Source organism: Tangfeifania diversioriginum (genome assembly GCF_900141875.1).
GTDB lineage: Bacteria > Bacteroidota > Bacteroidia > Bacteroidales > Prolixibacteraceae > Tangfeifania > Tangfeifania diversioriginum.
Map to the genome: position 1 here is coordinate 1 of NZ_FQZE01000031.1, position 47976 is coordinate 47976.

The window sequence follows — 47976 nt, forward strand, 5'->3', positions numbered from 1 at the left end:
CAACTTTCGAAAGTTAGCAATGAGTCTTTTATAGGCAAACCCGTAAAACGACTCTGACCACGTTCAGAGAACGTGGGTTTCTAATTTGAACTAAACTCCAAGAACTCTCAAAAGATGATGCGTTATTGATTGATGCACTTGCATTTATCGTTGGAACTTTATCCGAGGGAGCTTCACTACCCGCAGCAGTAAGCACTTGCCTATTCGTCATTTGCTGACTAAACCCCGCTAGAATATTAAAATAATGGTCATCATTAAATAATTTACTGTAATTAAGAGTATTCTCGTTAATCCACATCAAATCACGCGTCCATCTTGATAGGGCTTGTCTTGAAGGTACCCCTCTTAAAGTAGATGGAGTAAATCGATCTTCTTTAAGAGACAATAAATCAATTGCGATATTTGATCTCCATTTCAAATTTTTTATAACCTCAATTTCACCAAATATGTTCGCAATTAATCTGTCTGAGTTTGATTCATTAGTAATATCATTAAGCTGTCTGATAGGATTTGAGCCTCCTTCCCAAAGCGCACCTGTTATATTTGTTGGCCTGTTAAAAGCAAAAGTTCTTAATGCCATATATATTGGGTTATGATTCCCTAATCCCTGTCTAACTGTGTTTCTAACCGCATAACTGTATGATAAATTACTACCAACAGTTAATACTTTATTTGCCCTATGTTCAACATTAATTCTTCCTGTAAAACGTTCATAATTAGAATTTAATAAAATACCTTCCTGGTTGAAATATCCTCCAGAAACAGAATATGAAAAATTTTCACTAGCGCCCCTATATGATAAATCGACATTATTTACAGATGCTTGTCTAAAAATTTCTTTCTGCCAATCAGTATCTCCATTAAAAGTATAGTTAAGGCTATCTGTAATTTCATTTCTTAAACCTCTACCTCTATTAAGCCATGCTTCGGTAAAATATTCTCTATGTTGCCTGCTATTAAGCACAGGAAGTTTTTTTGTTAAATTTTGAATACCAGAATAAAAATTAACATTTAACCTAGGTTTACCCTGTCCCCTCTTAGTAGTTATTAATACAACTCCGTTGGATGCCCTGGCTCCATAAATAGATGTTGAAGCAGCATCTTTCAAGATTTCTATAGAGGCGATATCGTTAGGATTGATATCGGATAAAGAATTTAGACCAGCTGTGCCTTCACCTAATCCTGTATAATTCTCAGATTTAATTGGGACGCCATCTACAACATAAAGTGGTTCATTCCCCCCCCCTATTGATGTATTTCCCCTTATACGAACAGACAAAGCAGAACCAGGTTCACCAGAAGTTTGCAAAACCTGAACCCCTGCTGCCCTGCCTTGTAATAAATTATCAACACTTGAAGCTGGTAAATTTTCTACATTTTCACCTTTTACAGATGAAATAGAGCTGGTAACATTATGACGAGATTCTGTACCATATCCAATAGCAACCACTTCTTCCAAGCCGATGGTCTCGTCTTCCATCTGGATATTTATCTGGCTTCTGGAATTAACAGCGATATGCTGTGTTTTCATCCCTACAAATGAGATTGTTAAAGTTGCATTTCCTGATACTTCAATCGTAAAAACACCATCGCTGTTGGTGGTAGTACCATTTGTTGTTCCTTCTTCCATCACCGTTGCTCCGGGTAATGGCAATCCCTGTGAATCAGTAACAGTTCCGCCAACCGTTACCGTTTGTTGTCCGTAAACATTCACTGCAAACAGTAGTTGAATGCTGCATAACACTGCAATGAGAAATAGGGTTAACATACCCCGTTTCCCTAGCTTTTCTTTTCGCCTTTCTTCGAAGTTTTTCATAGATTTACAAACTTTTTAAGATTCATTTAATTCATTATAACTTTTTAATGGATTAGGTTTCAAGGTCCCGCTCCTCAATAGCGGGACCTTTTGTCTAACTATACCTAAAACTATACACCGGATTTTTCCGGTTTTAAAACACCTAAACTTTCAATTTCTTTTGTAAAATTTTCATAATTTATTCCTTGCAGGTTTTTTATTGGCAGCCGGTTAGGGCCACAGTCCACACCTGCCTGCTTCATCAACGCTTTCCCGGCGGCAATGGCACCGCCGTATTTATTCAGTACTTCCACCACCCGAACAGAAAATGCCTGTTTTTCGCGAGCAGCATCTAAGTTCCCATTTTCAAAATCTTCCATAACACCGTAATATAAGGTCGCCATAAAATTGTAGGTGCTCCCTACAGCGCCTTTCGCTCCAAAAGCCAGCCCGGCCAGGAGCAGTTCGTCGTAACCATGCAGAATGTCCCATTTCCCTTTATCGAGTTTCATACATTGTTGCATATCCATAAAATTATTGTCGGTAAATTTTATTCCGGCCAGGTTGGGGATGCGCTCTTTCGCCTTTTGAATAAATTCAACCATTGAGATTTTAACTCCGGAAATGGAAGGTATGTGATAATAATAGAAAGGCAACCCGGGTGCTCCCTCAGCTATTTCTGCACAAAATCCAACCAGTTCGTCAACATGAGTAGGTGGTAAAAACGATGGTCCCATACAACCTATGCCATATGCCCTGTTTTTTTCAGCATGGCGCGCCAAGTCATTGGATTGTTTGGAGGATGTAGTGCCCACGTGAACAATGACTTTGAATTCTTTAGTTTGTTCGTGAATCCATTTTTCTGCCACTTTCATGCGTTCTTCAGGGGTCATTAACATACCCTCGCCAGTTGTACCGCAAATGAATACCCCGCTCAATTGGTCGTTTTTTAGTTTGGCGGCATAGGCCGGAATTATTCCGGTGTTAAGTGAGCCATCCTCGTACATAGGGGTAAACGGTGCAGCTATAAGTCCAGTAATTTTTTGAATATCCATAATTTATTTTTCTGTATAGTTGTATAAAAATTCCCAGTAGGGGTGCAGATGCATCCGCATCGCGTTCCGGTATCCTTCAGCATCCCGGTTTTTAAGTTTTTCCAAAATATCGACGTGGGTAATAATTTTATTTTCTTCCTGAAGTTTGCGGTTTATGGGCTGGAAATAATTCTCGTAGTTTTGTTTGGAAAACACAAATACAGGATGCATCAGTTCCTGAAATTTCATAATAAACTGATTTCCTGCAATCTCATAAATTTTCAAATGAAATTTCAATTCATCCTCAATTGAAAGGTTATTGATACCGATCGCTTTCTGTCGGGCAACAATCTCATCCAATTCCTTTAAATCAACATTGGTGATGTTAGCAAAAATAAAATCGGTAATCCCAATCTCCAGGGCAAGCCGCATGCCCATCATATCTTTAAGGGTATTAATGCTTAAAAGTTGGGGGTCGAGCACTTTACTGAAGCCATTCAACAAGGGAGGCTCAGTTACCACAATGCCCCTTTTTGTTCGTGATTGAATGAGACCTAACATGCGTAGTCGGCTCATCGCTTCACGTACCACGTTGCGGCTAATACCCATCATTTCAGAAAACTGCATTTCGTTGGGAAGTGCATCGCCAGGTACCAAATGATGTTCCTTTATGTATTCGATGATTTTTTCTTCGGCCTGGTCGGCGAGGGTCGTGGTATGCAAGCTGTTTTTCATTATTGGTCTATTAGAATAATTCCTATTTGTAGGACAAATATATTTATAAAAATTTATTGTGCAAACTTTTTTATCTTTTTTCAGAAAATATCGCTAAATCATTGATTGGGGTAACAGGAAAGCAGCTCAGTAATTACGACTATTTTCAATAACGATATCCCTTGAATCATACGACCAGGCTGAAAAATAGCCCAGCGCGCCGTTTGAAAAATTTGAAATGGGATTTGCCGGTGCCGGCGAACCGGGGTTTGTATTGGCCAGTTCGCGCAGGGAGGAAAAATATTCATAAACCGATTTATCGAGTGTAAGAAATTCCACCCGGGCCGTATCGCCCTCATCGAAACGCTGGCCGCGCAGGGTTACTTCCACATATTTTCCGTTAAGCCCGGTATCGTCGAAAACAACTAAATCGCTCACATCATTTTGTAATGTATCGTTTTTATAGACTTTCACCCGGTAAAAATTTTCAACCTCGGGTGGGTCCGAAAAATACAGCATCAGCCTGTACCCCCTGTCAAAAAAAGCAATTCTGTCGTATAGCCGGTAACTGAGCGAATCAATGGGAATTTCCGTGTTCAAAAACGAACGGGCAGAGTATTCCACTCCTTCCACCTCAACCAAAAGACGGTATTCGTTTCCGGGCTGAACCTGTAAATTATTTTTTTGGTACACACCATCCGCTGTTTCGTCAACCGGAAAAACAGCACCACTGTGATTTTCAAAAAAAACCGTGGCATCATTCACTTTCTGCAATTCATCGTTGCCAAAATAGCTCCCCGTTTTCGAAATTTTCACTTCCAACTCCCCGCTCCGCGCATTCAGGTTCCCTTCAATTACAATTTCAGGGCTGGCTTCATTCAGGTCCACATCAATCACTTTTTCGCAACCTGCAAGAAACAACAAAACCAATATGTAGTATATTTTATTCATTCTGTTTTAGTCGCTTATTAAAATTTAAACTTGTAGCTTACTGAAGGAATTGCCCTGAACAGCGACACCTGAACGGCTTCGGTCACTCCCGGGTTTTCTTCTTTTTCCCTGAACTGAATAAAGTAAGCATTTTCGCGTGCATACGCATTGTACACCGAAAAATTCCAGCTCGATTCAAATTTGTCGGTTTTTTTAGTTTGCCAAACCAAACCCAAATCCAGCCGGTGATAATCGGGCATGCGGTAACCGTTTCGTTCGGTGTAGTAGCCAATGGTTTTTCCATCAATTTCATACCTTCCGCTGGGGAAAGTAACAGCATTCCCGGTGTAATAAACCCAGGTAGCCGATATTTTCAGTTTGTCGTTTATATCGTACATGCCCACCACCGACACGTCGTGTGTGCGATCGTGGCGTGCGGGGAAAGCATTTCCGTTATTTATGGCATCAAACTGGCGCATGGTTTTCGACCAGGTGTAGCTCAGCCAGCCATGCAGTCGTCCGTAATTCCGTTTCACCATCAGTTCGGCGCCGTAAGCCCAACCACGGCCAAAAACAAGTTCGGCTTCCACTGTGGAGTTGAAAATCAGTTCAGCACCGTTTTTATAATCAATCTGATTTTGCAGTTTTTTGTAATAAACTTCCAAAGAGGTTTCAAATTCGTTATCGTAAAAATTCCTGAAATACCCGGCAGAAAGCTGATCGGAGATTTTTGGCTTTACATTGTTACTGCTGGGCAACCACAAATCGGTTGGTGTGGTAGTAGTGGTGTTCGACAATAAATGCAAAAACTGGTACATCCGGTTATACGACAGCTTTACAGAACTCCGGCTGTTAATCAGGTAATTGATTCCCAAACGCGGACTCACTCCTCCCTGCGTTTTAAAAAATTCTGTTCTTTCCAGGGTAATGGTATCCGACAATTCGCCCTGTTCATTAAACCGGTAAAATTCGCCTGGCCCAATATTACTGAACAGCTCCATGCGAAGCCCGTAATACAATTGCAGTTTTTCAGACACACGCTGATTATTGGAAGCGTAGGCTGCCCACTCAATGGCTTTTCGTTCTGAGATATCGGCAGGAAGTGTGTAGCGGGAATTTTCATTCACAGTAATTTCGCCCGGCAAAACCGAATGTAAAATTGCATTTCCGCCAAACTTCAACGTATTATTTGAATTGGCATAATATGAAAAATCCTGTTTCAGGTTGAAATCTTCGATTTTGGAGCGGATTACCACATCGAAATCTCGCATAATTGAAATGTCGTACGAATAGTTGCTGAAAATTAACGAGGTATTCGAAAACAGTTTCTCGTTAAAAATATGGTTCCACCTAAACGTTCCGGTAATGCTGCCCCAATCGAAGCCAAACTCATTTTTGTAGCCAAAATCGTCGCGGCCTGCATAAGCCGAAAAATAAATTCTGTTATTCTGATTGAGCTTGTAGTTGGTTTTAATGTTCAGGTCGTAAAAATAGAGGTGCGTTTCACGGATATCTTCATCGCCGCTTAGATTCAGGAACAAATCGGCATAAGTGCGGCGACCGCTGACAATAAAGGAGCTTTTGTCTTTTACCAGCGGCCCTTCCACTGTAACATTCGACGAGATAAGCCCCAGGTTTCCGGTCACGCCGAAATTTTTCAGGTTGCCTTCTTTCATCTGCACATCGAGTACCGACGAGGTGCGCCCGCCAAACGCTGCAGGGATTGAACCTTTCAAAAGGTTGGCATTTTTCAACGCTTCGGAATTAAAAACGGAAAAGAACCCCAGCAGGTGCGATGCGTTGTAAACGGGTGCTTCGTCGAGCAAAATCAAATTCTGGTCGATTCCCCCGCCGCGCACATGAAACCCCGAACTCCCTTCACCTGCCGGCTTCACACCCGGAGTAAGCTGAAGCGTTTTCAACATATCGGGTTCGCCAAAAATTACCGGGATACTTTCAATTTGTTTGGGAGCCATTTGCACTTTGCCCATATCTACCGATGTCACATTTTTATCGGCCCGCTCTCCTGTTACTACAATATTTCCAATTTCATAATTCTTTTCGCCAAGCTCAATATCCAGCTTTTTATTACTGTCCAATTTCAGCAAAACAGATTTTGTATCGTAGCCCAAAAACCTGAAATGCAATTTATATTCGCCCTCCGGCACACTAAGTGAATAAAAACCATAATTGTTTGATACAGCTCCTGTGCTGGGCCATTTATCTACCTCAACAGTAGCTCCGGTCAGACTTTCTCCTGTAGCTGCATCACTTACAATTCCGCTTATCGTAAATTTTTGCTGCGCCTGTATTGATGCTGAAATAAGGAGAAGCCCCAGGAAATATATGAATTGTTTTCGGAACATTCCAGATTTTTTCGAGGCTCAAAAATAGCAATAAATAAGTGCAAACTTTTTTTTGGAGAATTATTATCCGGAATTTCTGTGCGTTGTGAATACCCGAAAAAACTTAACAGGATTGGGCACTTCCAAAAAATAAGAAATCCCAAAAAAGTCTGTAATTCTTAAAAAAACAAAAAAAGAGAAAGTGTTTGAAAACATGAAAAAATTCAAAAAAACTAATTTACAATCACTTAATAAAAGCAACCCCTGTTATTACCTTCCTGCAAATTTCGATGTTTCGTACATACTCTTGATTGTTAACAAATTATTACTAATTTTGGTGACCTTTTTCCAGGGAGATCTGAATAAGGTATTGACAATAAATCAAAAAACTAAAATAAAATGAAAGTTTACAAGACGAAACAAATTCGAAACATTTCTCTAATTGGAAATGCCGGCAGTGGAAAAACCACCCTTGCAGAGGCCATGCTGTTCGAGGGTGGAGTAATTCAACGCAGAGGGGAAGTCACTTCTCATAATACAGTTTCAGACTATACCCCTATTGAGCAGGAATATGGCAACTCTGTTTACTCAACCCCGTTATATACTGAATATAACAATGTTAAAGTAAACATTGTGGATACACCCGGAATGGACGATTTGGCCGGCGGTGTTGTATCATCACTCAATGTAACCGACCTCGCATTAATGACTATCAATGCTACAAACGGTGTTGAATCAGGCACAGCTGCTGCCGGGCGTTATGCCGAAAACACAAACACACCCTTGCTGTTTGTTTTCAATCAGCTCGACCACGACAATTCAAACTTCGACACTACATTTGAGCAATGCAAAAATACTTTTGGAAACAAAGTTACTATTGTACAATACCCAATCGATGCAGGCCCTGAGTTTTCTACCATTATCGATGTACTGAAAATGAAAATGTACAAATACCCAAAAGACGGTGGAAAACCTGAAGTGCTCGACATACCGGATTCAGAAAAAGAGCGGGCAGAAGGTCTGCACAACGAACTGGTTGAAATGGCTGCCGAAAACGAAGAAGCATTAATGGAACTTTACTTCGACAAAGGCACCCTAACCGAAGATGAAATGCGCAAAGGGATGAAAATGGGAATGCTTCAGCGCGATTTATACCCGGTATTCTGCACCTGCGCCAAAAAAGATATTGGCATTGCCCGTTTGCTCGAATTCATTGTTAACATTGCTCCTTCGCCCGACGAAAGAGGCATAAAAAATGTTGTTGCAGGCCAGGAACCCAAAATGGACGAATCGGAACCGCCAAGCCTGTTTGTTTTCAAAACTGCTGTAGAATCGCATGTGGGCGAGATTACACATTTTAAAGTAATGTCGGGGACCATTAAAGAAGGACTCGATTTATACAACTCGCAAACCGAGAATAAAGAACGCCTTTCGCAGGTTTTTGCTTCAGCAGGAAAAAACCGTGAAAAAGTTGACCAACTGGTTGCAGGTGACATTGGCTGCACGGTAAAACTTAAAGAAACAAGGTTTAACCAAACATTGGCTACAAAAGAAGCCGGCACAAAATATGAACCCATCAAATTCCCGGCATCGAAACACACTGTGGCGGTTAAAGCCGAGAATGAATCGGATGATGAAAAAGTGGGCGAAGTATTGAGTAAAGTAAAATACGAAGACCCAACCTATATTATTGAATATTCCAAAGAGCTGAAACAGTTGCTCGTTCATGGCATGGGCGAGTACCACTTAAATGTGTTGAAATGGTTTTTCGACAACGTACATAAAATTGGCGTAAACTACATTCAGCCCAAAGTGCCCTACCGCGAAACGATTACCAAACCGGCACAGGCCGATTATCGCCACAAAAAACAATCGGGCGGCGCAGGTCAGTTTGGCGAAGTGCACCTGATTATAGAACCTTACGAAGAAGGCTCTGAACCCAAAACCATGTTCAAGTTTGGCGACAAAGAACAGAAAATTGCTGTTCGCGACGTACAGGAACACCCGCTGGCATGGGGAGGTAAACTTATTTTTGTCAACTCCATTGTGGGAGGTTCAATCGATGCCCGTTTTATGCCGGCCATTCTGAAAGGGATCATGGAAAAAATGGAAGAAGGACCACTTACGGGTTCTTATGCACGCGATATCAGGGTTTATATTTACGACGGAAAAATGCACCCGGTTGATTCAAACGAGATTTCATTTAAACTGGCCGGACGAAATGCATTCAGCACAGCCTTTAAAAATGCCGGGCCAAAAATTCTTGAACCCATTTACAACCTTGAAGTTTGGGTGCCGAGCGACCGCATGGGCGACGTGATGAGCGACCTGCAGGGGCGCCGTGCCATGATTATGGGCATGGGCTCGGAAAGAGGAATGGAAAAAATTTCGGCCAAAGTTCCGCAAAAAGAGATGTACAGGTATGCTACATCACTTAGCTCACTTACCGGTGGACGCGGCGTTTTCAACATAGGATTCGACAGTTACGAAAAAGTTCCGGGCGATGTCCAGGACGAACTGCTGAAAGCCTATGAAGCAGAGCAGGAAGAAGAATAGACCATTTTCTAATCCATTTTACTATAACCAAAAGCCCCGGTTCAATTGGATCGGGGCTTTGTTTTGTGTCTTTTAAATTTAAGTGAATATGCAATGATTAGCGTTGCAATTGGGATACTGGTGTTAGATTTTATTTTTGTTTGAATTTATATCTGGTTAATCGCTTATCACCTGATTTTAATCGAACGGTTTATGCAATTACGGCCTACCCGATTAGCAATACATGCCTTTTAATAATCCGCTATCAAAATCTCATACGGAATTTTTAGCGTATCATGCAGTTTGCGTATCATTCGTAAAGTCAATTTACGTTTCCTGCTGAAAATCTCTGAAACTCTGCTTTTGTATCCAATTATTTTAGCCAAATCACTTTTTTTCATATCCATTTGCTCCATACGAAACTTAATCGCCTCAATCGGGTCAGGTGGTCCAATCGGATAATGCTCATCTTCGTATTTCTCAATCAAAATGCTAAGAATCTCTGCTTCGTCTCCTTCGGAAGAATCAATTGGAGCATCAAAAATCACCTCAAGCCTCTTTAATGCTTTTTGGTAATCTTCGTCGGTTTTAATCATTTGAATATCCATAATAATTAAATTTTTTCTGCATCAATGTTATCGTAATCTGTGTGTGTACCAATGAATCTTATAAAAACCCATTGTCTCGCATAGTTAATATGTGTAATCAGCCTGTATTTATTACCACATATATTAAATACCACTCGCCCGGCTTTTAAGATACTTGCTTTAGGATATTCATTTTTTATATCAGCTGGACTTGTCCAATTAGCTTTGCTTGCTTCCTTGTACCAGGTTTTTAATTGGTCCTCTGAATCAGTGTATTTTTCCCAAAACTCTCGAAGTATCTTTTTAGCAACTACTCTCATTTTAAATTTATCATTCTACCGACAAAGGTAATAAAAAAGTTACCATATTGGTAATTTTGTCAGAATTAATAATGAATCACAATACTCATGGAATTTTTGGTAACGGTTTGAATATGGGGCGTTTGGCATTTTGAAACACCAACTTGTCAAACCGCTTATATTTTTATTAAATGTTAATATACTCAAAATTAGCACTATCCGCCAAATGACCTATATTTTTTGTTAGCAGCTTTGCTTCTTATTTTAGTCTTACCATAATTTCATCAATCGAGATTGCAAAAACAGAATCTTTTATATCAGAATCTGCTGGAAACCCAAAAGACATTAGTCCAATTACCTCATTATTCCTAATTAATGGTCCTCCTGACATTCCAGTAATGCCTTTAAAAGATGGTTTAAGTGTAGTAATGTCATTTAATTTCACGTCATTATAATTAATCGTTTGTTTCCTTATTTCGATGATTGTACCAGTTTTATCAGACACATATTTATCTAAGTCGTATTCATCTATTACAAGAAGATTGTTATTCCAATGAGCTTTAGTTATTGGCATTTTATCTTTTATATGACCAAAATTATAGATTGAGTCCTTTAGATTAGCCGAGCATTCAGATACTATAAGACTACATTTTACTGATTCTGGAAGTGTAATAATTGTAGCATCAATTTCTTCTATTGATTTTAAATAGTCCTTGGAAAGTGGGATTATTAAATTTTTACCTCGATTTAACAACCAAAACTGAGCAAACTTGAAACCTGGGTTTGGTTGGTAATTCTTTGAGTTTAAAATATGATTTGCTGTAAGAACAGTTGAATCATTTATTAAAAATGCAGTACCTCGAATACCCCCTATTACAGACTCTTCTCCGGGTACATTATATGAAATCTGTACAATTGCAAAAATTGAATTCTCTAATTGGGCCTGGGCATTGCTCATAAAGTAAAAGGATAAAATTAATATCAATATTTGCTTTTTCACCGATAGCTTATTTTGTAGTATTGCTGCTAACGTTGTTGTAAATGGATTCTTTATATTTTATTTATCTAAAAGTACATATATTCCCATTATTTGTAAAAAAGCATTAATTCCACTTCACTATTCCAAATCCAAAAATAATAATTCATCATGCGGATTATTCCTAAAATTTCTTTACGTGTTGATTTTTTATTTGTTATGAGCAAATGCCCTTCCTGCCTTGAAAGCTTCAATATTCAGCTGTACAATTTTTTCTCCTTTAGTCTGAAAAATAGTTTCAATACCTTTAATTATAATTTCTTCATCAATTGAAATAAAAGGCGATGCAGCCCCAAGCATAACCATGTTCGATGCCTTGGGGTTGCCAATTTCGCGGGCCATTTTGTCGGCATCAATCCGTACAATATTTATTTTCTTTTCAAGCTCGCTGAAGGTATCTTCCAAATCAGGATAATTGGAAATATTTTTATATTCAGAAGTGTTGGTTACCAAACTACCCTCCGGAGATAAATAAGCCAAATAGCGCAACGACTCCATGGGTTCAACCGAAAGTATCAGGTCCGCTTTTCCCTGGGGAATCAGGTCAGAATGAATGGGCTTATCTGAAATGCGCAAATGCGAAACCACTGCCCCGCCCCGCTGGCTCATACCATGCGTTTCGGCCTGTTTTAAATAGAAATCTTCGTTTAACGCAGCTGCTCCCAGCGACGCTGCAATGGAAAGTATTCCCTGGCCTCCAACACCTGCCAGTATTATATCGGTCTTCATTCCGTTTATTTTTTTGATTTGTTTAATTTCTTCATTTTTGCCAGACGCTGCACACATTCCCGACGCCCGATTATCACAGAAACTCCTTCCCAGGCCACTTCTTCCCTCATTAATTTCACAATCTCATCATGATTCTTTTTCAGCGGAACAAAAAGCCGGATATGTTCCGGGGCAACGCCCACACCTTCACAAATTTTTTCAATGCGGCCTTTGGCTGACGAATCCTGCCCCCCCGTCATGGCAACCGTTTCATTATCCACAATAATTATATTGATATTTGTTTTTTCCACCACACAGTCGAGCAAACCGGTAATTCCGGAGTGTGTAAAAGTTGAATCGCCAATAACGGCAAAAACGGGTGATAATCCGGCATCGGCAGCGCCTTTGGCCATTGTGATAGAAGCGCCCATATCCACACAGGTATTAATGGTACTGTAGGGCGGCAGCGCTCCCAGCGTGTAACACCCAATATCTGAAAAAACCCTGCCTTCGCCTGCATCTTTCACCACTTCGTTAAGTGCTTTGTAGGTGTCCTGGTGGCCGCAACCTGCACAAAGCGACGGCGGACGACCAACCAGCGTATCCGGGCTGTTCCAGTCGGGTGTAATTTCTTTTCCAAGAGCTTTGGCCACATGGTCGGGATTCAGCTCACCACGGCGCGGGAGCGAACCATCCAGCCTTCCTGAAACTTTTGTTCCCTTGCCAAAAAAGTCCGTCAGCAGCTCCTCTACAAGAGGGTATCCTTCTTCAATCACAAGTAATTCGTCGCACTCATTTTCGAGCCGGATGAGCATCTCTTTTGGAGCTGGATACTGGGCAATTTTCACCACCGGATAAGGACAATCATCTTCAGGATAGTTTTCCATGAGATAATTAAAAGCAATGCCACAACATACAATTCCAAGGCTTTTTTCTTCTCCTTCGTAAAAAGCATTAAAAGAAGATTTTTCTGACAACTCAGTGAGCCAGTCCTGCTTGTCGAGCAGGTTTTGGTAATATTTCCTTCCGTAGGCAGGAAGGAGCATAAACTGCATTAAATTTTCAGGAAGCCGGAGCTGGTTTTCATCTTTTGTAGTTTTTTGGACCACACCGGCACGCGAATGCGCCAGCCGTGTGGTAATACGCATCATAACCGGCAGTCCTGTTTTTTCGGAAAACTCAAAAGCTTCGTACATCATATCATAAGCTTCCTGCTGGTTCGAAGGTTCAAAAACCGGTATCATTGCAAACTTCCCGTAGTAGCGCGAGTCTTGTTCGTTTTGCGACGAGTGCTGTGAAGGATCATCGGCAACGGTAACAACCAGTCCGCCGTTAACTCCCGTAATTGCAGCATTCATAAACACATCGGCAGCCACGTTCAGGCCCACATGTTTCATGCAGGCCATGGAGCGTTTGCCGGCATACGACATTCCCAGTGCTGCCTCCAGTGCTGTTTTTTCGTTGGCCGACCACTCGCGGTGAATTTTTCGCTCGCTGGCTGTTTTACTATGCTGAATGTATTCCGTAATTTCAGTTGATGGCGTACCGGGATAGGCATAAACTCCCGATATACCGGCGTCAATGGAGGCCTGACCAATGGCTTCGACGCCTAAAAATAAATTTCTTTGCATTTTATATTTCATTTATTTTGGGCTGCAAAATAGGATAATACTATTCCTTAAAAAATATCAAAACTCAGTAAAGTTTTCTCAAAAATTTGTTATAAAACAGGTAATTGATTTCGAAACCCGGAGAATTAACCTGTTCACTTGTCAGCTAAAAATGGTAAGCACCAGGCGCCGCCGGCGGGTTCCGTTTCGGAATTCACAAAAATAAATTCCCTGCCAGGTTCCCAGGTTCAGCCTTCCTCCTGTAATTGGAATGGTAATTTCGGGACCAATTACCGACGATTTCAAATGTGCAGGCATACCATAGTTAATGTATTTTAATACACATTGATTTTGGTTCAATTCAGTTTATAGTTGAACCAAATAACGATGTGCTTCTAGCCTGCCTCATTAATCTTTCATTAGCTGTTTTCGTTCAATACTTTTAAAAGATCATCTATTCTTTCTTTTAAATATGAAGGTCGTTCCAAAACTGGCCATTGCTCATAAATACTTTTTGCCTTTGTAACACCTTTTGCCATGTATCTTTCATTTGTCATTATTAATTCATTTAAAAGACCTAAGCCTTCCATTTTGTCAACAAAATCCTTATCGTTTAAGATTTCAATGTTTATGAAATCTATTTTCGTAGCATTTTCAATTTCTTGCATAAAATATGTAAGGAAAAAGGTGTCTCCGTTTTTATCCTTTTTCATAAATACCTTATGTATCTCATTTTTATAATTTATTGAATTGTTGTTGATAAAATAATAAAAAGCATAGCTTAACCACATCCTTTTATTGTTATTTACATATCTGCTAAAAAAATCATCCAGTATTTTATTGGATTTTTGTTCTGAAAGATCCTTCATAAACTGATGATACCACGAATTAGCATCATTTACTATATCTTCTCTACAAGTAGATAACAGTTCAACCATAATTGAAAGCTGATAATCATTAAAACCTTTAACTTTAAAGTCTTTAATAGTAGCTACTGCATCATTTTGAGAAATATGATCTCCATACTTCAACATTTTTATTGCAGCATCAAATCGTCCTCTTTCAATTTCTTCAAAATTCTCTTTAACTACTTTTGTTATTTCACCCTTTATATTATCTAATATTGCCTGACTTTCATTTAGAAGTTCCTTTGATTCTGCTTTTAATTCTTTTGCAGGTTTTATATACTGAACATACATAACAAAGACAATCATTGCTAAAATAACCGAAGTAATAACCCAGAAAATCTGAAAATGGCTAGACATTTTTGATATCTGCGTATTTTGTTGATCAATTATAGTTTTTGTGTATTCAAGATGCTTTTCTAATAAATCATTTTTAGCCAGTAATTTCTCATTATCAACTATTCTTTTTTCTTCTACCATACTCAATACTTTAGGAGCTATTTTTGCCTTTTCATCTTCTTGTGCAAAGGTCAGTACACAGACAAATAGAAATGTACATAAAGCAAAAAGTTTGCTGTTCATATTTTTATTGTTTTATTGTTTCTCTGTTTTTTACTTTAAACTAAGGCTCAATGGTTTTGAGTAGGTTTTGCACCTACGGTGGAGTTCATTTTGTGTTGTTTTTGCAAGAGTGATTCGTACATAACATTAGCAATTATGTTTGGCTCGTCAAGTTAGTAATAAAATGTTTGATGATAATATAAATTTGAGATAATATGGGTTCAACTTTTTTTAAAGGTGAACCTTTTCGAAAAACATTTAAAAATTTTGAAGCCATCGAATTGGCACTAACTAAGAATAGTTAGTACAATCTTTCTTCTACCCCCAGAATTTCTAAATTCACAAAAATAAATGCCTTGCCAAGTGCCTAAATTTAATCGATGATTGGTAATAGGAATAGTTAATTCAGCACCAATTACAGAGCTTTTGAGGTGTCCAGTGATATCGTCACTGCCCTCCAGAGTATGTTGGTAAACCGGATCATTTTCGGGAATCATTTTGTTCATGAACGATTCAAAATCGCTGCGCACTGTGGGATCGGCATTTTCGTTTAATGTAATTCCCGCAGAAGTGTGCTTAACTAATATGTGCAGCAATCCTTTTTCAGGTAGTTCAGGAAGTTCCTTTTCAATTAGTGAGGTAATCAAATGGTATCCCCTCCTGAAACCGGGTAATGTTATTTCGAGTTGTTTTATCATCTTGCTTCAATTTTGTTTTAATAAACTGCCAATAACTTAAAAACGTCACCGGATTCGTTAAGAAATACCGGTATTATTTTTTAACTTTCACAAATCCAGCAGTTTCACAAATTTAACAAAAACCATTTTTATAACCAATTTGAATTGATCGTCTGAATAAAAAGTTAATTTTACTGAAAACAAAAAAATGAAGGTATTAGGAAATATCATTTGGCTGGTATTTGGTGGTTTTGCCATTTTCCTGGAATACATCCTCGCCGGGCTGGCGCTTTGCGTTACAATAATTGGTATTCCTTTTGGCATCCAAGCCTTTAAACTTGGAATGCTGGCGCTGTGGCCTTTCAACCAACGGGTGGAATACATGGATTATGCACCGGGATGTTTATCTACTATTATGAATATTCTGTGGCTGATTATTGGCGGCATCTGGATTGCCCTCACACACCTTGTGTTTGGTGCCCTGCTCGGAATTACCATCATCGGTATCCCCTGGGCAAAACAGCATTTCAAAATGGTATCTTTGGCGCTCACTCCTTTCGGCCGGAGATTAATTTAGAAATAAATATTGATCCAAAGCATGTTAAAGGGGGATTAACAACTTTTTAGGGTTTCACTCCCATTCGCGATAAGTAGCGTTCTTTTGCTTCTTCCGGATCTTCGTCAGATCCAATATAAATTCGTGTGCGTGCATTAATTACTACTTCCTGCATTTTTTTTAAATCGGGTGACGAAAAATGATGATGCTTCCTGTCGTACATATCTATTTTATTTAAATTATTAAAACATAAAATTCCAAATCACTTTTCAGTTCTTCAGTAAGTTAATAAGATTGATTAGGCTGAATTCAATTTTTAGATGAGTAATTACACTAAATGAGATTACTCTCTAAAAGTAGCAATAAAAAGCACAAATGACAAGAACTATTCAATAATAGTTGTATTTTGTACTTTTATTTAATATTGAAAGTGATTTTGTTACGTTATTCCACCTGCCCGGGAAGTCTCCGGTTTTCACCCGGATTATCTGTAAGTTCATCGCCTAAGTCTTTGCGTGCAGCATCAGCTATACCTCGAAGGCGCTCAGCTATTTCGGGGTGATGTTTCAAAAGATTATACCGCTCGCCCGGGTCGCGACGCAGGTTATACAAACCTGGCTCAACTTCCGACCATTCATCCACCTGGCCGGGCTGCCCGTTCTCTCCGGGTGCAAATCCCTCATAAGTCCTTCCGTTATGGGGAAAAACCAGCTTCCATTGTCCATCGCGAACAGCCTCGAGATTATTGCGGCGGTAATAGTACAAAAATGATTTACGGGGCGGTTCGGCTTCAGGTGATTTCAGTAGCGGTAAAAGGCTCACGCCATCGATCTTTTTTTCAGGCAACTGCGCGCCAGCAATTTCAGCAATGGTCGGAAGAATATCAATTCCCGACACCAGGTTATTATCCACCCTGCCAGGTTCAACAGTTCCTTTCCACTGCACCAAAAAGGGCACGCGCTGTCCGCCTTCGAAAGTGGTTCCTTTCCCTTCGCGCAAACCACCTGTACTCCCGGCATGGTTACCATAATTAATCCACGGGCCGTTATCAGATGTAAATATCACCACTGTATTTTCTTCCAGCTCAAGATCTTTTAATGCAGTAAGAATTTCACCCACACTCCAGTCGATTTCCATCATCACATTGCCGTACAATCCCTGCTCCGATTTCCCTTTAAATTTATCAGAAACAAACAGCGGAACATGCGGCATCGGGTGTGCCAGGTAAACAAAAAACGGGTGCTCTCTATTCCGTTGAATAAAATCGACAGTTCGTTCGGTAAACTCAGTTGTAAACCGTGATTGATCGGGATTGGTTTCAACCACTTCATCGCCCTCGATAAGTGGAAGAGGCGGATAGTAATTTTTGTTGGTGGGATGGTTGGGCCACATGTCGTTTGAATAGGGAATGCCAAAATATTCATCGAAACCATGATTGGGCGGTAAAAACTTTTTATGGTGCCCCAGATGCCATTTCCCGAATGCAGCCGTAGCATAATTTTTCTTTTTCAATACCTCGGCAATGGTTTCTTCTTCAGGATTGATGCCTGTATCAGCAGTATGATCGAGCGCACCGCTGAACCCAACCCGGTTGGGATAACAGCCGGTAAGCAGTCCGGCACGCGAAGCACTGCAAACAGCTTGTGGGGAATAATAGTGCGAAAAAAACATTCCATTGGCAGCCATTTTATCGATATTGGGCGTTGAATAGTTCAGGGCCCCGGTAAGCGTGAGGTCGCCAAAGCCCATATCGTCGAGGTAAATCAACACAAAGTTGACTGGTTTGTCTTGCTGCTCAGATTGCTCACTGCAGGAAAAAAAGAAAAGAAATACTGCAAAAACCAGGAAAGAATTGCTTATTGGTTTCATTTTAGTTTTATTGAGATGAAGTATGTAAAACTACAGGTTTGTGCCGTTTTTTCCAAAAAAATTAAATGATTCAAATCCACAAATGATCAAATAAAAACCGCCACCTGAAAAGGCAGCGGTTTTATACGTTAAACAAAATTCAATAAATATATGCTATTCCGAATTAATTCATCCCCTGGAAAATTTAATAACCCGGGTTTTGCTGAAGATTTGGATTGGCATCCAGCGCTGTTTGCGGAATGGGGAAAAGCAAACGGGTTTCGTTTGTTTCCGGTTTCCAGCCCGGAATTTCATCCAGAAATGTTCCAAACCTGATCATATCCTGACGGCCGTAAATTTCCCAGGCCAGTTCGTAGCGTCTTTCATTATAAACATCGTCGAGCGTTACGCTCGAAAGTAATTTTTCGTCGCTATCGAATGCCCTTCTTCGTACAGCGTTTACCAGGCGCGTAGCCTCCTCGTTATCCTGCCCGAGGCGTACCAGTGCTTCGGCTTTCATCAGATACACATCTGCCAGTCGGAATATGGCCATATCATTTTCCATATCGCCATTCAGCCCGCTTTCAAATTCCCATTTTGAGCAACGTGCACCATCTTCCTGCTCTACCTGGCCCCAACCGTCTTCGTCAATATTATATTCAATTTCGATATCGACAGTGTGGATAAGTTCCCGGCCATGGGCAGTGATTAAAATATCACCGTTAGTATCGTACATCGGTCCGGTTAAAAACGACCAGTCAACTCTTTTGTCTGCCTCATCATAGGCTTTCACATAACCGGGCATTGCACTAATTCCGTTCCAGGTTCCCACATTCAGGTTGAGTGGAATAGGATCGAGGTAATGTAAAGTACGATAATGAAGGTGATTTCCTCCATCAGCAGTACTGAAAACTATCGGGAAAATTATTTCTTTGGAATTTTGATTCTGAACCACGAAACTTGCTTTGAAATTTGGTTCAATAACATAATCCAAATCCATAACTACATTACATGCATCGACGCATTCCTGCCATTTGGAGCCACCACCAGGATTCCAGACTTCGGCATTCAGGTACATTTTGGCCAGCAAGGTGTAAACCACACCTTTTGTAATTTTACCGTAACTGGCAGGTGTAACATCATCCCTTACAATATCTTTAATTGCATTCAACTCATCCAGAACAAACTGGTACACTTCAGCTCTGGGACTGGTTGCCGGGAGAGAGGTATCGTTAAAATCAGTTACTATTGGTACATTTCCGTAGTAATCAATTAAAAGATAGTACCAAAAAGCCCTTACTCCTCTGATTTCAGCAAGTATCTGTTCTTTATTTTCAATGCTTTGGTTTTCATCAATCATTGCATAAATTTTATTGCAACTCGAAATGCTTTCCATAGCCGAGTTATAAGAGCCGGTAACCAGGCTGGTATTAGGAGACCAGGTATGCAGGCGCAATTCTTTAAACTGGCCGCCATCCCACCAGTCGCCACCTTTTCGGGTTGGTGTAATGGCCATATCGGATGAACATTCACTCAGCAAAAAATAATTGGACGGAAATACGCCTTTCAGTGTCCGGTAAATTGGCGCTATAAGTGAATTAATCTGATCTGTGGTTTGGCCAAACTCATCAACCGGCAGCTTGTCGTAAACTTCTTCTTCGAGGTCGGTACATCCCTGGTAAATAAAGGATAAACTAAGCACGAAGATCAGTGATAATATTTTTGTTCGTTTCATAATTTCAAATTTAAATGATTAAAAACTAAGATTCACACCCAATGAAATGGTCCTCGATTTAGGATAATACTCACGTCCTTCAATACCCGGGTCGAGTCCGTCCATTTCCACTTCGGGGTCGAGACCTGTATAATTGGTGATGGTAAACAGGTTTTGTCCGGTGACGTAAACCCTTAATTTTTGAATTTCGCTTATACCCGACACATCGAAACTGTAGCTCAGGCTGGCATTATCGAGCTTGAGGAAAGAACCTTTTTCAATGTAGAAGCTGTTGTACTTCGGATTATCGGCCAGGCCAATTGTGAGTGCATCGTGCAACACATTTGCACCAGGCAGCCACTGGGTAGTAGCATACGACATTTTTGAGAAATTCAACAAATCGTTTCCGTAAACACCGCGGAAGAAAAAGTTGAGTTCCCAGTTTTTGTACGAAATGATATTTGAAAATCCGTAGGTGAGTTTTGGCTGCGCAGAACCGATATATGTGCGGTCGTCGTTAGTCAGGCCTTCTTCACCATCAATCATGTCATCCATTATGTACATGCCGTCTTCGTCGAGGCCATAAGCCAGCCAACCGTAAAATGTCCCTACTTCACGTCCTTCTTCCACAATATGGGTTGTGTTATCCGAGCCGCCACGAATCCATGCAGAACCTGTTTTTATAGCGCTTGTGGTATATTCATCGCTCGACAGCTTGGTTATTTCATTTTTATTGTGTGCCATATTCAACGAAGCATTCCAGCGAAAATCCCTTTGCCTGATAATATCTCCGCTTATTAAAAATTCAACTCCTTTATTTGACATAGATCCCACATTGGCGAGCATATCCGGATAAAGGAAGGGAGGAACAGGAACCTGGTAAGTATAAAGCAAATCTTTTGTCCGCTTGTCGTAATACTCAATGGTACCACTAATGCGGCTGTTCATAATGTTGTAATCCAAACCGATGTTGAACATCGATGTTTCTTCCCATTTTAAATCGGGGTTGGCGTTCTGGCTGATTTGATAGGCACGGTACCATTTACCGTTATCGTAGTACTGGCCTGAAGTGCCGTAAAGCTGCATCGATTTATACGGGTCGATACCATCCTGGTTACCCGAAACACCATAGCCCACGCGCAATTTTAAATCGTCGAGGAACGTTGCACCGGCCATAAACGATTCTTCATTGATCCGCCATGCTGCCGAAACAGAGGGGAAAGTAGCCCATTTGTGGTTTGCACCAAATTTTGAAGAACCATCGTTCCTGAGCGAAAGTGTTAAAATATAACGCATCTGGTAGTTATAACTTGCTCTTCCAAAAAATGAAACCAACCGGTTCATATTTTTTTCGGACCACACATCGGAAGGACGCAGGTTTTCACCGGCCTGCAAATTATTATATCCAAAGAAATCAGTAACAAACTGCCTGTTTTGTGCACCTGCTTGTTGGTAATAATTATCCTCGTAAGAGTAACCACCTAAAAGTGTTATTTTATGGTCGTCAAAAGACTTTTCATAATTCAGAGTGGTTTCAAGCAGCTCTTTATCAGCAGTCCAGAATTCACGCTGTGCATATCCCTGGTCATTGCGGCCTCTTTCAGTATCTGAGTCATAAAACTGTCCGTAATCATTTGTCTCTCTTTCTTTGTGCAGCCTGATGCCAGCAGTAAATCCTTCAAATAGTGTAAGTTCGGCATTGATATTTCCGAAATACAAGCTGTATTTGTTGTCTCTTTTGTTGAATTCAATGTTTCTTACCGGATTCCCCTGATCGTACTCCTGTGTATCGAACCATGTTCCATCTTCAAATTTAACAGGAACAACAGGTATCATATTATAGGCAAGCACAAAATTTCTTGTATCGGTAGGTGAATAATTTCGTTGTGTCATTGCGCCGGTAAAAGTAATGTCGAGCATGTTGTTCAATGCTTTTTGGTTAAAGGTTATCCGGGCATTATAACGTTCCATCTCGTTGTCATTCACCACTCCCTGCTGATCGAGGTAAGAAATGGAAGCACGGTAATTACTGCTTTTCCCACCTCCTGAAAGCGAAATATTGTGATTTTGGCTGATTCCGGTGCGCATAATTTCATCAAACCAATCGGTATTTGCGCCAAGGTCCAGCCCTTCGGTATCAATATTATTTTCGGAAGCGTAATTCCGCCATTCATCGGCTGTTAAAACATCGGGCACATTGGTTACAGTACTTGTAGCCACATATCCATCATACTCCACCATGGTTTGGTCAACCTTACCACTTTTGGTGGTTACAAGAATTACCCCGCTGGCCGAACGTGATCCATAAATAGCGGCTGCCGAAGCATCTTTTAAAACACTTATCGACTCAATGTCGTGCGGAGCAACCGAAGATAAACTCATTCCCGGAACGCCGTCAATTACAATAAAAGGCTGGCTGCTGCCTGTTAACGAGGATGTACCACGCAACCTGATTGTTTGATCGCTTGTTACATCGCCGCTTCCCATTGTAATTGTAAGTCCGGCTACTTTACCTTTCAGGAGATCCACTGCATCCTGGGTCAACCCTTTGTTAAAATCATCTTCGGAAACATTGCTGATTGACCCGGACACTTCGCGTTTTTGCTGGGTCCCATATCCAATTGCCACAACTTCTTCAATGCCAATTGTGGCCTCTTCCATTACAATGGTGAAAGTTGTGCGCCCTTCAATCGGCACCTCCTGCCTTTCCATTCCTACAAATGAAAAAACCAGCGTTTCGGCACCCTCAGGAATTTCGAGCTGAAACCTGCCGTCGCCATCGGTTATAGTTCCGGTTGTTGTTCCTTTGACCACCAGTGTGACACCCGGTAATGGTTGCCCGTCGGAGTCGGTTACCAAACCGGATATGCCTCGCTGCTGAAAAGCCGTTGCTGCAGCTCCTTTCAATTTTTCCCGTTCTTTAAGGATAATCTGCCGTTCATTACGGATTTCATAATCCACTCCGGCTGCATCACATACTGAGTTTAACACCTCGTCGAAAGAAGCTTCATGAAAATCAATTGAATACCTTTTTTTCTGATCGAATATTTCATCCTTATACAAAAAGATGAAATCCGATTGATCTTCAATGGTTTCAATCACTTCCCGGATAGTTGCTTTTTTAAACTCCACAGAAAGTTTTCCCTGGGAAAAACTGTTCCCGAAAGTGACAAACACAAGCAAGGTTAGAACTAGAGTTAATTTCATTTTCTTAAAACTTAAATTAAGTTTTCGATCCTCCCTGTCGGGAAAATCCAATTCTCGTCTTTTTTTCATAAATTTGAATTGTTAAATTTAACATTACCAAAATTTTAACACTATTAAACCGGAAAGGTGCTGCAACACCTTCCGGTTTTTATTTTTTAATCTTATAAAAATCTTCTCCTGTTTTTAAAATTCTGACCGATGCAGCTGAAGCAACTACACCAAGCACTTCATCGCGGTTTTCGTTAAGATCCAGTTTCCCTGAAATTTCAATTCCTCCTAAAAACGGATCCTGGTAGCTAAACCGAATATTATAAAATCGTTCCAGTTTTTTTATTACCCGGCTTAAATCTGAGCTTTCAAATTTGAGAAGTCCGTCCTTCCAAAGGGTGTAGTTTTCAATGTCAACCTTGTTCAGGATTGCTTCGCGTTTGGTTTTGTCAAATGCTGCCAACTGGCCCGGAACCATTTCAATACTTTCGTCAAACAAACGGGTACTGTTTTGCTCGAGCATCACTTTTCCTTTTGTTAAAACAGTTTCAATTATTTTGTCAGACGGGTATGCCGAAACATTAAAACTTGTCCCCAGCACTTTTATTCGCACATCGGTGGTTTGAACGATAAATGGGTTGTTTTCATCGTGTGTCACATCGAAAAAAGCTTCGCCAACGAGAAAAACCTCGCGGGTTTTGTCAACAAAAAATTCGGGATAAACCAACCGGCTGCCTGCATTGAGAAATGCTTTTGTTCCGTCGGGCAAAATAATTTCAGAAGTTTTACCATACGGAATAACCAACTGGTTCATTTCAGGTGCTTTTTGGGGGTGATGTTGGTTGGAGCCTGCAACCGTGTTATTCACCATTACACTGCCGTCGTCTCGGTATTCAATAAAAGATTTTTGTTCTTCGAGTTGAATATCTTCAGCTCCGGGTCTGATGAGCCGGGCAGTTTCGCTGGCATCAGGCTCAGCTAATTGCTGGGTATAAAACTGGGGACTAAAATTATCCTGTTTATAAAAAAGCAGTGCACCAATCAGGAAAAAGACCAGCGCTACTGCGGCGTATTTTAGCAGTGTGCCAAAAATTCTAACTTTTCGGGCCGATTGCTGATTATCTTCCACCTGCTTGAGAATTTGTGAAAACAGGAGAATCTTTTCATTTTCCGATAGCTCTTTATCATTTGTTCGCAGGGAGTTAATAATATTCTTTGCCAGAATGATGTTTTCTTTTTCGTGGGGATTGTCAATTTTAAACGAGCTCCACCAGTTGTCAAGGGTTTCATCAGGATTAAACACCCACTCTATGAATTTCTTATCCTCAAGATATTTGCTGATATTCTCCATTTTATTGGTTTAGTACTTTCTAAAAGGACATTAAACCTAAAAATATGGACAGATTATTTCGTTTATTTTTGAAAATAATTGCAACACGCAGAATTTCAGCTCAATAATCAAATCATTTTTTTAACCTGCTACTATATTTGAAAACTTATCCCTTTTGAATTAATGTCATAAAAACAAAAGTATTTACGTTTTTGTCTTCACGCAAAGTTTTCAACGCCCTGTAAACCTGTTTTCTGGCCGATTCAACTGAAATTTCAAGAAGTTGTGCCACTTCAGTATAATCGAGTGATTCATTGAACCGAAGGTAGAGTGCTTCTTTTTGCCTGGCCGGAAGTTGCCGAACCGCTTCGTTAATTTTAAATTGTAATTCCTTTTCCTCCTCTTCTTCTATTATAATTGATTCAATGCTATACACCGGTTCAAATTTCAAGTCGAAATCGATTTCATCATCCACTGCTTTTCTTTTGCGTTGAAGTTTTTTTATCAGGTTTCGTTTCAGCGCCAAAATCAGATAATATTTAAGGTTTTGTGGATTGGTGTCATTCTTTTTTCGTTTTTGATATAAATCGAGAAAAACCTCCTGAATGGCATCTTTCACAAAATCATCGATTGGACATAGTTTTGTTCCGTACCGGAAGAGTACCTGCACATATTGATCGTACAATTGTGCAAAAGCTTCTTTGTTGCCTGCTTTAAAACTCTCCCAAATCAATTGATTATTCCGGGCTGTTGTATCCATTCACAAATTAGGTCAGTCTTGATTCATCCTGTAGTAACAAAGCTAATCAACTTTTTTCAAGGTAAATAATTTACAACTTTTAATTGATACAAAAAATGATCTTTGTTACCAGTTAGTTAGCTTATTTCAAAACCTGTGTAGTTACCCCCCTGTCTGTAATTTCAATGGGTAAAATTTTCCCGTTCTCATCAAACTCCATTTTGTCGATACAGGTAACACGGTGATGTGGTGAAGTTTCGGTAAGCGGGCGACGGTGATACACTGCATAATACTCGTCGGTGCCGGGGATGTTCAAAACCGAGTGATGTCCTGCCCCGGTAGCCACTTGCGGATCCTGCTGCAACACCGTTCCCTGCCGCTCAAACGGCCCGAACGGGCTGTCGGCAATGGCATAAGCCACACTGTAGTTGGGGCCGGTCCAGCCGCCTTCCGACCACATAAAATAGTACTTTCCGTCTCGGATAAACATTACCGGGCCTTCCACGTACCCCTCGGGCGTTACTTCCATAAACATTTCGCCATTGGGAAGCGGTTCAATTCCGGTAAAATCGTCGTTCAGCTTTACCACGTTACAGTGCCTCCATCCTCCGTAAAACATATAATAACTGCCATCTTTATCATGAAATATAAACTGATCGATGGGCTGCGCTCCGTTTACATTTTCGTTGATAAGCGGTTCCCCGAGCAAATCTTTGAAAGGGCCCTGCGGCTGGTCGGCCACGGAAACGCCAATGCCGCCCACTTCGCCGGGGTGCACATCGTTGGCGGCAAAAAAGAAGTAGTATTTTCCATCCTTTTCAATAACACCCGGTGCCCACATGGCACGGTTCGCCCACTGCACTTCTGTGGTATCGATGATATTTTCATGTTTCGTCCAGCTCACGAGGTCAGCCGACGAGAAACAATCAAATTTCACCTGCTCTTCGTACGGGGCTGAATAGGTAGGATAAATCCAGTATTTGTTGTCGTAAACAATCACTTCGGGGTCGGCATACCAGCCTTCAAACACCGGGTTGCCCGACCAGACTTCGAAATCAGAAACTGCCATTCCCTGCGAAAAACCTGCCGAAGACAATTTGGCTGCAGCTTCCATCAGCATGGCAGCGCTCAGATGAATAGTCAGGTCAACAGCGCCTTCGGGTTTTGTTTTCCAGTAAGGGCCAAATAACATCCGTTCCTTGTCGGTTCCTTCATTCCAAAGTGTTTGCGCGTTAAGAAACAGAAAATCCAAGTACTCCTGTTTTTTCTCTCGGGGCAAAGCATGGTGCTGAATCAGTTGCGTAAAATAGCGGATAAAAATCCCCTTAAATAACCCGCCATCGTGATCACCTTCACTTTTCAAAATTCCATCGGCTGTGGTGAGTTCATTTAATGTATAATCGGTGGCTTTAATGGCATCCTGCAGGTAAATTGAATCGTTAGTCAGATCGAACAACTCCACGGCAGCACCGATAAACGTTCCCTGGTTGTAGGTAAAAATCCAGTCTTTATTGATTTTCAATCCATCATCGGTTTCCCTGATGTTGTCCCAGATGGCGCCGGTTTCTTCATCGAAAAGCGTTTCACGTTCCCAGTGATAAATCTTTTTGGCCCATTCAAGGTCATCGAAATTCTTTTTCTCGCGGAAAAGACGTGCGGCAAAAATAGCTGCGGGTCCGTTGGAACAGGCGTTTTTGCCATAGGGGTCTTCTTTTTCCCACATCAGTCCGCCGCCGGCAATATCGCTCCAATGCGCTTTGATGTCCTCCCAAACCACTTCTGTGGCATTCATGAACTTTTCGTCGCCGGTGAGCTGGTAAGCACGGAGCATGGCAATCACGTTCCACTCCATATCATCGATGTAGCGGTTCAAAAAATCGCCGCCGTTTTGTACCGGAACGCCTTCAAACCAATCGTGAATATGCGTAAGGTAAAATTCGTCGCCGGTGCGGGAATACGCGTCCAGCATCACATCCAAAGCATGTGCCTGCGGCCAGTAATGAAACTCGGTGCTTTGTCCGTCGTTTTGGTAATTGAACCGTTTTTCGTCTGCGTTCCAGTAGTTTTCAACCAACGCCCGGCTGGTGGTATCGGCAATGGCGCTCCAGTCGGTTTGTGGTTCTGACACTGATTTACTGCAAGAATTTAACAGGATAAATAAAAGGATAATTGATGTGAGTACTAAGTTTTTCATTTTTTGAATGTATCTGTAATTATTAAATTCTGAATTGTTTTTTCACGCAAAGGATATTGTTCAATAGTTCGACAGTTCGAAATCGTTGGATAGTTGGAACCTTCGAATTTATTCCGAAGTGGTTGGCCCGTGCACCATTAGTGTTCCGTCGTCGAGCACTTCCATGTGGTCGATAAATACCACGCGGTTTTTGCCGGTTTCAGAAGTATAGCCGTGATAAACACATAACATTTCTTTGCCATCGGGCGACCAGGTTATTGAATTGTGCCCGGTTCCGGTAACGATTCCACCTTGTTCTGTATTTTTCTCAAGCACGGGATTATTGTGCGCTTTTGTAAACGGCCCCAGCGGATGGTCTGCTGTGGCGTATCCAACAGCATAATGTTCCCCTCCGTAAAAGTTAGCTGAATACATCATATAATATACATCGTTCTTTTTGAAAATGTAGGAACCTTCAGTCCAGCGGCGGTTTACTTCGCCGGAGGTAACCGAGCGGCTCTCCCACTCGGCTTGTTCATCATCCATTGAAACAGGTGGCCGGAGCAGCAATTGCGGCTCGCCAATAACATCCGAGAAATCGGATTTCAGTTCCACGCCGTAAATCCAGCTCTCCTCAATTTCTTCGAACAATCCTTCATTACGCGCCCAATCGGCCAGTTCGCTTTCCACCGGATGTTTATAGCAGGCCCTGGAATAATACAGGTAAACCCGATCGTCTTCAAACCATAGATTGGCATCGATAATCGGGTAACCGGGATCGAAAATGGGTCGATTATAAAGGTCAGTATAAGGGCCGGTTGGACTATTGGAAACCGCCACTCCAATCAGGAAATTTTCCAGCTCGTTGGTTGGGTTTTCGCGCCAGTCGGCGCTGTAAAACAGGTAAAATTTGCCATTATGTTCGTACAACTCCGGTGCCCAGAAATTGGCTACGCACCACGAAGAATCTGTGTTTCCCTGGTAAATGCGGCCTTCATCGTTCCATTCCTTTAAATCGGTTGACGAGTACATTTTGAACCCGTCTTTTACGCCGCCGGTGCCGACCATGTAGTACATTCCGTCGGATGCTTTTAAAATATAAGGGTCGCCAAACTCGACGGGAAGTGGGTTATCAAACTGCAGTTCCTGTTTGTTTTGACTGCAGCTTAAAAGAAAAAGTGTAGCTGCCATCAGGCCGAAAAATTGTTTTGCTTTCATTTTAAAATATCAATTAATTCTGAACTTCTATTATATTGACGTTGTCAGGTGCTCTGCACGCTGACAAGTCTGTAACTTTTAACCTGTCAACGTCTATAGACTTGAAAGCGTTAACGATATAAAATTTTTATTCATTAAATACCGGCACCTTCTTCACATTACTCGGTGAATTTCCATCCACATACGGCCAGCCGTTTTGCCACTGCACTTCATCGAGCATGAGTACCCTGCCCTGCGGATTGTTTTTGTCCACAGCGTGGTAAAAAATCCAGTCGCTTCCGGCATCGTCTTTTACAATTTCAGAATTGTGGCCGGTACCCACGAACCGTTCGTTTTTGTGAATAATCACTTCGTGGTGATTTTCCATCATATTTTGGCCGGCTTTGTTTTTATATGGCCCGAAAAGATTTTCGGAACGCCCCACTACTGTTGTGTAGGTGCTGTTTACCCCTTCGCAGCAGGAACCGATGGAGGCAAACATATAATACCAGCCGTCTTTTTTGTGAATGTAGGTTCCTTCGTAAGCCGTTCCGGCAATCTGCTGCTTTTCGGCATCCGGCTCCAGGGAAAGCCCGTCGCTGGTCAATTCAATGACATAAATGCCCCGGAAACTTCCCCAGAACAGATAATGTTTTCCGTCTTCTTCGATGTAAAACGGGTCGATGGAATTTTGCACTTCAATTTCGTTGCTGCGGAACAGTTTGCCATGGTCGGTAAACGGGCCTTCAGGCGAATCGCTGGTAGCCACGCCGATTCCGCAGGTCCACTCGCCACCCCAAACCGACATGGAATAGTAGAGTACATATTTCCCGTCGATGTAATTGATGTCGGGTGCCCACAACCCGCCATCGGGTTCAAAATCGGGCCGGGTTTCATTGGTAAAAGCAGTGCCGACAAATTCCCAGTTCACCAAATCTTTCGATTTATGAATGGGTGTGTTGCGGATATCCTCAGTGGCATAAAGATAGAAAAAACCGTCTTCTGCCTTAACAATTGTCGGGTCGGGCAAACTCTTAGGGACAACCGGGTTTTGATAAACTTCATTTTCATCTGTATTATTTTCTGTCGCATTTTTATTGTTATCACAGGCAAGGGTTACCTGCGATAGCAAAAGTGCGACTAAAATCAATTTTAATATTTTCATTTTATGCATTATTCATTTTTTTTATTTAAAAATTCTGCCTTCAACCAGGTGTTCGAAGATTCAGGCACTGAATGAACGATGTGTTCAATATTTTTCAATTTTCCTCTCTGATAATCAATTAATCCCACGGAAAATCGTATATCAGACTTGTCCTTTTTTTTCAGAGAAGAAAACGGCACTGCCATTTCAAGTTGATACCCGGATTTTTTGTCCGAAGTTTTCAAGGTCAGTTTTTCTGAAGAAATTTCATTCCAATCGCCATTATCTCCTTCCCAAACTTTCAAATCCTCTTTGTAACTGCACTCTATTTTGAACACCCCCTGGTCAGGTTCTGCCATGCTATAATTTCCGGCATCGATATAGAAAATCATGCCATCGCTGTTAAGGGGCTGTTGGGTGTTGTAAAACAATTTATCATCCTTCACTGTCGCGCAAAAATAGAGATTTTGCTCGTCGTAGCCCAACGCGCCAGCCAGATTTGTTTCACTTTTGCTGCCAATAAAAACGGGGAATTTTTCTTCCCATTCCGATAAATCTCCATCTACTTTTACTGATTTCTGTGGAACTTTCAGTTCGGGAATCAGGTGACCGAGGATTATCCACACCTCGCAGTTTGGACTGCGAAAACTGGTGGTTGCCGCAGCCACAACGGTGTTTTCATCCCACATTGAAATGGAATTCCATTTGGCTTCCCGGTCTAACGGCACATCAAATGGCCGGGTAAGTTTTTCAAAGTTGCGCCCTTTTTTGTCGCCAATGGCCACTTCGAGCGTGGACATTTCCCAGTCGGGCGTGCGCCCGGAAGTGGTTTGATACGAAAGCACCACTTCGCCCGAAGGAACTCGGAGAAGATAAGGAGCACCTGCGTAAATTTCGTCGGGTAAACTGTCTATCAGGGCGTATTCGCGGTTCGGGGAGTTGGCCAGCACCGGCATGCTCCAATTATCTGAAATTGAAGTGCGCACGATGTAGGGTTTGAACTGCCCGATTTTATTGTCTTCAACAGCCACCAGAATTTCATCGTCAACCAGCAGCGGAGCCGGCATTCCGTCGCGCCGGTTTTCCCGAAAGCTGACGGTTTTTATATTTTTGTTCCAGGTAGCCCCATTGTCCTGTGATGAAATCACGGAAATCTCCTGTTCATCGGAATGGGTGTAAGGCGCTTCATTGGCAAAATAGACCTGCAATTCACCGTTGGGTAGTTGCAGAAAGGTGGGCTCCCAGCAACCGTCGGAAAATCGGGGTTCTGCCTCGTAAATGATTTGGCTTTCAGTCCAGGTTTCCCCATTATCAGTACTGCGTTTTACCGCAATGGCAAACGGGGTGATTTCGGCTTTGACGGGCCGGTAATTACATGCCACAACCAAATCACCGTTTTGAAGTTGAATCAATTCCGGATTGGCCATACGAACATCGGTTGAAGTGCCATTTTCATTTTCCGCCTGCAATGTTTCAAAAAGAATTTCAGGTTCCTGCCAGGTTTTGCCATTGTCGAAGCTCCACACCATTTCCACGTCGCTGCCTGTTTCGTAAACGGCCATAACCGAACCATCCTGAAGTCTGCGTACGCGGGGATAACCCACCCAGTTTAGTTTTCGGCCCCCCGCAGGTGCCAGTTTTTGCATCGAACTGTAATCCCAGGCAATTCGGAGTCCATCAACCGATTGGCCTTTGTCGGCCGGGAAAGCCGGGTTTCCGGAATCCGGGTTACTGCATCCCAACCAGGGAAGTACCAGCGAAATGAATAAAAATTTTATGGACAGCTTCATGTATTCTTAAATTTTGGGTTCCTAGTCTTCCACCAAAACAGGTGCAAAAAAGTTTTCGTCAATCTTTATAATCTCTTCCCCGTTAACTTCTTCAAAAGTTACCGTGCTGATGTACATATTTCGCGGATGGATATTTTCCTTGCTGTTGTGAGCATGAAAAACAATGCACAAGTTGCCTTCCTTGTCGGTAAAAAAAGCGCTGTGCCCCACCCCTACCAAATCACCCGGCTTCTGCCAGACGGGATTATTTTCATACTTTTCCCAGGGCCCGGTAATTTTGTCGGCCGTGGCCAACCCTATTCCGTAAAACGGACTTTCGTAACTGTTGGCCGAATAGGTCATAAAGTACTTCCCGTTGCGTTTAATAACAAAAGGCCCTTCGTTCACGCGCGGCCACACCTCTTCCCATTCCTGCGAAACATTAATGCACTTGTGCATGGTTCCGGGTTTGATTTCCAGCAGATTCTCTTCCAGTTCGGCCACCCAAATATTCAGCCCGTCGTTGAACCGGTCGAAAAACAAATAGGGTGTTCCGTCGCCATCGATAAACAGGGAATTGTCGATGGCTTTTTCATTTTCGATCATCGATTTTTTCACTTTTTGTGTGAATGGCCCCAACGGTGAATCGGAAGTTGCCACGCAAATGTGTTCATCGGCTGAATAGTACATGTAAAATTTGCCGTTTACAAAATAGATTTCCGGAGCCCAGAACCAGCGGTTGGCCCACACATCGTCCTTGTGCAGGGCCAGGCCGTTTTTTACCCCCACCGGACCGCGCCAGGTGTGCAAATCATCGGAAACATACACTTCAATTCCATCGGTGCCATGAGTTCCGTAAGCGTAATATTTACCTTCGTGAAGAACGATAAACGGATCGCCAAAAGGGATTTTCTGCGAAGAATTATTTTCCTGTTTTTCATCTGCCACACAACTCATGTTGCTACAGACAAGCATCAACATAAAAAATATAAAAATTGAAGAGACTTTGTAATTGGCCATTTTATTGTAATTCGATAATTAAAGGATGATTGCTTAAAAAGAATGTAATTTCCCGGGCTTCGCTCAAGCGCATAACCGGACTTTCCCCATGTGTTGGGTCATAGATTTTTACAGATGAAAATATGCGGTCAAGCTGCACGGTAATTTTATCGGTGCCTCCGGTAAACCATTCGCCCCATAAAACCAGAAAAAACTTTCCATTACTTTTTTGCAACAGCAAATCGTGGACAGTTTCAGAACGATTTTTAATAGAAAACCTCAATTTTCCTGGTTTTGAAATTGTTCCGTTGTCCTCCAGGATAGTTGTTAAATTGTGCAGATAATGCGCGGCCTGTTTGGGCGAATAGTCCATTTTATAAAATGCATAAGATTCGTGCGCAGGCTCATTCGAACGGGTTCTCAACAAATATACGGAAGTATAACTCCAACCGCGTTTGAACTGCGATAAGTATAAATTCAGAAACAGGCGGGCCTGAATTTCTTCCGTAATTTCACCTTTAGCGGCAATTCCGGTTTCGGTGGTCACCCGTGGCAAATCCTGCAATTCTTTTTCGGAATAGCCATCAAACCCCTTTCCCCAGGTTTTTCCATAGTTGCCATGCAGACCGTCCACCGGGCATTCGGGACCGGGAGCGGCACTTAACCACGTTTGGTTGTCGTGCAATCCGGACCACGAGGGATGTGTGATGTAGTTGTGGCAATTGGCAAAATCGGCATATTGTGTGCCGACTGGCATCAATGTACCGGCATTTTCAGGAATGATCAGAAATTGCAATCCTGCATTATCAGTTTGGGCGCCGCTTTCCGAAATATTCCAAACCGGAATATTTTTCAACACCGGATCGCTTTTAACAGATTTGTACAAATCGCGCTGCAGCCTGGCAACCGGAAGCCACGAATGATTTTCACCGCCTTTTTCGCCCTGGTAAGCCACGCCCCAGTTGTTGGGTTCGTTGTTACCCTCGATGGCAAGCAGCGCGCCGGCTTCTGTCAGCTCACGCGCTTCCCTTATCAGCCGGTCGATATCGGTACCGCCACTAAGCAGTCCGTACACTATTTTAGCACCTGTTTTCCGATGCAGTTCAATCATATCGGCGGTTGAGATGTCGTCTTCGAGCCCGCATCGGATAAACCGGATTCCGGTGTATTCCAGTGCATCAATGGTTCCCTGCAAAGTTTCGCCCCGCCCGGTGATGCTGGAACAAACACCGATGCTGTTTAAAAACTCGCTGGCACCAACAGCCTGCACCTGTTTTATTTCAGCATTTTGTGACTGACTTTTAGGACAAAACAGGAAGCTGAATGATGTAAAAACGAAAAGAAAAACCAGATACTTCACACTAAAAATTTATTTGTTTTATTGAATTCAGCGAGAGGCAATAAAAACAGGCCCGGCCTTCAGGCTGGGTAGTAGCGGATGTATGATTGAAACCCCGGATTTTTGAAAAATTTGTATTTTGTATCTTACAAATTTTTCAAAAATCCTAAGTAGGAACGTTATTTTTTTTACCCCAACCTGAAGGTTGGACCTGTTTTTGCTCCTTTTTTCAATGTTTATCATACTTGAATAAACTGATGAGTTACATTTGTTTTATCACCTCACCGGAAACTCCGAAATTCGCAGAGTGGTGCAACCATAAGGTATAAGTTCCACTTCCTCCACAAAAGTTGTTACATTCCAGTTTTCAGGACGAACCGGGATGTCTCCCGCTGAACCTCTTTCAATTTTCCAGTCGGGTAAACGCTGCGCTTTTACTTTCACCGAGATGGGCGCGTTGGCAAGGTTCCACGGATAATCCGCCACTTCCTCTTTCATTTCAACCTGTAAATTATTGTTTTCAATTTCGCTGCGCAGAATGGCATAATTCCAGGGCGATTTCGGATACACTTCAAAATAGGTATCGTCGTACTCTTTTTTGGTGATTTCGCGCCACTCCTCATCAATTTTCAGCGCGTAAACAAGCGGACCGCGTTCAATTCCCAGTGAATTTTCGTACCAGTTGCTGTACCTGAAATCCATATCGAGCTGCAATTTCACTACATCCCCCGTATTCCATTCACGGTTCAACACAACAATGTTATTTTCGGCATTGGCAGCAACTTCTTCACCGTTTATTGTAAGCGAATAGTTTTCGCACCATTGCGGAATACGCAGGTGAAACGGAAACGAGGTATTTTTTGAAGCTTCAACTGTAAACTGAATTTCCTCATCAAACGGGTAGTTTGTTTGCTCGGTGATGGTCACTTCTTCCCCATCGCCCACTTTTGCGGTTACTTTTGACGGGCCGTAAACCATTGCGGCAATTCCGTTATCGGCCGAGGCGTACCAGAGGTTTTGCACAAACTTGGGCCATCCCTGGTGCATGTTGGTCAGGCAACACGGGTAACCCGTTGTGGTTCCGTAAACAATCCGTCCGTGGTTATCCTGGAAAAAATTACGGACTTCGTCTGTAATCAGCACCTGGTTGGCCTGCTGAAAATATTGTTTGCGTGTAAAATCGTCGTTGTGTTGAGTTGGCAGCACATTGTAGGCTACTTTTTCCAGGTAATCGGCATAATAGATGTCGCCCGTTACCGGCAAAATGGTTTCAAAACTGAACATCATTTCAATTGCCGAACAAAGCTCGGATCCCTGAGTGGGGTTGTTTCCGTGCAGCGGTTCATCGCCACCGTACATGCCATTTACAAAACCATGACTTTCCCTGAGAGCAGTCAAGCCGTCTTTCACCGCATCTAAGTATTTTTGCTCCGGATGCTGCTGATAATAAACAACAGGTGCTTTGAGTCCCTGCGCCACATTCACACAGTGCAAACCAGGCAGCGGATTGAGCCTCCGGATGCGGTCGCCCGAATAAATTTCGGTCCATTCAAAAGTTTGTTCATGAATAATTTCAGCTAAATCAAGCAAAAACTTTTCGCCGGTTATGTTGTAGAGCCAGTAAACCACCGCCAGGTTGTCGGCACCGCGCCGGTTGCCCCAGAATGTCCAGTGACCGAGCGGATATTGCGGAAGCATTTTATACTGGTATTTGAAATAGTCGGTCATCAAATCGATGACACGTTCATCTTCTGTTGCCGAATAATATTGTTGTAGTATTTTGAGCATCACCATTTTAGGCCACCAATCTTCGCGATTTCCCTGTTGTGTTCCCGGAATTCGTTCGTAACCTTCGGGCAGTGGCCGCGGACCGAAGTAACCATCTTCACGCTGATTTTCAATGCTCCACTCAATCCATTCCTGCGCTTTGGCTTTCAGCTTTTCATCATCCAGAATATAAGCCAGCGGCACCAGTCCGTCGAGCCAGTAAGGGCCACGTTCCCAGCCATCGCCAGTTCCACCGAGCCAGCCGTTGTTGGGGCCACAAACCACGCTGTACACACTGTCGATGTTTCCGGTAAGCCCGTCGCGCTGCACTTCCAACATTTCAAGCAACATGCCCTGCGGCTGAATAGAACCCAGGGGTAGCGCAGTGTAGGGCTGCGCTACCAATGGTTTTTTGTTGGTTATGTAATGTGAGTTCCTGTTCTCTTTTGAAAAAGAAACCAGGCTCAGTAAAATAAATGTAAGTATCAGGCTTGTTATTCTCATCGTATTGGTTTACTAATAGTTAATCATTAAAAAAGTTGGAAATTTCCTGATTCACTTTTCTAATCTGGTCCTCAATCATTTTAATCACTTTGCGGTCGTAAGTCATCAGGCCGTTTACTTCTGATTCCACATCGGTAGTTTGTGTATAAACCGCACCGGAGTATCCATTCGGAATCAATTCTTTTAACCGTTCCGCCATTTCAATGTAGGCATCGGTGGCTTCCTGCGAAGTTTTGTACTGCACATAACCCCAGTTGCGGCCGGTTTCCCACAAGTGGCCCTCTTTTGCCAGTCCAATACCTCCGTATTCGCCCAGCACGTTTACCATTTCAGAATGGTACAATCCCATTACCGGATTCGGATAATTGTGCATATCCAGAATGTCGCCCACTTCGTAATGGTTACCGCCGCTGGCCGAATTTACAAGCCGTGAAGGATCATAATCTTTTGTCCATTCCACAATTTCTTCGGTTTTAAACTGCCCCCAGGCTTCGTTAAACGGTACCCACACCACCACACTCGGATTGGAGTAGCAGAGGTCCATGATTTCTTTCCATTCGCGGCGGTAGTTTTCTTCCGATTCGGCACTTCTCTCCAGTTCTTTTCCATCGAAAAAGTTGCGCATTTGCCATTGCGGCGAGCGGTCGCCGTTGGGCATGTCCTGCCAAACCAGGATTCCTTCGCGGTCGCAGTGGTAGTACCAGCGCGCCGGTTCCACTTTCACGTGTTTACGAATCATATTGAAACCGAAATCTTTGGTTTTTTGAATGTCGTACAACAGGGCTTCGTCGGTGGGTGCAGTGTACAATCCGTCGGGCCACCATCCCTGATCGAGCGGGCCGAAATGGAAGTAGTCTTTATTATTAAGCTGCATACGAATCACGCCATTCTCATCGCGCGAGGTGGAAATTTTGCGCATTCCCACATAGCTTTTCACTTCGTCAACGGGTTCTCCGTCTTGTAAAACTGCAACTTCCAAATCGTACAAAAACGGCGATTCGGGGCTCCACAATTTGGCGTTTGGCACACTTACCAGCACTTCATTTCCGGCAACTGCTTTGCCGGTGCCAACCACATTTCCGTTTTCAAGCACTTTCACTTCGATAATATCGGTAGCCGAAGTTCCTTTGGTGGCAGCTACTACAGAAATATTTTCGCCGTCGATATTCGGAACGGTTTTCAGTTGGGTAATGTAAGCTTCTTCCACCGGCTCAATCCAAACTGTTTGCCAGATTCCGGTAACCGGTGTGTACCAGATTCCGTGCGGATCGTTGATTTGTTTCCCGCGCGGCTGGTAGCCCCTGTCGGTAGGATCCCAAACTTTCACCGTCAGTTTTTGCTCCCCGTTTTCAAGAAAAGGTGTGATATTGAAACTGAACGGTGTGTAGCCTCCTTTGTGCGAACCTACTTTTATGTCGTTCACCCACACATCGGCTTTCCAGTCCACAGCACCGAAATTCAAAACTACATCTTTCCTTTTCCAGTCGGAAGGAACCGAGAATGTGGTTTCGTACCACAATTCATTGTTTTCACCCACACGTTTCTGCACGCCTGAAAGACTCGACTCGATGGCGTACGGTACGAGGATTTCCCCGTCGAATGCAGCGGGTACACTGCTGCCCCTTTCAACGATAGCATAGTTCCACAACCCATTAAGATTGAGCCACTCGCTGCGTTCCATTTGCGGACGTGGGTATTCGGGCAGCGGATTGGCCGGGTCAATTTCTTCGGCCCATTGGGTTGTAATTTTGTCACCGGCAGGTTGCCAGGTTTGTGCATTTACAAAATTTGTAATTGCCAGAAGCAAAACGATTGTCAGACTTTTCTTCATTTGAAATTATTTTTAAAATTTAAATTTTCACAAATTTAACAATAAACTTTTCACTGCTGGAGGAAAATTTACCCTACTTTGTTTAATTAAACAGACTACAATATATTTACGATAATTTTCCTTCAGTAACCAATTTCAGAATTAGTTCTCCAAAAAGTGTATTGGCCCAGGCAAACCATGAACGCGAAAAATTTTCAGGATCATCTTTATGAAATGATTCGTGCATAAAACCGGTCCCGGCATCGGTATCGCGCAATGTTTTTACACACCACGCTATTTCTTTATCGTCGGTACTGGTCATTGCCCGCATAATGATGCTCATTGGCCAAATCATATCATAACCCACGTGTGGCCCGCCAATTCCTTCGGCAGCTTTCCCTTTAAAAAAGTAGGGATTGTCCTGGCTCCAGATTAGGTCTCTCGTGTTTTTATAAATGCTGTCGTTTTTATCTACAGCATCCAAATAAGGCAAAGCCAGCAGGCTTGGAATATTGGCATCGTCCATAAAAGTAAAATTGCCAAAACCATCCACTTCGTAGGCATATACTTTTCCATGGCGCGGATGTTTCACAATGGCGTATTGCTGAATAGCGTTATTTACTTCATCAGCCAAAGCCTGGCATTTTTCAGCAAAGGTGGTATCGCCAGTTACCTCAGTGCTGATTTCGGCCAGTTGCCTGAGCGAGACGACGGTAAACAGATTCGATGGGATTAGAAATCCGTAGGTCGAAGCATCGTCGGAAGGACGGAACGAGGAGTTGATCAATCCCACAGGATTTAGCGGACGGCCGTAGCCCCCGTTCGATAAAGTATCGAGCTGGCGTGTGGTTTCGCGCTGAAATTTGTAAGGCCCCGGTCCGTTTTTGCGCTGCTGGGTTTTAAATGTTTCCACAATGGCGGCAGCAGCTTTTTGCCAGTCGCCGTCGAAAACAGAAGTATCGCCGGAAGTTTTCCAGTAATTGTATGCGAGGCGAACCGTGTAACAAAGCGAATCGATTTCCCATTTGCGTTCGTGCAGGCCGGATTTCATGTCCGTATGGTCGTCTTTCCACTCCCCGTCAACCAACTCTTTGTTAAACGCATTGGCATACGGATCGAGCAGTACGCATTGCGTTTGCCTGTTGACCAGACCTGCAATTAGTGTTTTTAATTTCTCATCGTTATTTACCAGCGGCAAATAGGGCCAAACCTGTGCGGTGGAATCACGCAGCCACATGGCATGAATATCGCCGGTAATTACAAAAGTATCGGGTTTCCCGTTTTTGGTACCGTGTTCAACTGTAGTGTCCAACGTATTGGGGAAACAGTTTTCAAACATCCACGCCAGTTTTGGATCTTTTAGTTTGGCTTTCGTGGTTTTAATGGTTTCCTCCACTGCCTCCGAGGTAAAATTTCTTTCGCTTACAGCGGGACGATTTGAAGTGTATTGTTTGCTCATGGTAGTTGCCCATAAACTTCCTGAACCAGCCACTGCAAGTCCGGCAGTGGTTAATGTTCCTTTTTTCAGAAAATCTCTTCTTGTTGTCATTTAATGTTTGTTATAGTGTAAAACCTGAAATTAAAATTTAAAAATGCAAAAAATAGAAAAGCGCCACCAAATTTTGGCGGCGCTTTTACTAAAACAGATAAATTAATTAAAAAATTAACTTTAGTTGGCTTGAGTATTGCCTTGATTAGGTTCCAATAATGGGTTGGCATTTAATGCCCTCGATGGAATCGGATAAACAGTTTTGTCCTGACTGTCGGCAGTTTTGTCCCACCATTCATTACCAAAACGATTCCAGCGGATCAGATCGGTGCGGCGGTGACGCTCGCCAATAAATTCGCGACCCAGTTCATCCACAAATTCATCATCATCGAGTTTTTCAATATTATTTGCGTAACTTTCTTCGGCCCACATTTCATCGGGGAAGTTTCTTTCTCTCACTGCGTCGAGTAATTCGGCTGCGCCTTGTTTATCGCCATCGCGGTATTTGCATTCAGCAAGTGCATAATACATTTCAGCGAGGCGAATTTCGGTGGCTGAATTGGTATGGAAAAGATCATACGTCATGGGCAGCCACGGGAATTTAATAAACCGAACTCCACTGTTTTCTTCTCCGGTAGTTACTTTAGAACCTTCATTCCATCTTCCATCAGGCTTTTCAGAGAAACGACCAACCTGATCGACATAATTCAGCGGTTCGCCGTTATATTCTTCGGTTCCGAGAATCATTTTTGTGCTATCGAAACCATACCCTTTTTCATAATCAAATTCGTACTGCTGGCCAATGAGGAAAAATCCTTCATATCCACCTTCTTTATTAGTTGTACGGAAAGGCTTTTTTCTGAAATCGCCATCGCTGAATTTTTCATAGGGGTTACCAAGTTTGTAATCATAAATTTCACCTTCCAGGTCGCGCGATGGTGACAAGGTAATTCCATTCCATCCGCCCCAGTCGTTATCCAGTGAGTACCGTTGCTGATAGTGCATCATAGCATTATACATCCAGCCAAATTCGTAAATGTTTTTGGCGTGTGGAAATTCCATGATATTCTCAGGAGAACGGTAACCGTTTACGCCTGAGCGAAACGGGCCTCTGTAGTCCGGGTCAATCTGGTAATCGCCATACTGCCCATCGATAATTTCCTGTGCATATTTTGCTGCATCATCGTAACGTGGAGTTCCCGTCCACACTTCGGCGTTCATATAGAGTCTTACAAGAAGTGCAGCAGCACCTCCCTGATCCCAACGTCCGGCTCTTCCGTTTTGAGGCAAGCCAGGGAGCGATTCTTTCAATTCTTTTTCAATAAACTCGAATGCTTCGGTGGCGCTTGACTGACCAACAACCTGCCCAACTTCGGTTACAATGGGAATTTCCCTGAAGTAATCGATCAGGAACAGGTAAAACCAGGCCCTCAAAGTTCTGAGTTCGCCAATGTGTTGTGCTTTGTCAGCTTCAGTGAGGTTAAAATCAGGATAATTGAGCGCTGTAAAATCTTCAATAAACTGGTTACACTGTGCAATTCCCTGGTAAGGTCCAATCCATGCTCCGTAAACCACACCTTCGTCATCAGTCCATTCGTGGCGATGCATGCGAACCCACTGGCCGCCATCCCAGCCATGTTTACCTTTTTGAGCCCACACAAACTGGTCGGCAGAAAGTTCCTGAGTAATCCAGCGGTCGCCGTCCCAGCCACACCAGTGGCCATGTTCGTAAGGACGAACAAGAGCAGCGACAATTGAGTTTTTATCCTGATAGTAACTATCGGCTGTTAACGTATCAAATACTTCTTCATCCAGATTAGTGCAGGATGGAGCTGCCAATATAAAAACCAGCAGCAGGTATATTAATTTATTCTTCTTCATGTTTCTATTCTTAAGGTTTTAAATTCAATCAATTAAAATGTAATTTGAACTCCCAGCGTGTAATTCCTTGTAATCGGGTAAACATCTAAACTTTGAATTCCCGGTTCAAGACCTGAAATATTAACTGTTGTAGGATCCAGCCCTGAATAATTGGTGAGTGTAAACACGTTTTTAACAGTTCCGTAAACCCTTAAGTTACTGATGTATTTACTGGTAATCTGCGGTGTCCACCCCAGTGTCAGGTTGTTCAATTTCAGGTAATCGCCATTTTCAAGGAAATAATCGGTAATCACTTTTCCTGAAGTAATGTGACCGTTGCGGCCGTATGCATCCTCCAGCAGGTTAACTCCCGGTTCGGCAACCAATCCGTAATACATTTGGTAAAGATTCAGGATTTGGTAATCGAACCTGCCGGTAAAGTACAGCATCAAGTCGAAATTTTTATAGGTGAAATTATTGCCCCATGCCAGTTCCATACGAGGTGAACCGTGTCCCAGATAAGTTTTATCTGAATCGCTGGCTTCATTTGACGCATCAATTTTTTCAGTACCAACTTCACCGTTCTCCCAAACCAGAATATTACCGGCATCGTCCACACCTGCATATTTATACCCGTAGAAACTACCAATTTCTGTGTCGTCTTCCAATCTTTGGGCGTTTCCTGGGTTACCCGGCGAAGGCAGCCAGTACCTTTCCATGTATCCTTTTGTAAAGGTTTCGTTGGAAAATTTATCGAGTTTCGATTTTATATACGAAGCTGTAACGTTGGTTGAATAGGTAAAATCGTTGGTTTGAACAGCATCCCAATTCACCATTAACTCCACACCGCGTGAGCTTGTAGTTGCCACGTTGGTGAAAATCTGGTCGTGAAGATATGGAGGAACCGGTGCATCGTAATTAGAAATAACGTCTTTCCCTTTACGAATAAATGCATCGACGCTACCTGAAAGACTACTGTTGAACAATTCGAAATCAACACCGAAGTTGTACGAAATTTGTTTTTCCCATCTTAAATTTGGGTTGGGGTTATTGGCCGGGCCATACACCTGAATCCATTCGCCCTCGTCGTTCTGCCATCTTCCGTAACCGGTATAACGTGCCAAAGAAGCGTAGCGGCCAAATCCTGAACGACCGGTTTCACCGTACGACAGCCTTACTTTTAAATCATCAACAGCAGTACTTCCTTCGAGGAAAGGCATTTCGGAGAGTCTCCATGCAGCAGAAGCCGCTGGGAACATTCCCCATTTGTTGTCTTTACCGAATTTTGAATTCCCCTCGTACCTCATCGATGCTGTAAAAAGGAGCAAGTCGTCATAAGAGTAGTTGGCACGTCCAAAGAAGGCAATTGTTTTTTCTTTGCTTCTCCACGAATCCATTCCAAGGCGACCTTCTTCAAGGTTCCATTCACCGGCACTCAAATTATTATATGTGAAAGCATCGGAAATGAAGTCCATGTTTTCGGCCCAAAATCCAAAATTGTTGAATTCCTGGTACGAATAACCGCCCATCACTTTCAGGAAGCTTTTGTCCCATTCGGCAAAATAGTTACCAATCCATTCAATGGTATAATCTTCCCAGTCTTCGCTCTGGAGCCTGGCACGGCCTGTACGCATGTTGTCAATCGATTCTTTCGATTTTGAATTATAATATTCCCTCTTGTACATGTGCTGTTTCTGGCGAGCCAGTTTAATTTCGGTATTCAGGTTCCGAAGCAGGTTCATCTTAATGTTGAAATCGATGATTGAATATTCCTGGTCGGCACCGTTTTCACGCTCCATTAAATCCTGAATTGGGTTATATGTGTCGTAGCCGTACATGCGGTAATACCCTGAAGGTTCATTTTCGTCGTAAACCGGAATTGTTGGATTCAACTTAACGGCCTGCTGGAATACGCCGTAGTTTGTATATTCTTCGGCCGCATCTTTATACGAGAGATTTCCGCTAAGTTCGAGAAAACCATCAAGTGCTTTTTGTTCGAAACTTGCCCTGATACCTGCTTCCTGACGATCGGATGCGATATCGATAGCAGTTTTATCGCGGAAATTGGCAGAAATCCGGAAAATGGTATTTTCGTTACCACCTGATGCAGAAATGTAGTGATTCTGGCCGAAATTGTCTTTTCGCAACAGTTCATCGTACCAGTCAGTCCTTGCGCCACGGTCAACATCGATTCCATGTTCCAGGAACTGATCGGCAGATAAAATATCGGGACGGTTTGCCACTACATCGTGATCGATGTAACTGTCGTAAGTTATTACCACATCGCCCGATTTTCCTCTTTTGGTTTGAATAAGGATAACACCGTTGGCCGCCCTTGATCCATAAATTGCAGCAGCAGAACCGTCTTTAAGCACGGTCATCGACTCAATATCCTGCTGTGCGATGTTGCGGAGATTACCTCCGGGAACGCCGTCGATAATAATCAGCGGACCATTGCCTGCATCGATCGATGAAGAACCGCGAATCTGCACGTTGGTCCCGCTGTTCGGATCGGCTTCAGCAGTATTTGAGATAGAGACACCTGATACTTTTCCGTCCATCATTTGTAAAGGGTTGTTTACAGCTCCCTGCAACAAATCTTTTTCAGAAACACTTGAAACGGCACTTGTCAACTCGCGTTTTTGAATAGAACCATATCCCACAACAACAACTTCATCCACATCAAATGTTTCATCCTGTAAAGTGACATCAATAGTAGATCTTCCATTGATTTCAACTTCAACCGACTGCATTCCCACAAACGAGAACTGCAGTGCTTCAGCACTTGCCGGAACATTCAGCTTGTATTTTCCGTCAACATCGGTTACAGTGCCAAGGGTTGTACCTTTAACAACAATGGTAACTCCTGGCAGTGGCTGTCCTGAATTATCAGTTACCATACCGGAAACAGTACTTTGCTGATCGGTAGCTTTTACGGTTTTTGTCTCCTTTTCATTCATCTCTTCAGGATACAAAATAATGTGCCGGTCGTGAATTCCGAATTCAACGCCTGTACCAGCAAAAATCAATTTTAATGATTCTTCGATGGTTTTTTTGTTGATGTCAACGGATACTTCCCTGTCGAGATTAATATACCCCGGGCTGTAAGCAAACCGGAATTCCGACTGACTTTCTATGGCATCCAGCACTTCGGACACCTTTGCATTTCGCATTTCGAGCGAAAGTTTTGTGGACTGACTGTAAACACTTGCAGAAACCTGCATCAATCCAACCAATAAGAACAAAAATGTTAATTTCATAAATCTTAAACATTTGTCCCAGAATGAGGGGGTTTTACTCCCCGTAATTCGGATTTTCTTCATAATTTTACCAATGATTTAGTGTATAAATAATTTATTTATCATTTGCCGATGGTAAATAAGACCGGGAGTGTTGCCGCACTTCCGGTTACTTTTACTTTATCGATCGACCTTTCTCATTTTTTCTTCATCAATTTTTAATTCAATAACATCATTTTGCTGAATGGCTTTCACCGGCGTAATTTGCTCCATTACCCGGATAATTTCTTCCAGCCGTTCATTCTCTATGGTAAAAGTGTACCTGAAATCTTCTATTTCCTTATCGTAAATAAATTCCTGATTATACCTGATTTCCAAACGTTTTACCACGTCTTTCAACGGTTGATCATAAATATTTATCATCCCCTCTTTCCATGCGGTAAACCGTGAGGTATTTACATCGTTAACTTGCAGGGCTGAATTTTCTTTACTGAATTGTGCCCTTTGCCCGGATTCCATTTCGGAGAAAGTTGTTTTGGCCACGGGGTTGACCAGTTCAACAGTGCCTTCTTCCAATACAACGTCAATTGATTCCTCCCATGAATAGGCGGCTACATTGAATTTGGTCCCCAAAACCCTCACGTACAAATCATTGCAATTCACAACCAGGGGTAGTTCTGCATTTTTCGCCACATCGAAATAGGCTTCGCCGCTAAGTTCAACCTGGCGGTTTTGCTCTGCATAAAAGTTGTTGTATGAAATCCGTGAACCTGAATTGAGCCAGACGAGAGAGCCATCGGGGAGTTCAATTTTTGAAATCTGCCCGTTTTCGGCAATAACGCTTGTTGTTGTTTCCTGAATATTCCTTGAAGATTGTCCTGAGAAATGCCAAACTGCTGTTCCAATACTAAGTGCAAAAAAGAAGATGGCAGCATACCTGAAAAACTGTTGGGTTTTTAGGGATTCCTGCCATCTGTTGTAACTTTTTTGCCACAATTTTTCCTGAAGCCGGTTCCAGCTCTCCTCGCCACCAACGGTAATCTGTCCGTTCTTCAGGCCTTTTCTCCATTCTAACTTGTAACTATGAAAAACTATGCGATTCTCTTTTTTTCGAAGCCACTGTAACAATTCTGCTTTTTCAGAATCAGTTGCCGAACCTTCAAGGTATTTAAAAATTAATGTTCGCATTTAATGTAATGTCATTAGGAGTACAACCTGCCATAGAGAAACCCTACCCCCTCATCAAAAAAATTTATAAGAAAATTTTAAAAAAGTTTTTTTTCAGCTGAGAAGCAAAAGAATAATAACTACCATCGACGGATATTGCTTCATTAGTTTATCGCGGATTTGCAATTTGGCTTTTGATATTTGTTTTTCAATCATTTTAACACTAATTCCCAACTCTTCGGCAACCTCTTTTTGTTTTTTACCCTGTATTTTACAAGCTACAAACACCTGCTTCATTTTTTCAGGAAGCTCGTCCACTGCTTCCCTAAACGATTCAATTAACATTTCCTCGATACTTTTTTCTTCTTTTTCAGAAAAATCAAGTTGGTACAGGTACTGTAGTTCATTCACATCCAGATTTTCGATTTCCACCTTGCGATCCTCAATTTTTTTTGATTTCAACACATTTAAACACCGATTGCGCAAAATCACAAAAATGAAACTCTCGATTGACTTTTCAGGATTTATCGATTTTCGTTTTTCCCACAACGTAATGAAACATTCCTGAATGACATCTTCCACCTCATTGTCGTCAGCAATAAAAAGCTTGCAATAGCCACGCATGCGCGGATACAGTAACCGGAACACCTCTTTGAAAGCAGCAGGTTTCCCGGTTTTTAATTGCTTTTTTGTTTCAAAATCGAACATCGACAACCGGTATTGAAATCTTTAATAATTAAAAGGATGCAATATTAATTGTTTTTTAAGGAACGGTAATAATTATTTGATTTTTCACGCAAAAACTAAACCAAGTGTTAATTCAAATCTCTTCAATAATTTTATTGACCATTGCATTTCCGTTAGCGTTTGCCATAAGAAAAACAGACCAGATTCAACACAAAATTCGGGCTAAATCATTAATTTCGCAATCGAAAAAAAACAGAAACAATGCAATACATAAATTTAGCTGACAACATTTATTTTTTGGGATACAATGACCGCCGCACAAACCTGTTTGAAAATATCTGGCCCATTCCGCACGGAATTTCATACAACTCGTACCTGATTGTGGATGAAAAAATCACACTGATTGACACGGTTGAACGGTCGTTTATTGATGAATATTTAGAAAGCATCGAAGAAATTATTGGCAACCGCCCCATCGATTACCTGGTGATAAACCACATGGAACCGGATCATTCGGGAGCGCTGAAAGCCATCGTTAATAAATATCCTGAAATTACGCTGGTTGGCAATAAAAAGACGTTTGCATTTGTGGAGAGTTTTTACATGGAGCCGGAGAATGTGCACATGGTTCACGACAACGATGTGCTCGAACTCGGCAAACACCGGCTGCAGTTTCAAACCATACCCATGGTGCACTGGCCCGAAACCATGGTAACTTTTGAAGAAACCAACAATATCCTTTTCTCCGGCGATGCGTTCGGCAGTTACGGCACACTCGACGGCGGCATTTTCGACGATGAAATCAACCTCGATTTTTATGAAATTGAAGTGATGCGCTATTTTACCAACATCGTTGGGAAATATTGTCCGCACACCCAGCGCGCCATCAAAAAACTGGCACCGCTCAACATTAAAATGATTGCCGCCACTCACGGCCCCATCTGGCGCACCGACCTCGACTGGGTGCTGACCCGTTACAACAAGTGGAGTTCGTACGACCTCGACAAAGGAGTGGTGATTGTTTACGGCTCAATGTACGGAAATACGCAAAAAATGGCGGAAGTTATCGCCCGCCGGCTGGCCGAAAAAGGCATTAAAAACATTCGGGTTTACGATGCCTCCAAAACGCATTCATCCTACATTATCAACGATATTTTCAAATACAAAGGATTTATTGTTGGAAGTCCGGCCTACAACAACGCGCTTTTTCCAAATGTACAGACTTTACTTTCAACCATTGAGCACATGGCACCGAAAAACCATTACCTCGGCATTTTCGGAAACTTTGCCTGGAACGGCGGCGGGGTGAAAAACCTGAAACTCTTTGCTGAGAATATCAAATGGGAGCAAGTGTATGAACCGATTGAAGAAAAAGGATCACTGAAAAAAGAGCGCAAAGAGGAACTGCTAAAACTGGCCGATGCCATGGCAGAAAAACTGCACGCAGACTTTGAATAAGGTGCAGCGGATTCCGATCCGCTGATAAAAAAAATGAGTGAATCAAAGATCACTCTCACCTGAATACGCGGATCGGAATCCGCGCCACCCGGAAAGAATAGTTTGCAAGCCTCAGCCTTCCTTCACTTCGCGGGAAATAGCCCTTTTTACCAACTGGTTTAAGAAACTGTTTAAATTTTAATTGCGAATTCTATTAAGCATTAATTTTATCATAGCAAGTTGGATCATAGCTTCACTTGTATTAGTATTGTATTCA

35 protein-coding genes are annotated in these 47976 nt (G+C 42.3%); 3 read left to right on the top strand and 32 right to left on the bottom strand.

From position 1 onward, the window contains the following. Positions 1–28: 28 nt before the first annotated feature. From BUC07_RS16665 to BUC07_RS16685, 5 genes are all read right to left on the bottom strand, one after another. On the bottom strand, positions 29–1816 hold the full coding sequence (locus tag BUC07_RS16665; RefSeq protein ID WP_073172250.1) for a SusC/RagA family TonB-linked outer membrane protein: 1788 nt from the start codon (positions 1814–1816) through the stop codon (positions 29–31). A gap of 110 nt (positions 1817–1926) precedes the next feature. After that, positions 1927–2850 (bottom strand): dihydrodipicolinate synthase family protein, encoded by a 924-nt coding sequence (locus BUC07_RS16670; RefSeq protein ID WP_083578313.1) that lies wholly within the window; start codon positions 2848–2850, stop codon positions 1927–1929. A gap of 3 nt (positions 2851–2853) precedes the next feature. After that, positions 2854–3564: a FadR/GntR family transcriptional regulator gene (locus BUC07_RS16675; RefSeq protein ID WP_073172256.1), complete on the bottom strand. Its 711-nt coding sequence runs from the start codon at positions 3562–3564 to the stop codon at positions 2854–2856. A gap of 126 nt (positions 3565–3690) precedes the next feature. Continuing rightward, a complete protein-coding gene (locus BUC07_RS16680) occupies positions 3691–4494 on the bottom strand; it encodes a DUF4249 domain-containing protein (protein WP_073172259.1) in 804 nt (267 codons plus the stop codon). Between the two features lie 17 nt (positions 4495–4511). Next, a complete protein-coding gene (locus tag BUC07_RS16685) occupies positions 4512–6839 on the bottom strand; it encodes a TonB-dependent receptor (RefSeq protein WP_073172263.1) in 2328 nt (775 codons plus the stop codon). Positions 6840–7217: 378 nt separating this feature from the next. Between BUC07_RS16685 and BUC07_RS16695 the strand changes: the two genes are divergently transcribed. Next, positions 7218–9374 (top strand): elongation factor G, encoded by a 2157-nt coding sequence (locus tag BUC07_RS16695; protein ID WP_073172269.1) that lies wholly within the window; start codon positions 7218–7220, stop codon positions 9372–9374. 230 nt (positions 9375–9604) lie between these two features. Here BUC07_RS16695 and BUC07_RS16700 read toward each other — a convergent pair whose 3' ends face one another. The 8 genes from BUC07_RS16700 to BUC07_RS16735 all read right to left on the bottom strand — a co-directional run bounded on the left by BUC07_RS16700 (position 9605) and on the right by BUC07_RS16735 (position 15757). Then, positions 9605–9961 carry a helix-turn-helix domain-containing protein gene (locus tag BUC07_RS16700; RefSeq protein ID WP_073172271.1) on the bottom strand — a complete coding sequence of 119 codons (357 nt, stop codon included), beginning with the start codon at positions 9959–9961 and terminating at the stop codon, positions 9605–9607. Positions 9962–9966: 5 nt separating this feature from the next. Beyond that, positions 9967–10260 (bottom strand): type II toxin-antitoxin system HigB family toxin, encoded by a 294-nt coding sequence (locus BUC07_RS16705; RefSeq protein ID WP_073172274.1) that lies wholly within the window; start codon positions 10258–10260, stop codon positions 9967–9969. A 238-nt stretch (positions 10261–10498) separates the two neighbouring features. Continuing rightward, the gene (locus BUC07_RS16710; RefSeq protein ID WP_139279621.1) at positions 10499–11239 is read right to left on the bottom strand and encodes a trypsin-like serine protease; all 741 of its coding nucleotides are present in this window, start codon (positions 11237–11239) and stop codon (positions 10499–10501) included. A gap of 186 nt (positions 11240–11425) precedes the next feature. Next, positions 11426–12004, bottom strand: a complete 579-nt coding sequence (locus BUC07_RS16715; RefSeq protein ID WP_073172337.1) for an indolepyruvate oxidoreductase subunit beta — start codon at positions 12002–12004, stop codon at positions 11426–11428. A 5-nt stretch (positions 12005–12009) separates the two neighbouring features. Then, positions 12010–13614 carry a thiamine pyrophosphate-dependent enzyme gene (locus tag BUC07_RS16720; RefSeq protein ID WP_073172340.1) on the bottom strand — a complete coding sequence of 535 codons (1605 nt, stop codon included), beginning with the start codon at positions 13612–13614 and terminating at the stop codon, positions 12010–12012. 141 nt (positions 13615–13755) lie between these two features. Further along, on the bottom strand, positions 13756–13911 hold the full coding sequence (locus BUC07_RS16725; protein ID WP_083578314.1) for a YjbQ family protein: 156 nt from the start codon (positions 13909–13911) through the stop codon (positions 13756–13758). A 101-nt stretch (positions 13912–14012) separates the two neighbouring features. Then, positions 14013–15080, bottom strand: coding sequence for a hypothetical protein (locus BUC07_RS16730; protein ID WP_073172281.1), 1068 nt, complete (start codon positions 15078–15080; stop codon positions 14013–14015). A 266-nt stretch (positions 15081–15346) separates the two neighbouring features. Next, positions 15347–15757, bottom strand: a complete 411-nt coding sequence (locus BUC07_RS16735; protein ID WP_073172284.1) for a secondary thiamine-phosphate synthase enzyme YjbQ — start codon at positions 15755–15757, stop codon at positions 15347–15349. Between the two features lie 187 nt (positions 15758–15944). Here BUC07_RS16735 and BUC07_RS16740 point away from each other — a divergent pair, with 187 nt between their 5' ends. Continuing rightward, positions 15945–16313, top strand: coding sequence for a YccF domain-containing protein (locus BUC07_RS16740; RefSeq protein WP_073172286.1), 369 nt, complete (start codon positions 15945–15947; stop codon positions 16311–16313). A 46-nt stretch (positions 16314–16359) separates the two neighbouring features. Here the strand turns inward: BUC07_RS16740 and BUC07_RS20980 are convergent, their stop codons facing one another. The 19 genes from BUC07_RS20980 to BUC07_RS16835 all read right to left on the bottom strand — a co-directional run bounded on the left by BUC07_RS20980 (position 16360) and on the right by BUC07_RS16835 (position 46283). Further along, on the bottom strand, positions 16360–16515 hold the full coding sequence (locus BUC07_RS20980; RefSeq protein ID WP_175552557.1) for a hypothetical protein: 156 nt from the start codon (positions 16513–16515) through the stop codon (positions 16360–16362). 221 nt (positions 16516–16736) lie between these two features. Further along, on the bottom strand, positions 16737–18161 hold the full coding sequence (locus BUC07_RS16745; RefSeq protein WP_073172288.1) for a sulfatase family protein: 1425 nt from the start codon (positions 18159–18161) through the stop codon (positions 16737–16739). A 184-nt stretch (positions 18162–18345) separates the two neighbouring features. Continuing rightward, the gene (locus BUC07_RS16750) at positions 18346–19875 is read right to left on the bottom strand and encodes a RagB/SusD family nutrient uptake outer membrane protein (protein WP_073172290.1); all 1530 of its coding nucleotides are present in this window, start codon (positions 19873–19875) and stop codon (positions 18346–18348) included. A gap of 18 nt (positions 19876–19893) precedes the next feature. After that, on the bottom strand, positions 19894–23061 hold the full coding sequence (locus BUC07_RS16755) for a SusC/RagA family TonB-linked outer membrane protein (protein WP_073172343.1): 3168 nt from the start codon (positions 23059–23061) through the stop codon (positions 19894–19896). A 148-nt stretch (positions 23062–23209) separates the two neighbouring features. Then, positions 23210–24400, bottom strand: a complete 1191-nt coding sequence (locus BUC07_RS16760) for a FecR family protein (protein WP_073172292.1) — start codon at positions 24398–24400, stop codon at positions 23210–23212. 145 nt (positions 24401–24545) lie between these two features. Next, entirely contained in the window at positions 24546–25139 is a 594-nt protein-coding gene (locus tag BUC07_RS16765; protein ID WP_073172295.1) for an RNA polymerase sigma factor, read from the bottom strand. Positions 25140–25260: 121 nt separating this feature from the next. After that, on the bottom strand, positions 25261–27312 hold the full coding sequence (locus BUC07_RS16770; RefSeq protein ID WP_083578315.1) for a family 43 glycosylhydrolase: 2052 nt from the start codon (positions 27310–27312) through the stop codon (positions 25261–25263). Positions 27313–27420: 108 nt separating this feature from the next. Beyond that, complete coding sequence (locus BUC07_RS16775) at positions 27421–28509, bottom strand: glycoside hydrolase family 43 protein (RefSeq protein WP_073172297.1); 1089 nt, start codon at positions 28507–28509, stop codon at positions 27421–27423. A gap of 127 nt (positions 28510–28636) precedes the next feature. After that, positions 28637–29653: a family 43 glycosylhydrolase gene (locus BUC07_RS16780; protein WP_175552558.1), complete on the bottom strand. Its 1017-nt coding sequence runs from the start codon at positions 29651–29653 to the stop codon at positions 28637–28639. 8 nt (positions 29654–29661) lie between these two features. After that, entirely contained in the window at positions 29662–31422 is a 1761-nt protein-coding gene (locus tag BUC07_RS16785) for an exo-alpha-sialidase (protein WP_073172299.1), read from the bottom strand. Positions 31423–31443: 21 nt separating this feature from the next. Further along, positions 31444–32421, bottom strand: a complete 978-nt coding sequence (locus BUC07_RS16790) for a glycoside hydrolase family 43 protein (protein ID WP_073172300.1) — start codon at positions 32419–32421, stop codon at positions 31444–31446. Position 32422: 1 nt separating this feature from the next. Further along, entirely contained in the window at positions 32423–33760 is a 1338-nt protein-coding gene (locus tag BUC07_RS16795) for a hypothetical protein (protein WP_217652721.1), read from the bottom strand. A gap of 255 nt (positions 33761–34015) precedes the next feature. After that, positions 34016–36010, bottom strand: coding sequence for a beta-L-arabinofuranosidase domain-containing protein (locus BUC07_RS16805; RefSeq protein WP_073172310.1), 1995 nt, complete (start codon positions 36008–36010; stop codon positions 34016–34018). Positions 36011–36029: 19 nt separating this feature from the next. Next, positions 36030–37841 (bottom strand): glycoside hydrolase family 2 protein, encoded by a 1812-nt coding sequence (locus tag BUC07_RS16810; protein ID WP_073172313.1) that lies wholly within the window; start codon positions 37839–37841, stop codon positions 36030–36032. Between the two features lie 106 nt (positions 37842–37947). Beyond that, positions 37948–39369 carry a glycoside hydrolase family 125 protein gene (locus BUC07_RS16815; RefSeq protein WP_073172316.1) on the bottom strand — a complete coding sequence of 474 codons (1422 nt, stop codon included), beginning with the start codon at positions 39367–39369 and terminating at the stop codon, positions 37948–37950. Between the two features lie 120 nt (positions 39370–39489). Beyond that, the gene (locus BUC07_RS16820) at positions 39490–41190 is read right to left on the bottom strand and encodes a RagB/SusD family nutrient uptake outer membrane protein (protein WP_073172322.1); all 1701 of its coding nucleotides are present in this window, start codon (positions 41188–41190) and stop codon (positions 39490–39492) included. Between the two features lie 32 nt (positions 41191–41222). Continuing rightward, entirely contained in the window at positions 41223–44429 is a 3207-nt protein-coding gene (locus BUC07_RS16825) for a SusC/RagA family TonB-linked outer membrane protein (protein ID WP_175552559.1), read from the bottom strand. Positions 44430–44588: 159 nt separating this feature from the next. Next, the gene (locus BUC07_RS16830; protein WP_073172329.1) at positions 44589–45596 is read right to left on the bottom strand and encodes a FecR family protein; all 1008 of its coding nucleotides are present in this window, start codon (positions 45594–45596) and stop codon (positions 44589–44591) included. Positions 45597–45689: 93 nt separating this feature from the next. After that, on the bottom strand, positions 45690–46283 hold the full coding sequence (locus BUC07_RS16835) for an RNA polymerase sigma factor (protein ID WP_073172332.1): 594 nt from the start codon (positions 46281–46283) through the stop codon (positions 45690–45692). A 240-nt stretch (positions 46284–46523) separates the two neighbouring features. Here BUC07_RS16835 and BUC07_RS16840 point away from each other — a divergent pair, with 240 nt between their 5' ends. Further along, positions 46524–47720: an FprA family A-type flavoprotein gene (locus tag BUC07_RS16840; protein WP_073172335.1), complete on the top strand. Its 1197-nt coding sequence runs from the start codon at positions 46524–46526 to the stop codon at positions 47718–47720. The last annotated feature ends 256 nt before the right edge of the window (positions 47721–47976 follow it).

What these genes read in the sequence shown, in the direction of transcription:
- BUC07_RS16720 (WP_073172340.1), bottom strand. Translation starts at nt 13,614, where the DNA reads ATGCAAAGAAATTTATTTTTAGGCGTCGAAGCCATTGGTCAGGCCTCC.
- BUC07_RS16835 (WP_073172332.1), bottom strand. Translation starts at nt 46,283, where the DNA reads ATGTTCGATTTTGAAACAAAAAAGCAATTAAAAACCGGGAAACCTGCT.
- BUC07_RS16820 (WP_073172322.1), bottom strand. Translation starts at nt 41,190, where the DNA reads ATGAAGAAGAATAAATTAATATACCTGCTGCTGGTTTTTATATTGGCA.
- BUC07_RS16770 (WP_083578315.1), bottom strand. Translation starts at nt 27,312, where the DNA reads ATGAAAAACTTAGTACTCACATCAATTATCCTTTTATTTATCCTGTTA.
- BUC07_RS16665 (WP_073172250.1), bottom strand. Translation starts at nt 1,816, where the DNA reads ATGAAAAACTTCGAAGAAAGGCGAAAAGAAAAGCTAGGGAAACGGGGT.
- BUC07_RS16685 (WP_073172263.1), bottom strand. Translation starts at nt 6,839, where the DNA reads ATGTTCCGAAAACAATTCATATATTTCCTGGGGCTTCTCCTTATTTCA.
- BUC07_RS16775 (WP_073172297.1), bottom strand. Translation starts at nt 28,509, where the DNA reads ATGAAAGCAAAACAATTTTTCGGCCTGATGGCAGCTACACTTTTTCTT.
- BUC07_RS16805 (WP_073172310.1), bottom strand. Translation starts at nt 36,010, where the DNA reads ATGAGAATAACAAGCCTGATACTTACATTTATTTTACTGAGCCTGGTT.
- BUC07_RS16730 (WP_073172281.1), bottom strand. Translation starts at nt 15,080, where the DNA reads ATGAACAGCAAACTTTTTGCTTTATGTACATTTCTATTTGTCTGTGTA.
- BUC07_RS16815 (WP_073172316.1), bottom strand. Translation starts at nt 39,369, where the DNA reads ATGACAACAAGAAGAGATTTTCTGAAAAAAGGAACATTAACCACTGCC.
- BUC07_RS16830 (WP_073172329.1), bottom strand. Translation starts at nt 45,596, where the DNA reads ATGCGAACATTAATTTTTAAATACCTTGAAGGTTCGGCAACTGATTCT.
- BUC07_RS16790 (WP_073172300.1), bottom strand. Translation starts at nt 32,421, where the DNA reads ATGGCCAATTACAAAGTCTCTTCAATTTTTATATTTTTTATGTTGATG.
- BUC07_RS16700 (WP_073172271.1), bottom strand. Translation starts at nt 9,961, where the DNA reads ATGGATATTCAAATGATTAAAACCGACGAAGATTACCAAAAAGCATTA.
- BUC07_RS16765 (WP_073172295.1), bottom strand. Translation starts at nt 25,139, where the DNA reads ATGGATACAACAGCCCGGAATAATCAATTGATTTGGGAGAGTTTTAAA.
- BUC07_RS16705 (WP_073172274.1), bottom strand. Translation starts at nt 10,260, where the DNA reads ATGAGAGTAGTTGCTAAAAAGATACTTCGAGAGTTTTGGGAAAAATAC.
- BUC07_RS16675 (WP_073172256.1), bottom strand. Translation starts at nt 3,564, where the DNA reads ATGAAAAACAGCTTGCATACCACGACCCTCGCCGACCAGGCCGAAGAA.
- BUC07_RS16695 (WP_073172269.1), top strand. Translation starts at nt 7,218, where the DNA reads ATGAAAGTTTACAAGACGAAACAAATTCGAAACATTTCTCTAATTGGA.
- BUC07_RS16760 (WP_073172292.1), bottom strand. Translation starts at nt 24,400, where the DNA reads ATGGAGAATATCAGCAAATATCTTGAGGATAAGAAATTCATAGAGTGG.
- BUC07_RS16725 (WP_083578314.1), bottom strand. Translation starts at nt 13,911, where the DNA reads ATGCCTGCACATTTGAAATCGTCGGTAATTGGTCCCGAAATTACCATT.
- BUC07_RS16715 (WP_073172337.1), bottom strand. Translation starts at nt 12,004, where the DNA reads ATGAAGACCGATATAATACTGGCAGGTGTTGGAGGCCAGGGAATACTT.
- BUC07_RS16810 (WP_073172313.1), bottom strand. Translation starts at nt 37,841, where the DNA reads ATGAAGAAAAGTCTGACAATCGTTTTGCTTCTGGCAATTACAAATTTT.
- BUC07_RS16825 (WP_175552559.1), bottom strand. Translation starts at nt 44,429, where the DNA reads ATGAAATTAACATTTTTGTTCTTATTGGTTGGATTGATGCAGGTTTCT.
- BUC07_RS16755 (WP_073172343.1), bottom strand. Translation starts at nt 23,061, where the DNA reads ATGAAATTAACTCTAGTTCTAACCTTGCTTGTGTTTGTCACTTTCGGG.
- BUC07_RS16745 (WP_073172288.1), bottom strand. Translation starts at nt 18,161, where the DNA reads ATGAAACCAATAAGCAATTCTTTCCTGGTTTTTGCAGTATTTCTTTTC.
- BUC07_RS20980 (WP_175552557.1), bottom strand. Translation starts at nt 16,515, where the DNA reads ATGTACGACAGGAAGCATCATCATTTTTCGTCACCCGATTTAAAAAAA.
- BUC07_RS16785 (WP_073172299.1), bottom strand. Translation starts at nt 31,422, where the DNA reads ATGAAGCTGTCCATAAAATTTTTATTCATTTCGCTGGTACTTCCCTGG.
- BUC07_RS16750 (WP_073172290.1), bottom strand. Translation starts at nt 19,875, where the DNA reads ATGAAACGAACAAAAATATTATCACTGATCTTCGTGCTTAGTTTATCC.
- BUC07_RS16780 (WP_175552558.1), bottom strand. Translation starts at nt 29,653, where the DNA reads ATGAAAATATTAAAATTGATTTTAGTCGCACTTTTGCTATCGCAGGTA.
- BUC07_RS16840 (WP_073172335.1), top strand. Translation starts at nt 46,524, where the DNA reads ATGCAATACATAAATTTAGCTGACAACATTTATTTTTTGGGATACAAT.
- BUC07_RS16735 (WP_073172284.1), bottom strand. Translation starts at nt 15,757, where the DNA reads ATGATAAAACAACTCGAAATAACATTACCCGGTTTCAGGAGGGGATAC.
- BUC07_RS16670 (WP_083578313.1), bottom strand. Translation starts at nt 2,850, where the DNA reads ATGGATATTCAAAAAATTACTGGACTTATAGCTGCACCGTTTACCCCT.
- BUC07_RS16680 (WP_073172259.1), bottom strand. Translation starts at nt 4,494, where the DNA reads ATGAATAAAATATACTACATATTGGTTTTGTTGTTTCTTGCAGGTTGC.
- BUC07_RS16740 (WP_073172286.1), top strand. Translation starts at nt 15,945, where the DNA reads ATGAAGGTATTAGGAAATATCATTTGGCTGGTATTTGGTGGTTTTGCC.